We start from the raw sequence: 57,671 nt of genomic DNA, 5'->3' as shown, positions 1-57,671 counted from the left end.
AATATTTAATTTCGCTAATGGTTCTACAAATGAATATTCTAAAGCGACTGCTGATTCGATTGTATCTGGAACTTCTACTGTAACGCCATTTGATTGAATTTCTTTAGCCATAATTAAAAATCCCTCCGATTGAGAATTCTTATCATTTTCTTCTTACACTAAATGTATTTACGTTTTAAAAATGATTAAACATGATTTCCCAATAAAATTAATTTTAGACAATCAAGCGTGTAAAACAATACATTCAAAATGAACGTTGCCCCACTTTCTTAAAAATGATAAGTTCCAATTTACATCATGTTCATTTTCAATAAATCGATTACGCCACTAGAAGCACCCGGAAAGGCAAAGATCAATTGATTTAAATCTTGTGCTGTCATGCGTTGATTAATGATAAATACGAGTAAGTTAACCAAATCAGCCGCATCAATACCATAAATTTCTGCACCGACTAAGCGTTTGTCGCTATCTAGCACTACATACATTTCTGCATCTGTTTCATTTTTATATTCGAATACCATTTGTTTTCCAAATGGAATATGTTTAACAGTATATTGAGCGTCACCTTCTGCTTCTTCAACAGTAATGCCGATTTGAGAAAGACGTGGTAACGAATACAATACTGAAGGAATCGCTGGATACTGTATGTCGTCTTGCGTCATACCTAAAATATGTGCAGCGATATAATTAGATTCAAATGTCGCTGTAGGTGTTAATTTAGGTATGGTCTTATCTAAAACATCACCACTCGCATAAATGTTGCTCACATTTGTTCTTAAATGGCTATCTACTGAAATACCTTTTTTGCTATATTCAATTCCCACATTATCCAAGCCAATGCCTTCAACATTAGGATTTCTGCCCGTCGCATCTAAGACATAATCTGTATCAATCGTTAAACCAGACGCTGTTGAAACTTTGTAAGCATTGCCTACTTTTTCAACCTTTTGCGTATTCTCGTTAAAATAAAACGTAACGCCTTCGTCTTTTAATTTGTCCACTAATTGATTTACATGTGCTTTATTAAAGCCTTTCAATGGCTTATTTGAATGATGAATCATACTTACTTCAACACCAGATTTAATCATTATTGACGCAAATTCTACACTAATAATACCAACGCCTATAAATGTCATGCGTTTTGGAAGATTATCCATAGATAAGAATTCACGACTATCATGTGTTAGTTCTTTACCTTCAATGTCTAATTTATTGCTATGTTGACCAGTGGCAATAACAATATTTTCAGCTTGTAATGCTTCATCGTTCACAGTTACTGTATGTTCGTCTTTAATGACACCGGCACCCATATAAACGTCGATACCTTGTTGTTCAAACATACCTTTTAACATCCCGTTCATTGGGTTAATGACTTGTTTTTTATAATCCATTAAGTTTGCCCAGTTTACATTCAAGTCTTGTGATTGAATCATACCGTTATATTGTGCTGCTTCCTCTAGCACTTCGTATGGTCCTTCAAGTAAGATTTTCGCATTACAACCATAGTTTGTGCATGTACCAGCAATCGTATCTTTTTCAATAATAGCTACATCTTTTCCTGCATGTTTTAGTGTAAGCGCCGCATGCCACGCTGCGTGTCCGCTACCTATAAATACAACATCGTATTGTTTCATTTAACTCATCCTTTTTTATTTATTCGTGAGTGCTTTCAACGACTGTTCAAGGTTATTCAAGACATCTTTGGCTTCATAATATTGCGTTTCATCAAGTTCTGGAGGTAAACATTGCGCGACTGCCTCAAAGACTGCTTCTCGTTGCTCATGACCCTTTTGCGTTAAAGAGACGACTAATTGACGCTTATCCGCTTCAGAACGTTGACGTTTCACCCACCCTGACTGTTCTAATCTTTTTAAAAGTGGGGTCAATGTATTACTTGATAAATCTAGTTGCTTTCCTACTTCATGTAAGGGTTGATTATCGTGTTCCCATAAAGCAAGTAACACCAAATATTGTGAGTATGTTAAGCCAAATGGTTTCAATTGTTGCTCATAAAACTTTGCAAACAAACGACTCACATTATAAGCCGAAAAGCATAGTTGATTTGCTAATTTCATATCATCTTTATTCAAGACATCACCTCTTTTCAATCGTGTGCGATTAATTACAGTGTAAACAATCGTGTGCGATTAATTACAGTGTAAACAATCGTGCGCGACTAATCAAATATTAAGTTTTATAAAAAGCAGGACAACCTTTCATGTATTAAACAAGATTGGTTGCCCCGCCTCTATAAAGTTATTATTTAAATAATTTCGTCGTGTTATGACTGAAAATATTCGCTTTTTCAATGTCACTAAACGCTTCAGTATTATCTATGTCTTGCTCCATTTTGGCGATCCATTGATTGGGTGCGTAATGTGCATCCGAACCAAATAAAATATGTTCAGTATCTGTCACTGCTTTCAAGCTGGCGAATGTCGATTCTCCAGTAGATAAGCCAGTGTCATAATAGAAATGACTCATATAATCAGCCGCAGTTTTAGTTATTGTCTTACTTGGTTGCAAGCCATGACGATAGAATTTAAACATCTTCGCATATTGAATTGGATGTTTGGCTACCTCTTTAAAGATTTCAGACTTACCGTTATTCATCAATGACTTGAGTCTATTTTTAGGATCTTGAATTATATACTTTTGCGTTTCTAATGTATTATTGATGCGCCATTGGATATACGGCAATGTACCTCCAGCATGAGCTAAGATAAATTTAATATTAGGATAGCGTTCTACTGTGCCACTAAATATTAAATTGGTAGCTGCACGTGTAGTATTAAATGTAAACTCTTGGATGAAATCTGCAACCACATATTGTGGCGGTTGGAAATCTTCAGCGTTAGAGCTTGGATGAATAAAAACTTTGGCATGACGCTCATTAAGTGCCGCCATGACCTTTTCGAATGCATCATTTCCTAAATATGCATTTCCATAATTTGAGAATAATCCAACGCCATCTAACTTTAAGACATCTAACGCATATTCAATTTCTTTAATTGTTTCTTTGACATGTGGCATAGGAACCAAGGCAAAGCATTTAAATCTATCAGGATACTTTTTCTTCAATTGTGCTTGATATTCATTCACTTGTCGTGCTACTTTAGCAGCTTTTTTTCTTTTAAATGGTATCGTTGCAGGTTCTGATATTGAAGTATAACCTACATCTATATTTAACTCATCCATCATTTGAATGCTGTCTTCGGGTTCCCATTTTCTAATAGGAAAGCCACCAGCAGTAGTCACACCGATTTTACGCAAGGCATCTCTATATACATTTGGAATAATATGGTGATGAATATCTATAATTTCTTGTCTTTTGTTCATAACATAATCCCCTTTACACATTGTCTATTGATTAAATTAACACACAAATTATTTGCTTTCTTTTTTTAAAAGTAAGCAAACGATAATTAATAGACAAATTAAATACATTCATCTATTAAATTTAAATTAATAGACAATTTGCACATACACTAAATTACATCTAAAAATAGCAAATTCGTATTTTGAGCGTATTAACTTATACATACTCATTACCCGATTCAAGGATTATTTATTTTTCGGCACATTTTTATACGTCCATTTGCGCCATAATATTTCTAGTGGACCTTGGCGATGACAAGATAGCCACCAGTATGTTGCTAAGATATTAACTACCAATATAGGCAATCCAATATAAAGTGATTGCGTTGGTGTTGGGTGGTCATAAGGAAAGAAGCATTTCACCACAATATATAGTAATATCATTTGTGTCATGAAATTCGTAAATGCTGTTTTACCTAACTTTTCAAAAGGCTTAAGCATTTGCTGAATCGTCACTTTCTGTGTCATAAAGATTAAGACAATAAAATAAATAATTGCTTGATAAGGCGTTACTAAATCTTCAATCGTTGTCCAATTATATGGTAACCCAGTTACTTTTAATATGACTAATAACGCTACAATCAAACTACTGATACATAATGTGACTATAAACCATGTGCGTTTTTCATGAAATTGATAAATCAAGCCACTTTGAGATAAATACAAACCAAATGTCATCACACCTAATAGGGTATAAAACATAGGATTTGAAGATGGTGCAATCAAAATTTCAACGGTTGTACCGACGATTAAAACAAAGGAGATCCATAAAGTATAGCGTGGTTTTGGCAATAAGAATAAAAACATCAAAATAAGGCCACTTAGGGCGTATTGTGCGTAAGGCAACACTAGTATCACGCCAGGGATACCGACAATAAGTAAGAAAATGAGTCGGCGAAACATTAATTTAATCGGTGATAGAGATTTTTTTCGTGCATTATTCATGAATATTCCCATACCGATACCAAACAATAAGGTAAATAAGGTGATGAAACGTGTATCAATGAAAATTGCAAAGAACTGTTTAACAATGTGGTCTGCGTGTGTAAACGTTGGTTTTACTTCACCTTGAACTATGGGAAGAATATCTGACACATTGGCAAATAATACTACAGCTATGGCAATACCTCTAATGATATCTAATCCAACAATACGTTTTTCACTCATAAAATAACCTCCTTACCTATTATGGTAGGAGGCTCAATCGTCATGCGCATTTATCTAATCTTACATGTTAAGACCATTAGCTTTCATAATTGAAAGCTAGCGTACACATTACTTACAGTTATTTATCTAAGAAACCGTTTGGATAAACCATGACTTTCAAGGCATCGCCTTTACTTGTACGTGTTAATTCCATAGCTTGTTTTGTATCGGCAAGTTCGAATTGATGTGTGAATAATGAATCAATGTCAGCGTCTGTTGTACTTAAGATTTGAATACCTTGTGGATACGTATTGGCATATCTGAAGACACCAACAATATTAATTTCATGATTCGCAATAAATGGCACGTTGATTTCGTTCATATCTTCTTGTGGTAAACCAACAATAGCTAATGTGCCGCCATCTTTTAATGAATTTAATGCACTTCTTAAGGCAATTGGATTACCTGCTGTTTCAATCGCATAGTTAACGCCTTGACCGTCTGTTAATTCTTTAATGCGTTCTACAACGTCTTCATTTTTAATATTAATTGCTGTTGTTGCACCTAAGCGTTTAGCCGCTTCTAAACGATTATCTTCTAAGTCTGAAACGATAATGTTTGTTGCGCCATAAGCTTTGGCAGCTACAACTGCCATTAAACCAACTGGACCCATACCCATAATCACAACAGTTGAGCCAGGTTTAATATCCGCACGCTTACATGCTTGTAAACCTACTGAGAATGGTTCAACTAATGTAGCTTGTTCATAAGTCACTGAGTCTGGTAAATGATAAAGGAAGTCTGCCGGATGGCTAACATATTCACAAAAAGCACCATCATACGGTGGTGTCGCCATGAATTCCATGTGTGGACATAAATTATATTTACCAGATTTACAGTATTCACATTCACGACAAGGTTCCCCAGGTTCGATTGCGACACGATCGCCTACTTTAAAGTCCGTTACTTCATCCCCGATTTGCGCTACCATACCAGCACATTCGTGACCTAATACGATTGGCTTTTCAACAACAAATTCACCTACACGACCATGTGCATAATAATGTACGTCAGAACCACATACCCCAACTGCCATCATCTTAATTAAGACATCTTTTGGCCCTACTTCAGGCATATCTCGTTCAATAATCTCAATATCATAAGGTTCATGCATTAATGCAACTTTCATTTTATCTGGAATTGTTTCACTCATTTCTAACATCCTCCTATGTATTTATCATCTAGTACTTATTTTTTCACTGAAAAGGATGTATGTAAACGATTTCATAAAAATTTGTATAGTAATTTGAAACAAAAATGATTAATTCACAATAATTTCTGAAGTAAAAAACCCGCTTCCCAATTAATGAGAAGCGAGCAATATCTACTACATATTACCTATTGATAAATATTTTGTTTCTAAGTATGGTTCGATACCTTCTGTACCACCTTCACGGCCATAGCCACTTTCTTTCATACCGCCAAATGGTGCATGGGCTGCTGATGGACCGCCATCATTCCAACCGATAACGCCATAATCAAGTGAATGATATAAGTGGAAGCCTGTGCGATAATCATTTGTAAAGAAGTAAGCAGCTAAGCCAAATTGCGTATCATTCGCCATTTGAATCGCATCGTTTAAATCAGAGTATGTTGCAATAGGTACAATCGGTCCAAACGTTTCTTCTTGCATTGCTAACATATCTTGGTTCGCATTTGATACCACAACAGGTTTCAAGAAGTTACCGCCTAACGCTTGAGCATCCTCTAATGAACGTGATAATTTAGCACCTTTAGATTCCGCATCTTTTAATTGATTAACGACTTTCTTCACGCCATCTTCATTAATCAATGGACCAATCGTAACACCTTCGTCCATACCATTTCCGACTTTTAAGTCGTGGACTTTTTGAGTTAATTGTTTTACAAATTCTGCTTCAACCGCTTCGTGCACGTAAACTCGGTTTGCACAAATGCACGTTTGACCTGCATTTCGGAATTTTGAAGCAATCGTTTGATCTACGGCATATTCAATATCCGCATCGTTGTGAACGATTAACGGTGCTAAACCGCCTAGTTCCATTGTGACATTTTCAACGGATTCAGCAGCTTGCGCAATTAATTTCTTACCTACGTTAGTTGAACCTGTAAATGTCACTTTCTGCATCACAGGATGTTTCGTGAACAGTTCGCCTGCATCTTTACCAGACATCACGACGTATTGAACAGCGTCTTCCGGTATACCCGCTTCATGGGCTAATTCAATGAGACGAATCGTAGTTAATGGTGTTTGCGTAGCTGGTTTGCACACTATGGTACAACCTGCAGCTAATGCTGGCGCAATCTTACGTGTAATCATTGCTGCCGGAAAGTTCCATGGCGTAATGGCACCAACCACACCTACTGGGAATTTCTTAATGATAATGTTTTTATTTGGTGTATTCGCTGGAATCGTGCGACCATAAATACGTTTGGCTTCCTCGGCATACCAAGATACGTAAGAATTCGCATAATCGACTTCACCTTGTGCTTCTTTTAACGGTTTACCGCCCTCTTTAGTAATGAGTTCTGCCAGTTCATCTTTATGTTCATTAATTAGTGTGAACCATTGGTATAACTTATCTGCACGTTCATGTGCATCAACGTTTCTCCAAGATTTGAACGCTTCATGCGCTCTCTCAATTTGTTGTTTCGCTGTTGATTCATCTGTATATTCTAATGTTTCTATTATTTCATTCGTCGCTGGATTTAAGACTTCTAATGCTGCCATATTCATCCACCCCTTTTAAAATGATTGATATAAGTATATACCCATAGACATAGATTATCTATCAACCCGTTTTTCAAATGAATAGTTTCACTTTCCCAATACCTGCTTAACTTGATAAAATATGTAGACTACATAAAACAATTGATGTAAGGAGTTAAGTATGAATAAAAAGATATTTGTCATTGGTTCTGGTTTGAGTGGCTTAGTTGCTGCGACAGAATTATTAAAAAAAGGATATCACGTAACCATGCTAGATCAAGAACCACGTCAAGCTATTGGCGGTCAGGCCTATTGGTCATTTGGTGGACTATTCCTTGTAAATTCTAAAGTTCAACAACGTTTGGGCGTGAAAGATTCTTATGAACTTGCATTAAATGATTGGTTAGGTTCAGCACAGTTTGACCGTCCTGATGATGAAGACTATTGGGCGAAACAATGGGCTGAAGCCTATGTAAGGTTTGCGACTTTTGAAAAAGAAGACTATTTAAAAGATATGGGTGTTCGGTTAACGCCTATTCTAGGATGGGCTGAACGTGGCGGCGCATCCGCTTCTGGTCACGGCAACTCAGTACCACGTTTCCATATTACTTGGGGCACTGGTCCAGGATTAGTTGAACCTTTCAGTCGTTTCGTCCTTGAAAAGGAAAAAGAAGGACAATTTGAATTTCTCCCACGACATCAAGTGACGGATATTGGGATTGAACACAATCACGTCACGCACATTGCTGGAAATATTTTAGAGCCAAGTGACGTTGAACGTGGTGAAAAATCATCGCGTACTGTTATCGATACTTTCCACTATGAAGTCGATGAATTGCTAATTACATCTGGCGGTATTGGTGCAAACATGCCACTTATTCGCAAATACTGGCCTAAACGTCTAGGTAATCCACCTAAAACTATGATACAAGGTGTACCTGATTCAACTGATGGACGTTTGATTCAAATTACCGAAGATGCCGGCGCGAACATCGTGAATAAAGATCGCATGTGGCATTATACAGAAGGTATTCAGAATCATAGTCCCATTTGGTCTAATCATGGTATTCGTATTATTCCCGGCCCATCATCAATGTGGTTCGATGCGACAGGTAAACGTATGGCTGCACCTGATTATCCAGGATTTGATACATTGCATACGCTTGAAACAATCATGAAGACAGGTTACGACTATTCTTGGTTTATTTTAACGGAAGATATTATAAAGAAAGAATTTGTACTTTCCGGCTCTGAACAAAACCCTGATTTAACCGATAAAGATATCAAGCTCTTACTGCAAGAACGTCTTGGTAGCAAAGCCACTTCTCCTGTAGAAGCCTTTATGAATAAAGGACCCGATTTCATACTTGCTGATGATTTAGGTACGCTCGTTCGAAAGATGAATGACTTAGCCGGTAACGATTTACTGGACTTTGAAGCCATTAAACATGAAATTAAAGCACGTGACTTACAAATTGATAACAAATTTAGCAAAGACCCACAAATTTCATTTATCCATAATGCACGTCAATTTTTAGGAGATCGACTCATACGTACGGCTAAACCACATAAAATTTTAAGTGGCCAAAATGGTCGTTTAATCGCAGTAAAATTAAATATTATTAGTCGTAAAACACTTGGTGGTATTCAAACAAATCTTGATGGCCAAGCATTGAATGCGACGATGCAACCCATCACGGGATTATACGCAGCTGGCGAAGCGTCTGGTTTTGGTGGCGGTGGTGTTCATGGCTATCGTGCGTTAGAAGGCACCTTCCTCGGAGGTTGTATCTTTAGTGGCATTCGTGCTGCTGAAGGTATTAACAAGCATATACATTAATTTTCATAAATATACATGTCTAAAATCAGTTTATTGAAAATGTATAAGTTACCACTTTTTATGCATTTTGTTGTAAAATTATATTAAATAGTGATTATTACGATATTTAGTTATTAATTTTACAATAATTGCATAAAGAAGGTGATGGTATGTCCCGTGATAGCTTGAAACCTTTAAAAAATAAAACCGTAACTGTAACAGGTCGTATTGAAAATATTACGTTACACCCGAAAGTAAAGATCCCAAACAGACCAATCAATGCGAACATCCTATTAAAAGAGGTTACCATTGGAGGTCATGATTTTGACCATGTTTGGGTTAATGCACCAAAGAAATACTTTCATAATCAAGAACCATTGTTACAACAAATTGTTAAATTTAAAGCAAAAGTAACACCTTATATTAAACATGGCCAATATGGGTATGTTGAAGATTATGGTATTGATTACGTCAAAGGGTTAAATATTCAATCTAAAGATGCAACACATGACTATGATGAGAAATATCTTGATGAAGTCCTCACCGTTGATTTCTTCTTAATGAATTAAAAGCACATTGCAAATCTCTTTCTACATGAGACGCAATGTGCTTTTGCTATTTATTGTACTTTTAAACCTCGATAACGGTTTAATGTGCCGATAAATTCCTGTTTACGTGGTAATGCAAGATTCCCTGGGTGTCCGTCAAAGTGAGATACCGCTTCGATACCATGCTTTTCAATTAACTCATACATACAATTCGTCGCTTCAATTAAACTTAAATGATTATCTATAAGATGATGTCTAAAGTAATCGATCATAACTGCTAATGCATTCGTCTGACTATCATCCACAAGTTGCTCTAATCCAGAAATATCAATGGCTTCCTTACCATACATTAGGGTGTGTAAACCTTTCGCTTTTAAACGATCTTCTTTTCCCTTTTTGGAAAATGAACTACCCAATGGCACACGAGATGGAATAGACCCAAATTGATCATTGAATGGTATATTTCGTTTGTATTCATCTGAATGTGCAATGGCCTTAGCGTCATCAGTCACATCTTTCAAATGATATTCATCCATCATCAGTACTTGATCGGCTACGTCAAAGTAATCTCCGGAACCCCCAACAATTAGGATAGTTGAAACACCATAATCATCATATAGTGACTTCACTTTATTAGAAAATGGTGTAATCGGCTCTTTATCAGGTGCAATGAGCTTCTGCATTCGACCATCACGAATCATAAAATTCGTCGCAGATGTATCTTCATCAATTAATAATGTCGATGTTTGAGCTTCCAATGCTTCCATGACATTCGTTGCTTGTGACGTACTACCACTGGCATTTTCAGTTGAGAAATGCGTAGTGTCTTTCTTGCCTGGTAAGTTATCAATAAATGGACTGATATTAACATTTTGGATACTACGACCATCTTCAGCACGAATCTTCATTGCGTCATGACGTGTGAGTACAAACTCACGTCCATCATTAGGTATATGGTTATAAACACCTCGTTCTAATGCTTCTAAAAGTGTTGATTTACCATGATAACCACCGCCAACAATCAACGTGATACCTTCAGGAATAGACATCCCTGTGACTGCCCGACCACTAGGTAAATTGAAAGTGGTTTCGAAAGTTTGTGGACTCGTAAATCGAATCGCGTCTTTCATTGGTTCATCAGACACACCACTTTTTCTGGGTAGAATAGCGTTATTCGCGACAAATGCGATTAAGTGTTGTTGCTCAAGCTGCTGTCTGATATACGTTTGGTCGAGTTTCAATGTCACTTGGTTTTGAAGTGCTTGTTGATCGATATTTTGATACATTATGGCTTGATTTACTATCTTTGGCAAACCATTTATCAGTGTATGGGCTGCAACTTTCCCAAGAATTTTACGTCCTGCAGCTGGCATACCAACTTCAATACGCACTTCAATCTCTTTATCACTAATCACAACGGATGTACGTTCAAGCATTTCTTGACCACAATGGTCGATAAAAATTTTGCCGTTTTTACCAGAACCTTTCACATTGCGATTAAAAGTTGCAGCTTGATGGCCAAAAGCGCGAGTTAAGAAATCTGCCACTGCGATACGTTTATCTTTCGTATCTAATAAATCGCTAGGAATTTGTGCAATATCGCGATCAATAATAAGTCGCATTTTTGAAGGTGGCGCAAAAGGGTCCACCTGCACATGGTCTATGGCTAGACAAAATTGATTGAATGTATATATGCCTTTTGTTCTTTTATACGCTCCATATTTTTGTCCGTCTAAAGACTTTAATGTTTTTTCAAGGTCTGTTGAACGTTTCATCATCATTCCTCCGTTCAATAAGTATATATGCACAGTTTACCCAACTTAACCGACACGCATAACGTCATACTTGAAATTCTTGATTTGCTTATAAAAAATACACCTCATACAGATAGATTTTCACCTACTGTTGAGATGTATATTGAAACGATTTATCTTTGCTATTCGTTACATATCATTATAATGCAGTGTAACCACCATCAATAGTGAATACGCTACCTTGTGCGAATGATGAAGCATCAGATGCTAAGTATACGACAATACCGCCTAATTCTTCTGGTTCACCTGGACGACCCATTGGTGTAGCGCCCATCCAATAATCAATCATTTCGCCACCAGTTTCAAACATTGGTTCAGTTAATGCTGTTTTCATGTATCCTGGTGCAATTGTGTTTACTTTGATGCCGTATTTAGACCATTCCATTGCTAAACTTTTCGTTAACATGATAACCCCTGCTTTAGAAGCATTGTAAGATGCTTGTTCTTGAGGTTTGTTAGCGATTAAACCTGACATTGATGATGTATTGATGATTGAACCGTTACCTTGTTTAATCATTTGACGTCCAACTGCTTGAGCTACTAAGAATACGCCGTTTAAGTTTAAGTTAATTACTTTTAACCAATTTTCATAAGAAACATTTTCCGCTTTTTCGTTAATTGTCATACCAGCGTTGTTGACTAAGATATCAATTTTACCGTATTCGTCTACTACATCTTGAACCATTTTATTCACGTCTTCTGGATCAGTAACGTCTACTTTTAATGCTGTTGTTTTAACGCCTTCTTTGTCAGCAATCGCTTTTGCTGTTTCTTGAGCTAATTCTAATTTAATATCTGCAATAACGATATCTGAACCTGCTTGTGCTAATGCTTCTGCCATGGCTTTACCAAGACCCATAGCACCTCCTGTGACGATTGCTACTTTACCATTTACTTTAAATTGATCAATAATGTTTGTCATTTTTATTTCACCCTTTTAATTAGATTGTGTATTTACTGTTGTATTGACTTGTTTACCAGGTTGTTGCACTTTCATAAAGAACGTTAGAACGAAACCAATTACATAAAGAATTGCATAGACCCAAATTGTCACTTCTGCTGTTGAGAAAGCAAGAATTAAACTAGCAAGACCATAACCAATAAAGTTACTTAATCCTGCAGCTAAGTTGTGGACAGATACGGCTGCACCTTTATGATCAGGTACCAATGTTGGGAAAATGGCTGACATCGGTACAAAGGCAGCAACTGCGAATCCTAGCATCAATGCGATTAATGTTGTTACAAAGATGTTTGGACCACTCCATGATGGCAAGTAATAAAATGCCAATGTTGCTAAGGCCATACCAATACAACCGAACCAACGTACTTGGCGTACCCATCCAATCTTATCTCCAACAATACCCCAGAATAAGTTAGTGAAGATTGTTACGAAGTACATTAGACCCCAAACACGTAACCATTCAGAAGTTGTGAAACCAAAATCAGAAGTATACACGTGAGGTAAAAAGACTACCAGACCGAATAATGATAATTGGTTAATAATACGCACGACAAACGCTACAGCCACATTTTTATTACCTAAAATTGTGATGCCTCGTGCAAATTCACTTAATATTTCTTTCTTCGTCATGCGTTTTGCTTCTACATCTTCACCTTTTTTATCTTTAACTAGGAACATTGCGATTAGTCCACCAATGGCGATAAAGATAAGTGATGACCATAATGTTCCCATTTCTCCGATAAACGGAATTGAGAAACTTGGTAAGTATGAACCTAATACACCAATACCTATTGAATACATCGCCCAGAACCAACCCATTGCTGATGCAAGTTTGTGACTAGGTGATGAATATGTAATCCACACTACAAAGCTGTAAATAAACATTGGATACGCAAAACCACGAATACCATACATGATTAGCATCATCGCATAATTTTCTTGAGCTAAGCCTAATGTTAAAAATCCTACGTGGAATACCATCCAAATAATAAATGCTATTGTCATAATTCGTCTTGGGCTAAAAATTTCAGCCATAACCCCAGACAACCATGACGCAACAGCTACGACTAAGCCATATACCGTTAACACATTTCCAGCTTCTGAGTTACTAAATCCAAGTCCCATAATATATTTAGATAAAAATGCTTGTTCTACACCATCGCCAGTCATAAATATCGCTACGGCAATGTAACCCCAAATTAAAACCATAGGTAATCCTAAAAACTGACGATTTCGTTTCTGTATTTCATTAGACACCTTAATCCCACTTTCTTCCTTTGTTTTTCATTGTTTTATTGTTCTGTATTGAATTGTTCATGCGCAAGACGTTCAAGTGGAATGCCTTGTTTGAAACGTTCTGTGTAAGCATCAAAACTTGCAACTTCTTCTTCAGTCGGTTCGATTGTAATCGACTCTGTTCCTTTGAATGCGAAGTCGTTCAGATATGTTGCTAAATCAGTTGTTTCTTCTTCAACCATATATCTTGCTAGAACTGCAATCCCCCATGCGCCACCTTCACTAGCCGTTTGCATTACACGTACAGGACTTTGAAGTGCAGCTGCTAAGAAAGTTTGTGCCACTTTTTCAGTCTTGAAAATACCACCATGACCGAACATGGAATCGATTTGAATGTTTTCTTTATCTTTTAGTAAGTCGATACCAATTTTCAAGGTACTAAAGGCACTATAAATATGTGTCTTCATTAAATTGGCTAAATTGAAGTTACTATCTACTGAACGTACCAACATTGGATAGCCATGTTGTACATCTGTAATAAATTCGCCTGAAATATAACCGAAAGATAATAATTTGCCTAAATCGTTATCACCTTTTAACGCACTTTCGAATAACTTAGTGAAAAGTTCACCTTTGTCATATTTAACGCCCATTGTCTCAAATACTTCTCCGAACAAATCAACCCAAGCGTTAATATCAGACGTACAGTTATTAGCGTGAATCATAGCCACTTCATAACCATCTGGTGTTGTAACAATATCCACCTCTGGATAAACATCTTTGATTGGCTTTTCTAGAACTATCATTGAGAAGATGCTTGTTCCAGCTGAGACATTACCGGTTCTAGGTGCGACACTATTTGTCGCTACCATACCCGTTGCTGCATCCGCTTCAGGCGCACATAATGGACAACCTGCTTGTAATTCTCCATTCGGATCGACCAATTTGGCACCTGTTTCCGTTAGACGTCCGGCATACTCACCCGCAACGACTACTTTAGGCAAGATATCTTTAATATCTTGTGTATATCCCTTTTCAGAAAAGAGGGCATTAAAACGTTCGATAATATCTTGACGATAATCTTGTGTTTCACTATCGATTGGGAACATACCAGACGCATCCCCAATACCAAGTACTTTCTCATCTGTTAAGTACCAATGTATGTAACCTGCAAGCGTCGTCATGTAACGTACTTTACTAACATGTTCCTCATTATCTAATGCGGATTGATATAATTGCGCAATGCTCCAACGTTCTGGAATATTTACTTGAAAATCTTCACGTAATACTTCAGCCGCTTTATTCGCATTATTATTACGCCATGTTCTAAATGGAACGAGTAAGTCATCATGTTCGTCAAACGGTAAATAACCATGCATCATACCACTTATACCTAGAGAGGCAAGTTGTGTAACCGTTACATTGTATTTATCTTTAAGTTCTTGGGTCATCGCGCCGTATGCTTTTTGAATACCTACCCAAGCGTCGTTCATCGAATACGTCCAATAACCGTTGCGATAACTATTCTCCCATTCGAACGATCCGGTTGCGATGGTCTGACATTGATCATTCACAGCAATTGCCTTGATTCGTGTCGAACCAAATTCGATGCCGACAGTTAAATGTCCTTCTTCAATATATTTTTTAATATCTGTGTTACTCATCGTTTCACCTCACTTATCTTTTATGAAAACGTTATCATAAATATATACTAACACATGAAAAATTCATGCAACAAGAAAAAAAGTAAACGTTTACAAATTTTTGAAGTAAAAAAACACCTTTATCCTATAATTACATCATTACAGGTAAAGGTGTTTACTAAAATTGATCTATTTAAATTGTATTATTTTATTACGCCATATTTTGTCATACTATCGATAGACGCTAAAATCGCTTCTTCTTGAGTGTACATTGGTGTCCAACCTAAAATGTTACGTGCTTGTTGGTTACTTACATTTCTATTCATTTCAAGAAGTAATTTACCTTCACTCGCTTCACTATTAAATTTCGCACCTAATTTAATAACGAAATCAGGAAGTTTTTTAGTTGAAACGTTGCTAGCGATTTGTGGTCTTTTTTCTCTAATTAATTCAGCAATTTCTGGCATAGAGATTTGTCCATCAGCAGTAGCAATAAAACGTTTACCTTTTGCTTCAGGTGTCTTCATTGCTAACACGTGTAACAAAGCGACGTCTCTAACGTCTACAATATTCATTGGTATGTTTGGAATACGTTTCATTTTACCGCTAGCGATATTTTCAACAAATTGGAAACTTAATGACATATGTTGATTTAAAGACGGTCCAAGAATAGCTACAGGATTAATTGTTGCGAATTCAATGTGATTTTCAGTGGCATTGACAAAGTCCCATGCTGCTCTTTCAGCGATTAGCTTAGATTTTTCATATACTGACAATCCTTTGACATTGGGATCTGTCCAGTTCTCTTCCGTTGTCACACTTGATTTATCTTTATTACTGAAACCAACTGCGCCAAAGTTTGCTGTCATAATCACACGACGCACATCCGATTTCTCAGCAGCTCTTAAAATACGTTGAATACCCTCAACCGCTTGTTTATTAATCGATTGTTCATCTTCAACACTCACACTTCCCATAACCACTGGTGAAGCCACACTCATTACGTAGGTACAATCTTCCATTGCTTCTGGCCAATTTTCATCTTTTGATAAATCAGCTTTCACAAATGTTAAATTCTGAGTGTCAATCCCTTGTTCTCTAAGTGTTTCTAATACAGATGCTTTCTTAGATTCAGAACGCATTGTTGAACGTACTTTATACCCTTGGTTGAGTAATTCTGATATGATGCGTAAACCTAAGAAACCTGTACCTCCTGTAACTAAAACTTGCTCTTCCATGAAACAACCTCCCCAATACTCTCTCTTAATAAGTTCAAATTATAGCAGGTTTTATAATTTACTATTACTTGAAAGCCTTAATTTTTTAGAAGTTCATTCTTAAGTAGTAGATGATTTAAATTTCAAAGTATCATAACAACGTTTTATACTTTTATACTTCGACAATACCTTGGTCTGATAAAGCAATTTTAATATGTTCTAAATGATGACGTTCATGCCAAGATAATTTAGCTAATAGTTCTGCTGCTGAAACGTGGCTGCCGTCTGACAAAGTAATATAACGACTTAAATCATTTTCAGTGACATGATTGCCCATTTCTACAATTCGCTTATTAAGTCCTTCTAAAATGTTTAGCGACACATCTATTGATAAAGTTGAATCTGGTAATTCGACCCACTTGTTTTGATTAAACATAAATGCCGTCACACCATCTTCTGTTAACGTCATTTTCAATCTTTCATATAAATTAATTTGAGAATCTGCAATATGATGCACCAGTTGTCTTACTGTCCAACTACCTTCACGATATTGACGTTTTAACTGGTCATCACTTAAATGCGATACTGTTTCGTTCAAACGATCCATATATACTTCTATATCACTCATCCACTTTTTAACGTCTACAACTGTTGGGTTTTGCGGTGCTTCAAATTCTCCAATTGGAAATCTTACATCCATTTTTAGTACCCCCTCTGATAAATACCATATTTCTTTCTACCTACCCTTATTGCAGACAAATAAAAACGAGAGTAGAACAGAAATAAAAATAATTTCATCGTTCCACTCTCGTAATAGTGACTCGTTTCTTCAATAAAGTATATATGCGTCTTAAATATTTACGCTAAAAGTAACGGACTTGAGAATATAATTAAAAAAACAATATTTAAAACTAAAAATGTGATATTGATTGCTTTGTTACCTTTTAAAATACCTAAGACACTTGCAATAATCGCTAGTAACATCACTAACAATCCTGGGACATACCAAAACATGCTTGTAAACATGATTGATAATGCTAGTAAGAATGATAATAAACATAAAATACTTGAAACTAAATTGATACTGTCTAACTTCATAGGTTGTTTCCTTTCTATTGGTGATACACAGTATTATATACTAAAACCCATTTAAATTGAGCTAAATTTTTATAACAAAATCGACACATTTTTGTTATATGTTGATTTATAACGTTTTATAGTCTCTTAAATAATTTATAAATTCAAGTATCGTCGGATCATTTTGGCGTTCCTGATGTGTAATCGCTACAAAGTTAACTGTATAGTCAAATGAACGTCCAAGTGGTACCGCTTCAATCAAGTCATTGTTTAAGAAAGGTTCATTTTCAACCATAAAACTAGAGACAATGCCAACGCCCAATCCTTCTGCTACTGTTCTCATTAAAACAATCGGGTTATTTGTACGGAAGACAATTTTTAACTCTCCATTGGCTTCTTGGAATTTCTTAAGTTGATGATGATAAAAACTACGATCATATAACACAAATGGATAATCTTTAATATCTTCTAAATCCACCGTTTCTTTAAACGTAAGTTTAGATTTGGCAGGTACAATTAATTTAAAATTTGAGCCGAAATGAAGTGGAAATTCAGTTATATTGTTTGGAATTTCTGAAGTATCTTTCTTACCTATAAGGCCTAAATCGATGTCATGCTCCTCAATCTTACGTAAAATATCCGCTTTATCTGATTCAATCACTTCAATATCAACACTAGGGTGGTCTTTTTTAAATTGCGATAACACTTTTGGAAGTAATTTATGAAAAAGTGTTGGGTTGGTAGCGATTTTAATCTTACCTTCAAAATGTGTTTCTATGCTATCTACTTCTGAAAGTAATGCATTTTTCGTCTCAATGATATCTAAAATTTTAGGAATTAAACGTTTCCCAATTTCTGTGGGTACCGTCCCTTTTCTCGAGCGATAAAATAATTTATATCCCAATTCTTCTTCTAAATGCGCGATTGATTGGCTCATCGCTGATTGGCTAATATGCATCCGTTCACTTGCATGAATCATTGATTCTTCTTCATAAACCGTCTTAACATAGCTAAGTTGTTCAAAGTTCATATATACCTCCATTTACATCACTTTTACTTATATTAAAATCATTTATTCTAATTATACATTAGTATTTATTATTAATATAATGGATATTGCAATCAAATATTAATTTCTAGAGTTTAAGTCACTCTAAATATTATAGGAGGGACATCATGGATCATCGCTTATGGACGAAAGATTTTATCTTCGTTACATTAGTCAATTTCTTTATGTATTTAATACATTACATGCTTATTGTAACGGTCACGGCATTCACCATTGATGAATATCACGCATCTGAAAGTATTGGTGGTTTAGCCGCTGGTGTGTTTATCATCGGTATGTTAGGCGGCCGTTTAGGTTCTGGACGTATTATTGATCAGCTCCAACCTAAATCGATATTATTTTATAGCGTCATCGCATCAGTTGTTGCGATTGCCTTATACTTTACAATCACTAATATTTGGATTCTAATGTTAGTTCGTTTTATACATGGTATTGCATTCGGTTTCTCATCAACTGCAACAGGAACAATTTCATCAAGACTTATTCCAGAAGCACGTAAAGGTGAAGGCATCGGTTATTACGGTTTAAGCGTGACGTTAGCTTCAGCTTTCGGACCCTTCTTTGGTTTAATCTTAACGAATCGTTTAGGGTTTTCTTCAATATTTGCGATCAGTTTAGTTAGTATTATTATTGCTTTAATGTTTACTATTTTTATTAAAAAATTGCCAACTAACGACATTACTAGTATGGAAACAGAGACGACTAAACCTAGAGGTATACATGCATTCCTACAAAAAGAAGCATTACCCATTTCAATGGTCACAGTATTAGTAGGTATTGCATACTCAAGCGTACTATCATTCTTATCCATTTATGCTGATATGTTAGATCTCGTTACAGCAGCAAGTTATTTCTTCGTTATCTACGCGATAGCAACTTTTATTACACGACCATTTACAGGAAAAATTTATGATAACTACGGAGAAAACAAAGTCATGTATCCTGTCATGATTAGCTTTGTAGTTGGTTTAGTGTTATTAAGCATGACAACGTCTTCTTTACTTTTACTTGTGTCAGCAGCGTTTATTGGTTTTGGCTATGGAACAATTATTCCAACTGCACAAGCGATTGCAATACAACAATCACCAAAAGCCAAAATGGGGTTAGCAACATCCACTTATTTCATCTTTGTTGACTTTGGTGCTGGTATGGGACCATTTATCTTAGGTTTAATCATTCCATTTATGGGCTATCGAAACTTGTATCTGACCATGGCTATATTATTAATTATTGCGATTGTTGCTTATTACATCGTTCATGGCAAACATCATAAACATCCATACCATTCAACAGTAAATAGTTGATTTCATATTAATAATGGCGGATTTCTGTTTAAATAGAAACCCGCCAATCTCTTATTGCAAAGGCTTTTTTAGACAACCTTCTTACTAACTTCAGACAACCGTCAGTCTACCCTCTTATTTCATTTTTGCTTTTCCTAGTAGCCGATAGCTAAGGCAATCGACATGGCAACTGCACAAATAATGACCCACAATAAAATCAATTTCCACACGAATTTTATCCATTGTGTATAGGAAATGCGACCGACTGCCAACGCACCCATCAGTATAGCTGATGTTGGGAATAATATATTACTTATAGAGTCCCCATATTGGAACGCTAATACAGTAAGTTGACGATTAATGTGCAATAAATCAGATATTGGTACCATCAACGGCATTGTTGTTAACGCTTGTCCCGAACCAGATGGAATAAAGAAATTAAGTAAGAATTGTAAAATAAACATCGCTATAATAACGAAAGATGCTGGGACATCTGATAGTAAAGTGGTCATACCGTGTACAATCGTGTCGATGATTTTACCATTTTCCAAAAGAACTACAATCCCTTTGGCAAATCCGACAATCATAGCTCCAAAAAGAATATTCTGCATACCTTCTATTAATGCATCAAACGTACCATTGAGTCCTAAGCCACTTACTAGACCTGCGACTATCCCTGCAAGTAGAAAATTGGCACTCATTTCATTAAATGTCCAACCAAAGACAAAAATACCAAAGACATTACATAAAATAGTTGCGACAATAATTAATAAACTAGCGGCTTGTCTCTTACTGAAATGTTGATATTCTACTTTCTGTGACACATGGCCTTCTTCACGTTCTAATTCATATACAATACTCTTTGTCTTATCTTTCTTAACTTTACGTGCATATAGCATCACTGTTGAAATCGCTGCTGTTAAGATAAATAAATAGATAATTGTACGTAATCCCCAACCAGAGAACATAGGTAACTCTGCAACCGTTTGTGCAACCCCAACTGTAAAGGGATTTAACATACCGCCACTGAAACCACTAGCTGCACCTAAAATAACCATTGCCGCGCCTGTTAATGCATCATAGCCTAACGTACGTGCAATAATAATGCCAATAGGCACGAAAATAATTGTTTCTTCTGCCAAGCCTATCGTAAAACCTAGAACTGAGAATATTAACATCGTTAAAGGAATCATAAGGAAGTTCGCTTTCCCCAACATTCGCATTGCTTTGTTAACGCCATTTTCAAAGGCACCTGTTTTATGAATAATACCAAAGGCACCACCTACAAGAAATATGTAAAAGACAATTTCCCCACCACTGATTAAACCTTCTGGGATTGCCCTAAAAATTTCTAAAAAATTTACATGTGCTGAATCTACAGTATGATATGTTCCAGAAACTACAAGCGTTTGGCCACCTTTCTTCTCACGCGTATACTCTCCAGCTGGAATAATATACGTCAGCAACCAAGCTATAAATATGACAAACATCAATAATGCATACGTGTGTGGCGTCTTAAACTTAAATTTATTAGATTTTTCTTCTGACATAATCCATCAGCACCTTTTATTATTTTTTATTTATAATTTTCATAAAAATTATTATTGTTATCATACCCTATTTAATCCAAAAATATAAGTTTACATCTTATATTACATATGTATTTACGGAGGGCTAGTTTGTTTTAGGGTAATCATAAAATATTTTAATAAAGAGGTTTATTATTGCATGTCTACTATGTAGCTATTGCGCGGCAATTCAGATTCTAAATAAAATACCTCGACAATGAAAATTATATTCAACGTCGAGGTATTTATATCATTTATAGTTTTATTTTAATTGGCCATTATCATCAAATTCTGCTAATTTCGGATATTGAATTCTAGGAATTTGATCAATATGTTGTAACTTATCGGCAAATTGTTCAAGATATTGTTTTCTTTCTTCTTCGCTGTGACTCACTTGATATGCAATAAAAGGTTCAAGCGGTGTCATACCAGAGAAATAAATCATTCCGTGATTAATGTGGAATAAGATTTGCTCATGTATGTCTCCAGAGAAACCGTTAGGCATATAACTACCTTCAGGAGAGCCTGTTGTTGTTGAAATCATTGCAACTTTATCTGTTAATCTTGCTTTGTCGTAACGGTCATAATCGCCACCGTATACACCACCAAAGAGGAATATTTTATCAAACCATCCTTTTAGAATTGCTGGAACGCTAAACCACCAAAGTGGGAATTGGAAAATAACTAAATCTGCCCATAGCAATTTTTCAAATTCACCTTTAATGACAGATGTTAATTCATCATTATCATAGGCATATTTTTGTTCGACAGCATATTTGAAAAATTCAGGGTCTGTTAATGTTTTAAAATCTTCTTTTCTAGCGACTGGGTCAAAATTCATGGCATACAAATCAGATACCTTAACTTCGTGACCTTGAGCTTCTAAAGTTTCTACAGCTTTATCTTTTAAAGCACCGTTAAACGACTTTGGCTCTGGGTGCGCGTATACAATTAATGCTTTCATTTTCTCTCACCTTTCTGAAAGTAAACTATTGATATACTTAAGTTACTATCGCCTTACGCTTTTCACAAGTGATTTGTTTGATAGATAAGAGCGTGTGTTATACGAGGCTTTACATCTTTAACTATTTTTTAAATACGTCGTAATGAGCTCTGTATAATAATCAATAAATTTAAGATATTTATCTTTCTCTACATGTTCGTTAATTTGATGTGGCACAGTACCTGGACCAAACATTAAGAATGGGAAATGTTCATCTTTATCACGTAGTAAATTAGAAGCATCGGTAACGCCTACAGTGGGTGACGCAACTATATCTTCATTAAAGATGTTTTTAGCCACTTTTTGTCCTATTTTAATCAATTCATTATCTCCAGTTGTTAAAACAGGGTCTAAATCTAAATACATGTCTTCTTCAAGTTGACCACCTTGTTTATTAATTTCTTCTAAATATTTTTTAAATAGTGCTTTGACTTTCGCATTATCATATTCCGGCACTGTTCTAATATTGAATTCTGCAAACGCAACGTCTGGTACTGAATTTACTTGGTTACCCCCGTGGAGAATCGTATTGCTAATGACTAAGCCAGAAATGACACGTTTGACTTCATCTTCATCTAGAGTATTATCCGCTTGTAATTGGGTTTGAATACGATTAATTAAATGCGTGAAATCTAGTTCTTCACATTGTAAGTCTTTAGAAATACGTTCATATTCATCATCAATATTTTGAATAAATTGAATCAGTGGTTTAATAGCATTACGTCCCACAACTGGTACAGAACTATGCGCTGCTTTACCCTTAGAGGTGATTTTAAAGTCCATTGAACCTTTATGTGCATAAACGATGTTCGTTTCTGATGGTTCGGCAATGATTAATGCATCTACGTCGTTCATATAGCCTTTACGATATAATTGTGCTGAACCAAGTTGTTCCTTCTCTTCGCCTGCAGTTGCCATGAATTTAAGTGTACCTTTAGGTAAATGGCCACTTTCTTTAATATCAATCATCGCAATAGCCAAACCCATGAGTCCTGATTTCATATCAGATGTACCACGGCCATAAAGCAATCCTTCGTCTTCAGTTAATTGGAAAGGTGGATACTTCCAATCAACGTGATCACCTTCAGATACCACATCCATGTGACCAGAAATACCAAGTACGGGACTTCCTTCACCAATTGTTGCAACTAAATTCACACGATTGTCCTCAATTTCATCAATTTCTGCACTAATACCATGCTTTTCAAATAATTCTTTTAAATATCGCGCAACTTCAATTTCATTATCATTCACTGTATTCATTTCGACAATATCAGCTAACATCTTCACTTTTTCTTCTTCTGAAAATATACTCATCACATGATACTCCTTTAATCTATTAAAATGATTCATAAAAATGGTATCATCTTTAGTTAGCTAAGCAAACCAAATGACACTAAAAAATAAAGTGAGATGCTAGGTGCGTTTTATTAAAACACCTACAACCTCACTCATACGAAGATAATTAAATCTTTTCTCTCTCTTTAATCCAATTATCTATTCATATCGTCAATTAGCACTGGAATAGCACTAATTTATTCTTTATATATCAAGTAAGTTAGACTGCGCGGAGTATAAAAGTTTGCAATTAGTTGTGTTGTTTAGACTTTTAAAATTTACATTTTGGGATGGATTGCGTCCTAACTTGTCTTGAAATACTTTTAAATCTTACCAAAGATTGGTGATTAAAAGATGTATCGTTCTTAAAAGGGTTCTGTGAATGCTTAACTGTCAAATTATCTTGATTATACGCGTATATTTTAAAATGATGATTCCTTAAAATAGAAACAATGTTATATATAAGCCTAATAATGTCATAAATAACACTGGAATCGTAATGACAATACCTGTTTTAAAATAAGTTCCCCATGAAATTTTGACATCTTTTTGGGCTAGGACGTGAAGCCATAATAATGTGGCTAAAGAGCCGATGGGTGTAATCTTCGGACCTAAGTCAGAACCTATCACATTCGCGTAAACCATACCTTCTTTGAGTATACCCGTAACTTGTGACTGATGTATTGCTATAGCATCGATTAATACTGTAGGTAAATTATTCATTATCGATGACAGAATGGCAGATATGAATCCTACACCCATAATACTTGTAAATAAGCCTTGTCCAGAAATCATTGAAAATATGTTACCTAATACTGTCGTAATGCCAACATTTTTCAACCCGAATACTACTAAATACATACCCAATGAAAAAATCACTATATTCCATGGCGCACCTTTGAGAACTTTTCCAGTTGAAACAACGTCTGATTGACGTGCCAAGATGAGGAAAATGATAGCAATGCCACCTGCAATTAGAGACACGGGTAAATGAACAAACTCACTAATAAGATAACCAATAAGTAGTACGACTAAGACAATCCACGAGAGTTTAAATAACTTCACATCTTTGATTGCGGATTTAGGACTTTGAATCATTTGCGTATTGACCTGTTTAGGAATTGACGTTCTAAAGTAGATCCATAATACAGCAATACTTGATACTAGCGAGAATATATTTGGAATTAGCATGCGACTAACATATTTAACGAAGCCAATATCAAAGTAATCAGCAGAAACGATGTTTACTAAATTACTAACTGTAAACGGTAATGACGTTGTATCTGCGATAAAACCACTTGCGATAATGAACGGAAAAATGACTTTCTTATTGAAGCCAAGATGACGTACCATAGCTAACACAATTGGCGTTAGAATCAGCGCGGCACCATCATTCGCAAAGAAAGCTGCGACAATCGCACCAAGTACCATGATGTACACAAACATTCGAAAGCCATTCCCCTTCGATGCACGTACCATATGTAAGGCTGACCATTCAAAAAAACCAATTTCATCGAGTATTAATGAAATTAAAATGACTGCTACAAAGGTTAGCGTGGCATTCCAAACAATACCAGTCACTTCTACAATATCTGACCAGCCAACCACTCCTGTAACAAGTGCTAATATCGCACCAACGACAGCAGTTATGCCTATATCTAATCCTTTCGGTTGCCAGATGACAAAAATGAGCGTTATGACAAAAATAGTGATTGCTAGAAATGACATCATTTACATTCACCGTGGAAAACATGCTTTTTACAATTAATTAAATTATATGTGAATAATAATTGTTTATCTCTCATATCAATCAAATCCTCCTATATCATCAATAAGCATATCACGAGCTATGACGTGAAATCTATCTGACAGAGTGCTAAGTGATATTAATCAATAGAAATAGGACCTCCAACATATACAATGCTTGAGATCCTATTGCTTGAAGTAAATTCTCTTTTTTAATTTATCTATTTTTTGTTAATTACATCATATTATGAAATAATTGCATAAACGAATTAAATTTTTAAGGAGTTCATTATGAATATTTATCAAACGTACGCACTTTTAGTAGTAGGTATTATTATTCTAGGCATTATTGTGAATATCGTCATTTCATTTTCTGAAAAGCGAAAAATGATGCACAAAATACATACACTTTGGCATAATAAACAACCATTAGAAAGTTTCATACGTCCAAATTCACGTTTCGATTATCAATTTGAACTAAAACGTGACCAACATGACAATCTTATTGATGATAAAACATGGTCTGATCTCAATATGGAAGAAATCTTTCATCGCAGTAACTTTAACTTTACAGCTATTGGTGAAATGCGTTGGTTTGCTACATTACGCAATATGTTCAAAGCCAATAATCAACAACTCTTAGACCGCATCAATAACAACGAGGGCTTTCGTCACAAAGTATCATATCATCTCGCAGCTATCGGCAAAGTTGTCTATCCCATCTTTCCAGATCAACTTAAACCGATTAAACGCAATAATTTATTTATGATATGTCCATTCTTACCATTTTTAGGATTATTGATTATATTATTTTCTCCATCAACCGGAGTACTTATAACTATTTTCGCAGTGCTATTGAATATTATCTTATCTGGCAGTCTTAAGCGTACTTATGACCAAGACTTGAAATCATTATTCTATACTGCCAAAGTGCTGAGAGAAGGTTATCATCTCAATCAGATTGAAGGCACACCTGACGTTAAGACGAACTTCAAACATTTTAAAGGCGCACGACGATTTAGTGGACTATTAGGCACTGTGGGTGACCAAAACATTGGTGGTGCTTTTGTCATGCTATTAAAGATGGCTTTTATGGTGGACTACTTCCTCTTCCATACCATCCAGTACACTTACTATCGTTATCAAGATGAAGTTCTAGCTTGCTACGATTACGTAAGCACCCTAGACAATCACTATTCTTTAGCCATGTATCGACGCACATTAGACACATATTGTGAGCCGACTGCCTTTTCAGAAGAACAGAACGTATCATTTACAAACTTAGTTCATCCTTTACTTGAAAATGCAGTCCCAAACGACCTCGACATTAACAACAATATTCTATTAACTGGGTCAAATGCATCAGGAAAATCAACATTTATGAAAGCTGTAGCCATTAACATTATTCTTGCACAAACAATCAATACCGTGACAGCTGACAAATTTAGCTATCAACCCGGCTTAGTCTATACTTCCATGGCCAATGCCGATGATGTGTTATCAGGCGATAGCTACTTTATGGCCGAACTCAAATCGATTCGTCGCTTATTTGATATTAAAACGATGTCGCCCGTTTACTGTTTCATCGATGAAATCTTCAAAGGCACAAATACGACCGAACGTATCGCAGCGTCAGAATCGGTGTTAAGTTATTTAAACGCACAGCCCAAGTACAAAATAGTGGCAGCTACACACGATATTGAGTTATCAGAACTACTACAACCTGATTATCGAAATTATCATTTCAATGAATCGATTGAACATAACGAAATTTACTTTGACTATAAAATTAAAAGTGGTAAAGCGAATACGCGTAATGCCATCGAATTATTACGTATTACGCACTTCCCAGACAAAATATACAAACGTGCTAAACAACAAGTTAAAGACATCGATTAAAAATGTTTCATGTAAAACATTTCCCGAGAAATATTCAAGTAAAAAGGGGATTGAGACAATCATTATTTGCCTCAATCCCCTGTATTATTAACTATTAGGATGCCCTTTAAATTTCGGACTTTCTCCGTATTTATTCTTATTAAATTTACTATTTAAACATGTAATTACAATTTGATAAATTGATACAGCACATTGTACAAGACTGAACAAGAGAATGAACAATGCCGCCCAACCATTTTCACCATTAGGATCATTAATGTTCCAAATTAATTGAATAATAAAAGATATAATACCTAATACAACCGATAAAATAGGGATGAACATTGTACGATCCGTATCGTGAAAACGTCTTACTGCTATCGCTAAATTAGGTATAAACGTAGCGACTGAGTAAAGAATAAAATAAATGGCTGCGATAACGAGTACCGTCATGCCAAACACTGATAAAACTTCAGACCCTACCCCTGCCGACAGTATAAAAATAATTAATGAAATGACAAAGACCATTAATGCTGGTACCAGGAAAATTAAATGCCATAGTTGCATAAACCAGTATTCACTTCGTCTAGAGCGACCTTTAAAATTAAAATAATTCTTCCAAAACAACTTAAACGCTTCACCGAAAGTTACTTTAGGATTCATATTTAGAAACTCCTTTTATCTATTTTATTTCATCATATCATAATAAGAATTTTATAAAATAGTTTATATTAAAATTTCATTTTATATTCGAAATTGATTCACTTAAATATTGAATTATGAAAGTAGTCTAGAAATGCACCTAATGTCATATTGATTGCTTTTCATCTATCATGGTTCCTTAATAGTTAACAAAAATGGTGCTAATATAATAAAAATTTCATCTTAGTTATAATCACTTAATATCTTTATATTTTGGACTTTCACCATATTTATTTTTTTCGGGTTTACTATTTAAACAAGCAATTATCATTTGGTAAATACTTGCAACTGTACCAATAATCCCTAACACATAAATAACAGTTAGTCTCCAATCACTATCTAGATTAGACCCAAAATATTGAATACATAAGTTAGTTATATATGTAAGTATAACGAATACGACGATAATGATTGGTGCTACCATTGTACGATTAGTATCGTGAAATCGTCTTATAGTTAACGCTAGTTGCGGAATAAAAATAATTAAACTGTAAATGATTAAGTAACAAGTCGCACAAATAACAACAATAAGTGATGTAACAAATATATGCGTGATAGCTGAAAGTAAAGAAGCTAATAGAAAAAACACGCCTACACTATAAACCGCAAGTGCCGGCGCATAAAAAATCAAATGCCACAATTGCATAAACCAGTACTCACTTCGTCTAGAGCGACCTTTAAAATTAAAATAATTCTTCCAAAACAACTTAAACGCGCCACCGAAAGTTACCTTAGGATTCATATGTTGAAACTCCTTTTTCCATTTTATTTCATCATAACATAATAAGAATTTTATAAAATGTATTGTCTTAAAATTTTATTTTATATTTGAAATTAATTTACTTAAATATGAAATAATAAAAGCGAGGTAGAAATCTTATCATTTAAAATCGATTTCCATCTCGCTTCAATACTATTTAATCAGTCTATCTCATGACTTCAAACATGATTATAAAAACATTAGCTTTCTTTCTTCACAACTTTTCCATTTGAATCCAGTTTAATAATTTTACCGTTTTTCATTTTATATGTGCCTAATATTTCGCCATCTTTATTACGGTAATTTACAACCCAGTCCCCACGATGATTAGTCATTTTCACATCATCCCATAAATAATTTGTCTTACTTACTGGAACATCTTCAAAATCTGAAATCAATTGATATACTTCATTGCGATAATGCGCATTAACACTACCTGACTTTTCAAGATTTTTAGACGAAAGTGGATTACCATCATCTTCAGAACCTTTAGGTACAGTATCTACAATATTGATTTTACTATTTAATTCAGGTAAAGCTTTGTTATGTCTATTTTCGGTATAAACGTCTGCTAATTTAACTTCTTTACCTTTTCGTATTAAATCATTATAATCTAAATCCTTTTTAGGCATACGTCCTACAAAGATTTTATCTTTATTCACACCAATAATCGCTTTAAAATTCCCTTTATCAGGTTGTACAGTATAAAAATGCATACCTTTAGGTGCATTTTCAATAGGTTGCTTCACTTTAACCAACATAAAATCAACCAATCTATAGTTTCGAGTGCCAGTTGGAAGTTTATACGAATATATTCCAGTCAGTATTTCATTTTTAGTTAACGTATATTGATCAACATCATCAATACAAAATGCTAACGCAAGCTTTTCTTTTTCAGACAATTTACCAGTATTAACTGTCACCTTTTTGTCCTTCTTTGACTGCTCTGTCTTTGATTTAGAGTTATGTTCTTTTGAAGATTCATTCGAACTGCAAGCTGCTAACAATAATAAAAACACACCACTTAAGAATAAAAGTTTCTTCATCTATGACTCCTTACGTATCTGCTTATCAAGTTAATATACTATATATTATTTATACAATATTTCACCGCTAAGTTAAATATAAATTTGTCTAATTTGTGCATTAAAATTCAAACAATATTAGGCATAAAAATACCCTTGCAAAGTAAGTATTTAAAACTTACCTTCCAAGGGTTGGTCCTTATTTATTAAACGTGTTTAAAATAGCTTCTGTCGCAGTCGTATCGACACCAATTCCTGCAGCTACACTACTTAACATAATTGTATTAATACCGCGACAACGTAACTACATGTCTACTTCTGTACTATAAAATTATGATTGATTATAACCTTTACGAGATGTCGGATTAAAGATAGCAAAGATAATACCTATAATCGCAATAACGCAAATTGTAGCATAGGCAACACGGACACCATGCACTAATCCATCAATACCGTATTTATGTGGATTTAAAACAGCGGTATTCATAATTGTGACTAAAATAGCTGAACCCATAGCAGCTGCTACTTGTCTTAATGTATTATTCACTGATGTACCATGTGGCACCATAGGTCTTGATAATTGATTTAATGCTGCTGTTGTCAATGGTGTCATAACCATCGCATTTGCCATCATTGAAACCATAAAGACTGCTGAGACAAAGATGAACGGTGCACCTGCTTGTAGATGTGTAAACAAGAATGATGTTACAGCCACAATTGCTAAACCGATAATTGACATTCCTTTGCCACCAAATTTATCGAAAATACGACCCGTTATAGGTGATAAAATACCTACCATAATACCACCTGGCATTAAAGCCAATCCTGATTTTAATGGAGAAAAGCCATTCAAGTCTTGTAAATAAAATGACAAGACCGTTTGACTTCCGATAAAGGATACAAATACGATGACCACTAAAATCATGTTCAGTGTAAATGATTTGTATGCGAAAACGCGAACATTGAGTAATGGGGTTTTCATTTTCAATTGGCGAATCACAAATAATGTAATGACAATTGCGCCGAAAATAATCATGGCGTAAACACGTGCATTACCCCAACCTAAGTTACCTGCTTCACTAAATCCATAAAGTAATGAAGCAAATCCGACAGTAGATAAAATAACGGATAAGACATCGACTTTAGGTTTCGTCACGTCAGTCACATTCTTAACGAAAATAAGCGCCAAGATAAAGTCAGCAATCGCCACAACTAATAATAAATAGAAGATCACGCGCCACTCATATTGAGATACAATCCAACCAGACACCGATGGACCGATAGCTGGTGCGAAACCAATGATTAACCCGAACATACCCATTGCTTGGCCACGCTTATCTGCAGGATATACCATAAATAAGACCGTTTGCATTAATGGCATCATAATCCCTGCGCCCATCGCTTGAATCGCTCGACCTACGAGTAGTATGCCAAAACTATGTGATAAAGCTGCTACTAAAGAACCAACGATGAAGAACGTTAATGCTGCGAAATAGAGTTGACGTGTAGAAAAACGTTGAATTAAAAATGCTGTGATTGGAATCATAATGCCATTCACTAACATAAAAATCGACGTCAACCATTGCACTGTACTGCTCGATAAGTGCATTTGTTTCATAATACTTGGTAATGCCGTCGTCATAAGGGTTTGATTGAGTATTGCAACAAATGACCCTATCATTAAGACGGCAACTAATAACGTCTTACTTCTTGAACTTTCATTACTCACAAACATAAACTCCCTTTAGTTATTATTTAGTACTCCAAATAATAAACGGATAGGTATCCGAAAGTCAATTGCGTAGATTAAAAGTCATCCTTTTGGACGATTAAATTACTTTTAGACACTTACTAGTAACCAAAATAAAAGAGTGGAACAGAAATCAATTTAGCGATTTCATTGTCCCACTCACACTTATTTACTTAATAATCGTGCCTTCTTTTTCATGAATCATTTGAATAATTTCATTCTTCTCATTCATCACAGCGACTTTAGGTGCATGTTCGATTAATTCGCGTTCATCTAATTGAACATATGTCATTATAATCACAACATCATCTACTTCTACTAATCGTGAAGCTGCACCATTTAAACAAATCTTGCCACTCCCGCGTTCACCAGCAATGACATATGTTTCAAAACGTGCACCATTGTTGTTGTTAACGATGGCTACCTTTTCATTTGGTAAAATATCAACCGCATCTAAAATATCTGCATCGATTGTAATACTTCCTACATAATTTAAGTTTGATTCTGTTACACGTGCTCTATGAATCTTACCGTTCATCATTGTTCTAATCATAGCTTACTTTCCACTTCCTAAAATAATATTATCTATTAAACGTGCTTTTGAAAATTTAACTGCTAACGAAATAAAGATTTGTCCTTCAATGTCCGTGACTACTTCTAAATCTGGATAACTATATATTGCGACTTCATCAATATGACCACTTGTATGCTCGGTTAAATATGCTTTTATAGCGCCAACAATCACATTACTTCGTCTTTCTCCATCTTCGTATAAAGACGATGCTAAAGCTAAACTCTTGCTTAAATGCACAGCTTCTTGTCGTTCTTGTTCTGTTAAGTATACATTTCGTGAGCTACGTGCTAATCCATCTGCTTCACGTACAATATCAATACCAATAATTTCAATTGGATGGTTGAAGTCTTCGACCATTTTTTCAATAATCGCAAGTTGTTGCGCGTCTTTCTTACCAAAGTAAGCTCGATTAGGGCTCACGATATTAAATAATTTATTTACTACAGTGACAACCCCATCGAAATGACCAGGTCTTTGTGCACCCTCCAAGACATCCGCTAGACGTCCCACCTTTAAAGTGACACTTCGCTCACCTGGATACATTTCTTCAACTTCTGGATGGAAGACATAATCTACATCAATATCAGTTACTAATGCGACATCTTGGTCAATTTGACGTGGATAAGCATCAAAGTCTTCATTTGGTCCAAATTGTAATGGATTGACGAAGACACTAATGACTGTGACATCATTCTCTTTAACAGAGCGACGCATCATACTTAGATGGCCTTCATGCAAAGCTCCCATCGTAGGAATGAATCCAATCGTTTTGCCTGTGGATTTCAATGTTTGTGTAATACGTTGCATATCTGCCACAGTCTTAATTACTTGTGTCATTATTATTTACCTCATCTAATATCTTTTTCTTATACGTATGTTCTTCTGCTGGAAAAATGCCTGCTTTGACTTCTTCATTATATTGTTTAATGCCCTCAATGCCCACTGACAAATCGGCAAATTGTTTTACAAATTTCGCATAGCGATCGACACCATAATTTAACATGTCATGATATACCAATACTTGACCGTCTGTATCTTTACCAGCACCTATACCAATCACTGGAATGTCTAATTGATTGCTAATTAAGCCTGCTAAATCGCTTGGTATTGCTTCTAATACTAAAGCGACCGCTCCCGCTTCTTGAACCGCATGTGCTTCTTGAATCAATTGCTCAGCAGCGTCTTTCGTGCCACCTTGTAGACGATAACCCATCACACCAACACTTTGAGGCATAAGTCCTAAATGAGCTACAATTGGAATGCCAATTTGTGTTGATTTTTTAATGAAATCAACTAAATGTGCGCCTTCAGCTTTTAACGCATTCGCATTTGTTTGTTGATATAAAGTAATCGCATTCTTTAAATCATATTCATCACTAACGCCAACCGCACCTATAGGCAAATCTACTACGACAAATGTATCATCGGCACCACGACGCACAGCTTTACCATGATGAATCATATCTTCCAATGTCACTTGCGTCGTTGTTTCATAACCTAAGACCGTCATTCCAAGTGAATCACCAACTAAAATCATATCTATATTTGCTTCTTGTGCTTGTTTCGCACTAGGAAAATCATATGCTGTAATCATCGAAATTTTCTCTTTACTCTGCTTCATTTCCACTAATTTTGCTAAATTTTTCATTTTTAAATTAACTCCTATATTAAAAGTTCGATAATAATACGTATAATTATATTTAAGAATACATAGAAAGGAAAGTTTTAAATGCAAATTGCTATTATCGGGCCAGGTGCAGTTGGAACAACTATCTCTTTTGAGCTTCAACAAAAGCTATCAAATATTACATTAATTGGCCGTTCTAATAAACACATAACCATTCAACCAGCAAATCAAACTGTATACGCACATAACATAGATGACGTAACTTCAACCTTTGACGTTATTATTATTGCCGTCAAAACGCATCAACTCAATGACTTAATACCCAAATTGCATCATTTAGCTCATGAAGAAACGCTTTTTATTTTAGCGCAAAATGGCTACGGTCTACTGCCAAGTCTTCCATTTCAACACACATACCAAGCTGTTGTTTACATTAGCGGTCAAAAATCTGGAAACGAAGTTGTACATTTTCGTGATTATCGATTACATGTTCAAAAAGATGCTCAAACATCACGCTTAAAACAATTACTTGATCATACAAAAATTGAACTCGTACTTGAAGACAATATTGAAGAAAAAATTTGGTATAAATTACTCGTAAACTTAGGTATTAATTCTATAACTGCACTTGGTCATAATACCGCTCAAATCTTAAAAATTAAAGAAGTCGAGCAATTATGCAGAAATTTATTATACGAAGGACAACACGTAGCTTTATCGGAAGGCATTCAGTTTCCTGACTCATTAGTTGAAGATATCATGCGAATTTATGCAGGCTACCCTGACCATATGGGCACGAGTATGTATTACGATGTGTTAAATAGCCAACCATTGGAGGTCGAAGCCATTCAAGGCTTTATCTATAGAAAAGCAAAGTACTATCATCTCAACACACCTCATTTAGATACTGTTTACGCCCTTCTACTTTCACATCAATCCATTGCAAAATAAATAGAACTGATCTTATAAAGCATGAGACAATCACTGTTTCAGGCTTTTAACATTTAAAGCAATCCTCGACCTCAAATACCTTTCAACCTATTTAATGTATGCCTAATTACTCTATTATGAGTTGATTACACTTTTATATTTTACCAAACTAAAGTATCGCTACTTTTTAATTTTAGAATTATACACATAATAAAAATAATATGATACTATATAATTAATTTTCAAAACATATTTAATATAGATGCAAAGGGGACCAAATGTTTGGATAAATCAACTCGTATACTTAATATTTTAACTTTGCTTCTTAAAGGCCGTGTTGTGACACAATATGACTTGAATCAATTTACAGATGTTAGTAAAAAATCCATTCAACGTGACATCCACACACTTAACACTTTCTTTTATGAAAATGATTTTTGGAGTGGCAATAATACTAGGGTTATCTACAATCACCAATTATCAGGGTATGAACTTAAACAAGATACGAAGAGTAAACATAGTCTAGGGATTCTTAGTTTACTAATTAAATTACAAAGTTTAACACCTATCCTTCATTATGATATTCATAAATTTATTCTTAATTCTATTTCTTCAATGAATATTACAGACAAACATGTACTAATGAGCACACTAAATCAATTTAAAGTTCGACAAGAATTATTGCCTGGGAAAACATTAATGATTTTACAACGTGCTATAGTTAATAAGGATATCGTCCGTGTTGAATTTCAAGATAGAAAGGTATTCATCAAACCATTATCCATATTATATATGCATTATGATTATTGGTTTACGTATGAAGAGGATCATGACATCCATACAGTTGCGCTTAGGGATATTGTGGCTGTTAAAGTGCTAGATTTGAAGTTTAAACGTGATGGTACGAGAAATCCTGTTTTATTTGAGCTTCACACGCAAATTTGGAACCAATTCCAACAACAGTTTTCAATCAAAGAGGTAGTTGAGGAAAATGAAGATAAGGTATTAGTTTGGGTCAATTGTACAAGATTCGATGCGTACTATATCGCTTACCAATTAGCGCCACACGCTAAAATACTGGAACCTCAATCTTACATTGATAGCTTTATAGACAGATTAGATGAAATCAAAGAAATATATAAATAAAAAGAAGCGTCCGTGTCATAAAGTTCTTGGTCATTCTAAGAACGCTATGCCGGGCGCTTTTAATCATTAATTAGTACTAAGCTTATTCTGGTTTACCATTTTCGTCATATTTAGTAACGTCTCCATCTGAAGTTACAATGTATGAACCTGCCAAATCGCCATTTTTATCTATAAATGAGAAGCCCCAGTTACCGTCTGAGTCTTTTTCAGGTTCTTTATAAGAATACGTAGACGTATCTAATTTATGACCTTCATAATCCTCAACTTTATCAATGACATTATCTCGTGTCACCGTTTCATCACTTGAACTACTATCCGTTTCTTCTGAGCTATTGTCATCTGAAGCTGGACTATCGTATTGTCTAGGTGTTTCAGATGTAATGTGACTCGCTACTTTTTCAATTTCTGACGTAGAAGGATTAGCGATTTTTTTCGTTTGACCATTATTTAAAATTCGAGCCGTTTCACTCTTAGAATAGCCATCTTCATCCCAACGATGATCTTGGAAATGACTTGGCACATCATAAAATGTTACAGTACCATCATTATTATCTTTGAAAATCACATGACCTAGAGAAGTAAATGACGGGCTTAGTGCAATCGTTCCTTCAGGATAGACTTCTGAAGCATCTTCATTATATGGGTTAATCGGTTCCCCTGACATATCGACAGGATCGTAAGTATAATCATCTTCTTTAAACGTTTCATCGGCATTATGACGTGCTGTCAGCCATACTTTTGCGAAATATTCTTTTGTATTTTTTTGGTTGCTGTCAGCAGACTTCGTACTATTCGAACCACCACTAATAGAAATTTGTTTTGCGACTTTTTTATAATCTGAATCTTTTCCGTATTTATTGTATAGCTCATTTACATCAAGTTCATGACCTAAATCAGATTGAATAAATTGTTGATATTTGCCTGGGCTTTGGGTACCTATCACTGCTACTTTATCATCACTAACACCAATTAGCGTCGCAAATGACCCTTTGGCAGGCATAGCACTATAAAATGTCATACCCTCTGGTGCACCTTCAATGGCTTCTCCAGTTGCTTTTAATTCATATTTATCTATACTTTCTTTTGTTTTCCCGCCGTTCCCATTTTCGATATATGAATGACGCTTTATGTCATTCGCCGTAATAGCTACATTTGACACGCTATCATTACTTAACGCTAATGCAACTTTCTCAGCTTGATTTAAATCTTTCACGCTATCCCCAGAATGTGAACTTTCATTTTTCTTAGATTCACTATTTGAATTTTGATTAGTTTTAGACTTAGAATCATCATGTTTATTCGACTTATCTGTTTGCGAAGATTTGTTATTGCTATCAGATGATCCTTTACCTGAACCGAAATCACCAAAGTTACATCCCGCTAATAACATTGTTCCTGTAATAGCTCCAATCATTAAATAACTCTTTTTCATCATTTACCCCTCTTTCTTTTTTGAAAATGCACTCCCAAATCGTTCACATCATTTACCTACAAAAATTCAACTTATGAACTACTTCGTACTACTATTTAATGTGTTGACGAACGAAGTTACCAGCATACCCTTTAAATGATTCTCCACCAGACATTTCTTGTTTAGCATAAGCATCATATGCGTTACCTCTTAAGTTATAACCATACGTTCTCAAACCATACATCGTATTAAATTGACTATTTAACATAGGTGAACCAGATGCGCCTGCTCTGAAAATGTCTTTTGTTTGAATTTCCGTTCCATTAGGTGAAAACTGTGTTACGCGTAATTTATTAAAATATGGTTTCGTATTGTCATTGTTGATCACTGGGTAGCCTAAAGAATATAATGGCGTATTAAATTTCAATTTATTAATTTCTGAATTTGTCGCAATACGTACTGGTTTAGCATATTTCGACATGTTTTCTTTCGTATGTACAATGGCAATATCATATTGTGGTACTTTAATGACTTCGCTTGCATGGAAGGCATAAGGCATAGATTTACCATTACGATTTAATTGAAATGTTATATATTTGGGTGCTGCAGCTCTATGCTTATTATCATCAATGACGTGTGCATTGGTGATAAATGTATGTGCACCAATTACCGTACCAGTTCCCATTGAGTCCTGTCCTTTATATTCTTTCAAACCAACTTTCCAACCATTTAAATTGGATACACGACCAATAGACTTCAAATTACTTTGAGAAGCATTAGGATAGTATTGAATTGAAATGTTATTTTTACTAATGTTTTTAGCTTTTGAATATCCTGAGTACTCACCCGCGTGCATGCCATCATAGTAATAATTGCCAACCGCTTGTGCTTGGTCATGATGTGTCGAATAACCAAAGACGGTTGTTCCAATAATGACACTTGCAATGATTGATTTACCAAATTTAAATTTCAACATAATCTGTCCCCTTATTATCTTTTTAATATAATAATTGTTAAGAATAATATATCATTCAATAAATTAAAAATTCACTTTTATTATACGATACACAATGGACAATATGCGTCTTGGGACGTATTTTTTTCTACGACTTTATACTTATTTTTGAATTAAATAATAAAATAAAGTGTTTTTAGTTTACAAATTAATTAAAGACGTGTAGACTCATAAACATATTAAAAATATAAATTCATGGAGGGGTACTCAAGCCTGGCTTAAGAGGCCAATCATTTATGATTGGTAGGAGCTTCGTGCTCGCGTTGGTTCAAATCCTTCACCCTCCGCTACTTATGGACTGAAACGGCAATCGTTTCAGTCTTTTTTGTTCTCCCTATATACTCAACTATGAGTACTTATCACACGCAAACGCGTTAAACCATTGACAACCTATATCAACCAAGGTTACTATTTGTTTAAATTACTTTGATAGAGATATGCTGTTACAGTTGAACCAGTTGTGTTCTAATTTTTTACTCACTTTTGTAAACGCTTTCTCCAATCAAAAGAAAGGATGGTCATTATGGAAGCAATTAAAGCAATATTTAGTAAATTGTTTGAGTTCTTACCACGAGCAATTATTAACTTATTTATCTAGAATCACATATTTAATTTTAAGTTGTACATTTTCAAAAAATAAAATAAATAGAGGTGCTGTTTATGAAAACAAGAGAGAACCGATTTAGTATTCGTAAATTAAGCGTTGGAGCGTCTTCAATTGTAGTAGCAACGTTACTATTCATGGGAGGAGGCTCAGCCCAGGCAGCCGAGAAACAACAGGAAGTGGGAACTCCTGATGCGGCGTCAGCACAATCTATTGGGGATAATAAGGACCAAGCGACTCAAGAGGGACACGTTCAACCAACTGAACAAGCTAAGTCGCATACGTCTCAAACTGAAAATGAAAATCATGCACAAACTCGCTTACATAATGAAAATAATCTATCAGATGTATCTAAGACGGATGAAACACATTCAACATCTGAAAAAACAAACCAACAACCATCGACAACAACTGCGCATTCAACTTCGAATGTAAAACAGTCACAACCTGAGTCAAATCCAACTGCACATAACGTCACGCCACAAGAAGCATCGACTTCTAAACCAACTACTACTGAAGAAACATCAACTCAAAATACAAGTGCGTCACAACATAAAGAACCATCAACACAATCAACTGAGACAGTTTCTGATAAAGACAATTCTACTAAGCAAGTAACCACACCAACTCAAACAATAACTAATAAGACAGTCGAAGATAAAAAAGACAAGACTGATAATAAACATTCAGATGCAACGAAGGCTAAAGTACCTTCTACACCTTCAAATGTAACGCATCTAAATAAAAACCAATCAACGGTACGACAACAATCAACTCAAACACAAGCACAACCTTCAAATAAATCGACTGTCAATCATCAACAAGTTCACTCTCAACATATGAATGATAATCATCATGAAACATCTAAAGTAACATCACCAACACAACAACAAACATTAACTCAAAAAGAAGCTACAACATCTGAAGCAAGCACTACACGCAATACAAGCATTAATAATAATAATCATATTGTGCTGGATGAACAAATGAGTCCTACTTTAGATAATGGCAAGTCACCTAAACATGATAAAGATAAACAATCAGGCTTAAATACGCTTAAAAATAATTCAGTAGCAACGACAAATAATCAATCTAAAACTCAAGCGGCAACTGGAACGAAAGATCAAACAAATAAAGTTGCGAAACAAACACAATATAAAAACCAAGATCCTATTATCCTTGTACATGGATTTAATGGTTTCACAGATGATATTAATCCATCTGTACTTTCACACTATTGGGGTGGCGATAAATTAAATATCCGTCAAGATTTAGAAGAAAATGGTTATAAAGCATATGAAGCAAGCATCAGTGCCTTTGGTAGTAACTATGATCGCGCTGTCGAACTTTATTATTATATTAAAGGTGGTACGGTAGATTACGGTGCTGCACACGCTGCGAAATATGGTCATGCACGCTACGGAAAAACATATGAAGGTGTATACAAGGATTGGCAACCAGGTCAAAAAGTCCATCTCGTCGGTCATAGTATGGGCGGACAAACCATTCGCCAATTAGAAGCATTATTAAGAAATGGAAATAAAGAAGAACAGGAGTATCAGAAAGCACATGGTGGCGATATCTCACCTTTATATCAAGGACAACATGATAATATGATTTCTTCGATTTCAACGCTAGGCACACCTCATAATGGCACACATGCATCTGATCTACTAGGTAATGAGGCGCTTATCCGTCAAGTTGTCTTTGATGCAGGAAAAGTACTTGGTAACAAAGATTCTCGTGTAGACTTCGGTCTGTCTCAATGGGGTCTAAAACAGCAACCTAATGAATCGTATATCGACTATGCCAAACGCGTTAAAAATTCTAAATTATGGCAAACACAAGACAATGGTTTCTATGATTTAACACGTGAGGGGGCCACAAATCTTAATCGAAATACCTCACTAAACCCAAATATTGTGTACAAAACTTACACTGGAGAATCAACACATGCGTCACTATTTGGTCGTCAAAAAGCAGATTTAAATTTATTCTTCCCATTTACATTAACTGCCAATGTTATCGGTAAAGCCAATGAAAAAGAATGGAGAGAAAACGATGGCTTAGTATCTGTGATTTCATCTCAACATCCATTTAATCAAGCCTACACACAAGCTACCGACAAAAACCAAAAAGGTATTTGGCAAGTGACACCAACTAAACATGATTGGGATCATGTCGATTTTGTAGGTCAAGATAGTTCTGATACAAAACGCACTAAAGCTGAACTCCAACAATTCTGGCATGGCTTAGCAGATGATTTAGTTCAAAGTGAAACGTTAACTAGAAATGCTTAATGCATCATCACTTTCTTAAGAAAGGAGGTTATCCTATGTCAGGTACGTTTCTACAATTATTAGGTTCATTATTCAACATCTTGAAAGTATTATTCTCATAATTGAATCATTAATCAAACTTAAAACACCACCTATTGAAAAGTCTTTGCTACTTCCAATAGGTGGTGTTTATTTTTATGCGTTGATTGCTAGTTGTATAATCCGGTAACAATTGCATAAATGTCTGATTAATCACTAATTGTTACTCACATTATTTTGGACCGGTTGTGACTGACTGGAGGCGTCTTCTGTCGCAGATATTGTCACTTTCTTAGCATGTTTAGATGCATCCACTTCATGACGCAATTCACTATTTAATCCTAGTAAATTATTTGTTTGTGTTTCTGCACTGTTCAATTCTTCTAATCCATTGACAATTTCGGTGGCTAAAATTTCACACCCGTCATCACTTTCAACGTTTACTTTTTCTTTTACAATGTTTTCAATTACTTCAATTAATTCTGATTTTTGAATTTGAATATCAATCATAAATATTACTCCCCTAAATTAAGATTGACATATCCTAAATAATATGTCTTAAAACAATTACCCCTTTTACAGAAAGATATTCCCAATTAATTAAATTGGCAACTTATAAAAAATAAATTCGATTGCCTTCTTTTCTTTGTAAACCACTTGCTCACGGGTAATTATACCTTAATCTAAAAGAATAAAATATATGAATTTAAAATATAACAAATGTGTAATAATGTTATCAATTTAAGTCGTGTTATTACTTTATTTGTTTACTTTTTCAGGAATAAATACGTCAGCTTCACTATCTTCAGGATAATAAAAGCCATTCGGAACGGTTTGAAGTTCTATTAAACTATTCCAGGGCGTTTTGATATAAACTGTTCGATTGCCCTCTGTATCTTCATATTTCGTATTAGCGTGTGGCTCTGAAATAGGTTGTCCACCAGCGCTTTCTACTTGTTGAATGACATCATCAAAGTGCGCCGCTTCAATATAGAAGGAAATATGTGTGAAACCAATATCTTGTAATGATTGTGCTTTACCTTGCTGGGCATCTCTAAACTCGAACATTTCAATATTTGGTCCATTGCCAAAGACCATCATACGCTTATGAATAATCACAGCGCCCTTTTCCAAACCAAGTACACGTTCTACCTCATTACCACCACGAGGATCATCTGACTTCTTCTGACTATCATAGGCAATCTTGCCATTCAATCCATTCTTGAAAAAGGCAGTCGCCTCCTCCATATCAGGCACGGTTAATCCAATGTGATTAATCCCACGATTCGCGTTCATCTTTACCACCTCAAGATTTAGATTTACAACAATACCATAATCTACTGTTTCAAAGTGTCTATATGACTAAGTATTCTCACCGTTACGCACACGATTGATAATGTTCTGAAGTCTTTCACGTTTATCTTCTTCATTGTCAGCAAAGAACACTGAGCCTTCACCTTCAATGGCAACCCACGGCACAATTGCGTCGAACTCTAAATCACGAATGAATTCTAAACTTTTAATAGATTCCTCTCTATTACTAGATCCTAAAATGACCGTTCGCCACTCCCCATTATCGACACATAAGAAGTCGCCTGTAAATAAGAAGCGATGTTCACCATTATTCCATAGAAACATTGTTGTGCCTGACGTATGACCTGGTGTTGGAATCACGTCAAGATCAGATGCTAATGCCTCACGTTGGTTAAACTGACCATTAATCTTCACGGTATCGCTAATTGCATCTGCATCATCACGATGAATCCAAAAAGGTAAGTCAATCTCTGGTTGACCTCCTAACGACTCATGCTCGTGATTCATTAATACACGTGTTGCCCCACCTAGTTGATTAATATCGTTTGCAGCTTCATTTAAACCTGGCGAATGGTAAATGACAACATTGCCTTCTGGACGTTCTAATACAAAAGATTTAATGCGATAACGACGATCAAATGGTAAGACTGCCTTAGGTGTTTCATATAAGCCTTTTTCAACCTGAGTTAATGATTCTAAACTATGATTGTTCGTCATAATTATCACTCCTTTTATCTATATCAATGATGTCCTATCATATACCCTTTTCTGTATAAAATTAAGAAAGTTGAGACTTAAACCATCCATACTTTGAAATACCATCATGGTAAACTCAAAAGCAAATTGTTCTAAGTCATTCACTTAGACAATATGAATGGTCTCCATTTAAATGGCATTCTCAGCGTAGGATGATGTCCCAACCTTAATCACTTTTTATTTGTAATCTATAACTTTTTCAACCGGCATTCTGTAAGAAGTATGTGCTTCTTTCGCTTTCTTACCAATAGCAACAATCATGACTGGGACATAACGTTCTAAATCATAACCAAACGCTTTGCCAATCTCTTCATGTTCAAAGCCACCAATTGGATTTGTATCATAGCCATGTTGTTTTGCAACTAACATAAATTGCATTGCTGCTAGACTGCTATCAATTTTAACAATATCACTCATATTTTGACGTGTTCTATTTTTATAATTTTCTAGCACGATAGGTAACATTTGTTCTTTAACTTCTTGAGGCATGTGTCCATTTATGACTGCTTGTTCATAAATATATTCGCCTTCTTCATAGCATTGTAAGTCACCGAAGATGACAACCATTGCTGAAGACGTATCATTTTGATTTGTATTAAATTGAATTAATGGACGTAGTTTTTGTTTAGCTTCATCACTTTCAACTACAACGAAACGCCAAGGTTGCATATTAACTGAAGATGGTGCTTTCGTTGCTTTTTCAATCATTTCGTTCATTTCTTCATGAGGAATTTTATATTCAGGATCAAATCCTTTTACAGATTTTCTACCTTCTAAGATTTCATTAAAATCATTTATCATCATTTAGCCTTCTTTCTCTATTTCATAATACTCATTTAAAATTTTCATATACTCGATTATCAATCAAACATTCCCTAAAGTGAAAGAATATGCTTATATAAGTTACTATGCGATTTTACTAGTATTGTCACCATCGATTTTTTATTAAAATTATATTGAGTTAAATTATTTCTTAAAGGAAAAATTATTTTCGGAATATTTTAATATAAAGATTTTACAGTTATGTTTGATTAGAATTTGTTAAATAGGGTATCATTAATTTTAACAAAAAAATTATTTACATAACTTAAATCAATTATTTATGTTATTACAAAGAGTAATGATCCAGTCAGTCATAATCTTCAGTCATATATTTACTCACGAAAGGGACGAACATTATGGCAGATAAACTGCAAAGGGAGTTAAGCAATAGGCATATACAACTTATTGCGATTGGTGGTGCCATTGGTACTGGTTTATTCTTAGGTGCCGGTGAATCCATTCATTTAGCAGGACCATCGATACTACTTACATACATCATCGTTGGATTTGTATTATTTATGTTTATGCGAGCAATGGGAGAAATTTTATTATCTAACTTAGGCTTTAAATCATTTGGTGATATTGCACACCATCATATTGGCCCTATGGCCGGTTTTATGGTCGGTTGGACATACTGGTTAACTTGGATTATTTCTGGGATGGCCGAAGTAACAGCTGTCGCTAAGTACGTTGAATTTTGGTATCCGGCAATACCGAACTGGTTAACCGTTGCATTTACGATTCTTGTACTTATCGGAATGAACCTATTCAGTGCCAAACTATTTGGTGAACTTGAATTCTGGTTATCTATTATTAAAGTAGTTACGATATTAGCATTAATTGTTGTAGGTATCGTCATGGTTGTCTTTGCGATGAAGACAAATTATGGAACAGCAAGCGTAACAAATATTTGGAGTCACGGCGGGTTCTTCCCTAATGGGGCATCAGGATTCTTTATGGCTTTCCAAATGGCAATCTTCTCATTTATCGGTATTGAATTGATTGGTATTACTGCCGGAGAAACGAAGAATCCTTACAAAACGATTCCTCAAGCAATTAATAATGTACCATTCCGTATTCTAATATTTTATATCGGTTCATTAGCCGTTATTATGTCAGTTGTACCTTGGAATAAATTAGATCCTGCCGAAAGTCCGTACGTTAAATTATTCGGCTTAGTCGGTATTCCATTTGCAGCAGGTATCATTAACTTCGTTGTTTTAACAGCTGCCGCATCTTCATGTAATAGTGGTATCTTTGCAAACAGTCGTACACTATTCGGTTTAGCAGGTAGAAAGCAAGGCCCACCATTCTTACATAAGACAAATAAACATGGTGTGCCATATTACGCAATTTTATTAACATGTGCGTTACTATGTATTGCGATTGTATTAAACGCAGTATTCAAAGATGCAACTAAAGTATTCGTTCAAATCACTACATTCTCAACTGTATTAAATATTATGATTTGGACATGTATCATGATTGCATATCTTGGCTTTGTGAAGAGAAATCCTGAACAGCACAAAGACAGTAAATTCAAAATGCCAGGTGGAAAATATATGGCTTATGCCATTCTCGCCTTCTTTGCATTCATCTTTGTTATCTTATTAATTAACAGTGCTACACGTTATGCAGTACTGTTTGCACCAGTGTGGGCAATCGTGTTAGTGATTATGTATCAAAAATATAGAAAAGAGTCTGAAAAAGCGACGATAGCGATGGAAGACGAAAAAGATTTAGAGAGAGAATTACAAGACGAATAGAAATATGTTTATCGAGGTTAAGGCAATTTGTTTGCTTTAACCTTTTTATACGTTTAATATTCAAACTCAGTTCTATTTGTTTTACTTACTATCTATTGGGAAAACTTAACATCCAATTATAAAGGAGTATTATTTCATGATTTTAATTACAGGTGCAAGTGGTAAATTAGGCCAATTAATTACAGAGCAGGCTTTAAAAGTATTTCCAAGTGAAGAAATTGCAGTAAGTGTACGTAACGCTTCAAAAGTACAACACCTTGCTGATAAAGGTGTATCAGTTAGAGAAGCTGACTTTAAAAAACCAGAAACATTATCTTCAGCATTTGAAGGTATCACTCAATTAGTCGTTGTATCAGCGAATGGTCAAGGTCAAGAGTTAGTTGATGCACATACAAACGTGATTAATGCAGCAAAAGAAGCTGGAGTAGAACGTTTAGTCTACACAAGCCAAATTGGTAGTACCGCACAATCACACTTCCAACCAATGATTGATCACTATAACACTGAAAAATTACTAGAAGATAGTGGTTTAAATTTCATATCATCACGTCATGGCTTCTACGCTGACAGTGGCGCACAATTCTTCTTCGGTGGTTTACATGATGGTAAATTATATTTGCCTAAAGATGGTCCTGTGAACTGGACAGCACATGAAGATTTAGCAGAAGGCATTGTAAAAATGCTTCAAGACAAAGATTTTTCAGAGAAATATCCCTTATTAACAGCTGAAAAACCAATGACTATGGAAGAAATCGCACACGAATATGATTCAAGTATTGAAAGAATAGTCATTTCTGATGATCAATATAGAGAAGCATTAGATAATGTGCCTAACCTTCCTGAAGAATTAAAACAAATGTTCTTAGATATCTTCCACGCAAGTGTAGATGGAGACTTTGATAAATCTTCTCCATTATTGAAAGAATTATTAGGTCGTGAACCTAAAGATATCGTTACATTCTTAAAAGAACAAAAATAATATCAATTAATATAACTAACGCCCTCTCAAGCAGATATCACTTATATAAAGTGGCTAGAGGGCGTTTTTAATATGATTATTTTTCTTTTAAGCGTCCGTCTTCCATATGAAAGACTTTATCACAGAACTTCGTTAAACGTTCATCGTGCGTTACGATAATACAAGTTTTATGACGTTGTTTAGATTGTTCTTTTAAAATTTCCATGACTGCCATCGCATTTTCCGTATCTAATGAAGCAGTTGGCTCATCCGCTAAAATAATGGATGGTTGTGTGTAAATTGCCTTAGCTATCGCGACACGTTGTTTTTGACCGCCCGAAACTTCAGAAGGTAATTTATTTTCAATTTCTTTCAAACCTAAATCACTCAACAACTTATCATATTCTTCAGTACTTAAGACACCTTTTTTATAACTTTTCAATAAATGAAATTGCTGTTTAATTGTTAAGAATGGCACTAAATTAGTAGCTTGTAAGATAAAGCCAATTTCTTTCATTCTCATTTTAGCTAATTGTTTTTGACTCATTTTTGAGATTTTTTTGTCGTTGATAAAAATTTCACCAGATGTTGGTGTTTGTAATGCCCCTGCCATGGTTAGAAATGTACTCTTACCGGAACCGGAAGGGCCAACGATAGCTATGAGTTCACCTTTTTCAAAAGATAACGATGTTGGTTTGACTGCTTCAATGATATGATTACCATCTTGGAATTCTTTGGTAACTTGCTCAAATTTTAACATAGTGGCACCTCCTTATCCGATTGCCTTGAGTGGGTCAATTTTGCGAATAGATAATACTGAGAATAAACTTCCGACAAGTGATGTTAGAATCAAGACGATACCAAAGATTATGAGCGTGCCCATATTAAATTGTACAGGTACCGCTTCCGGCAAGACTAGACTTGTAAGCAATGTCAGTATTAAGCCAATCAATGTTCCGATTAAGGCTAATATGAATGTTTGTGCAAGCACCATCTTCATTAAGAAGCCATTTGTAAATCCTTGAGCTTTTAACACGCCAAATAAATTCTTCTTCTGCAATGTAATGACATATAAGAAGACGCCAATAACTGTAGCAGAAATAACGAATAAGAATGTTATCATAAAGTTCATCGTTAAATTCTGTGGTTTATAACCTGGTAGATTCTCTACAAATTTATCTATACCGACGACTTCTAAATCACTATCAACCTTTTTATCTTTCCAATGACTATCTTTGACGACAACAGCATTGGTTTTATCTGACGATAACGCAGGGTTAATTTTTTCAATCGTTTTATTATTTGCGAAAATGACGGGCGATGCATTATATTTAGCACTTTCAGAGACACCTACGATATGTAACTTTTCATCAGATTGAGACAACTTTATCGTATCTCCTACTTTAAACCCTTTATCTTTTAATGATTGATCGATCACAACGTCATTATCTTTACTAAATTTTTTACCGTCCACAATCTTTGGAATCAAGAACGATTTAGATGTCACACCAAAGAGCAATGCATTCTCTTCACTATCTCCATTTGATGCGATGACACCCATTTGTTTTAAAGGTGCTTCTTCTTTGAATTTGCCTTTGACATCAGATGTCTTAAACACAGATTGTTGAACCGTTTGGTTGGCATCTTTATTCAATACGATGGCATCCGCTTTCCACTTCTTGATGCCCTCAGTATTCATATTAATTAAACCATTCGCTAGTCCGGATAATAAAAATAGTAAATAACTAATCAAAACAAGAATGCCGATAATTAATCCGAATTTTAGCTTATTCCGTTTAATTTCGTTCCATGCAAGAAACATTTAATCCCCTCCTTTATATGTAATATTAACAAGTATAGCAATACTTATATTAAAAATTACAATGTTATGACTAGACTACTTGAACATTAGTCATATTGAACATCATAAGAAAGTTCTACAAATTGATTATATTGTGTCACGTCTCTCAAATTTAAATGAACTTTGTCACTCATATCATTAAATAAATTTACGCCTTGGCCTAGTAACTTAGGGGCAATAGTTAAGCGCATGGATGTTAAAATGTGTAAGTTCACCAATTCAGAAATCAAGGCACCCCCACCTACAATCCATACAAATTCGTCATCTCCAAATCTATTAAATAATGATTTTAAATCTCCACTATAAAATTCAATATCCCAATCTATAGAAACATCCTGCGATGTAATCACGATCACTTTTTTACCTTCGTACGGATTCTCTTTAACATCATTGTCGAGTAACCATCTAAATGTATTCCCACCCATAATCACAACGTCTACATTGTCATAGAACTGGGCATAACCATTGTCTCCTTCTCCTTCTACCTCTTCTAGAAATTGAACGCTTTCATATCGATCTGCTATGTATCCATCTACAGAAACACCTAAATAAGCACAAATATTTGCTGACATTTTTATCCATTCTCATTTCTCTATATGTAATTTGAACCTAACTATACCGATTATGGTAAAAAATATAAAGAAAAAGGTGGAACCGAATTCAATTTGAATTCGTCATTCCACCTCAATCATATGAATAAATATGAAGACTAGTGTGCTGTTTGACCACCATCAACAAGATAAACTTGAGCAGTCATGAATTTTGCTGAATCAGATGATAAGAATAATACGATGTCAGCAATATCATCAGGTTGTGCTGCTTTAGCCATTGGTACACCTGAAATCATTTGTTGCCATTTTTCATCATCATCTTTCCAAGCTTTAGTCATATCTGTTTCAGTTAATCCTGGGGCAACAGCGTTAATACGAACGCCATCAGTAGCATGGTCGAAACCAGCTGATTTTGTCATACCGATTACTGCGTGTTTTGCAGCAATATATGGTCCCATTTGAGGGTCAGCAATTAATCCCGCAACTGAGGCTGTATTAACAATTGTACCGCCTCCGCTTTGAAGCATACTTTCTAATTCATATTTCATTGATAAGAAGACACCTTTAACGTCTACATTAATGACTTTATCAAATGTGTCAGGGTCAATATCTGCAAATTTTTTAGGTTGATTTAAGATACCTGCATTGTTAAATGCGTGGTCAACACTACCAAATTCTTTAAGTGCTTTTTGCATCAATGCTTGTACTTGTTCTGGGTTAGACACGTCTGTTTTAACGAATAATGCATGGCCACCATTATCATTGATTTCTTGTGCAGTTTGTTGTGCACGTTCATCAACGTCTCCGATAACGATGTTGGCTTTCTCTTGTGCAAATTTTAAAGCAGTCGCTTTACCAATTCCTGATGCTGCGCCTGTAATAACAACTGTTTTTCCTTCAAATTCATTATATCTCATACTAGACATCTCCCTTTGAATTTTTCTTCGTGTGCTATGTGCAATTTATCCCATTTGAAAGCCTTACCTAACATTTATTCGTTAATATGACTTTCATAACGCTCTACCTCTAAAGTGCATTTTTTAATCATTTTGTGAAAAATTTATCTTATTTCACACGTTGCCATACTAATTTTTGGTTAGGCACGTTACCGTTCACAATACTAAGTGTGTCGCCTTCTAATTCAAAAACACGAGGTTGTGTATCGCCTAACCAAGTTGGATTCATACTTACTTCCATAGTGTGATACACTGTTGAATTCTCTTCGTCTAATTCGAAACGACCAGCGTATGCAACGTAACCATGTGCTGCTTCAGCCATTTCATCTTTAGTACCTGTGTGTAAGTCTCCTGATTCATATGCTTGACGTCCTTGTTGCATTAATTGTGCTGACATATAACCATCTGGATTATACATAATGAATCCTGTTGCATCTTTACCTAGTGGGAAGAAGATGTTACCATCTTTATCTTCATCTTGATATCTCACTAATTTCCAAGTTCCAATTAATTGTTCTTTAAGTTCTGCCATTCTGAATACATCCTTTCTTAATTTTTAATTGATTTATAAATTATGCGTTTGAACCGCCAGAAACACTAATTGTTTCACCAGTAATCGCTGTTGCACCATCAGATGCTAAGAATACACAAGTTGCTGCGATTTCAGATGGTTCTAATAAACGGTTCATTGGCATTTTACCTGTAATATATTTTTCCATTGCTTCTTGTTCAGTTGAGCCATCTTGTTTTGCAAGGTGTGCAAGTTGGTTCTCAATTAATGCTGTACGAACAGGTCCTGGTAATACTGCGTTCGCTGTAATACCATCTTTAACTGTTTCAAGTGCAACTGTTTTAGTGAAACCGATTTGTGCGAATTTAGAAGCAACATAAGCAGATTTAAATGGGTCTGCCATTTCACCATGTGCAGATGAAATTGTAATAATACGGCCACTTTGTTGTTGTTTCATTGATGGAATAACATGTTTCGTCATCAAGAACGTACCAGTTTGAATAACGCCAATCACTTTATTCCATTGATCTAATGGGAAATCTTCAATTTTATCGATGTGTTGAATACCCGCATTATTCACTAATACGTCAACTGCACCGTATTTATGATTTACATCTTCAATCGCTTTTGAAACTTCGTCTTCATTTGTTACATCAACTTGATAAGCCACACCATTGTTTAATGTGCTTGCCGCTTTATCAGCCGCTTCTTGATTCATATCGAAGATAAATACACGATCTTGTTCTTTATCGAATGCTTGTGCGATTGCATATCCTATACCTTGTGCTGAGCCTGTTACGATTACATTTCTTGTCATAATTGATTACCTCCTATAATTGTTTGGTGCTGCATTTTCCTAAAAAATAATAACGCCTAATAGTACGACTATAAGTGCTAAAAGGTTGGCACCAGTGTTTGTAATAAATAAATATTTGAAACCATTCTTATGTGTTAATCCTGTAAGTGCAAAGAACGTTAATACAAAGCCTGTGTGTGGCATAACGGTGAAAATAGATGATGACATGGTTGCCACCCTGTGAATGACTTCCGGGTCAATGCCCATATCAACATAATGTTTACCGAATGCTTGTAAGACGATTCCGAGTGAACCTGAAGCTGAACCTGTAATCACACCAAATAATGCTGATGCTACGGCTAAGCTGATAAGTGGGCTACCAGGAATATCTAATATCAATTTACGAATTGTTTCGAATCCAGGGGCTAATGTAATGACTGTTCCAAAAGCAATAGCTGAGCCTGTAAGGAACATTGGCATTAACGAATTCGCTGCCCCTTCATTAAGCACTGCTTTTTTAACTGGAATATAGTTGTAAAAGAGCAATGCTGATAAAATAACTGACGTTGTTAAACTAATCAGTATTATGTTTTCAATACCCATTGCACTACCTATAATATTCATGATGATAAGTACCACAATCGGTAAAATACTTACGATAAAGTTTGGTGTTTTCTCTTTTGATGTCATGTTGTGATCTTCAATATCGTAATCGGCAAATGATTCGCCTTTTGCGATACTTTTATTCAATGCATGTTTCATATACCAAAGTCCAAAGGCAATAGCGACGATTGTTCCGACAATGCCTAGTAAAGGGGCTGAAGTAAGTGATGTGCCTAAATATTTAGTTGGTACAACGTTCTGTACAGAAGGTGTACCAGGCAACATGGTCATTGTAAAAGTACCCAAACCAAGCATAACTGGAATACCGATTAAGTTCCAAGCAAGATCCATTTGTTTGAATAATGGTTTCGCTAATGGAATTAATACAAAGACAACAACGTATAAACTAATACCGCCATACGTTAAAATAGCTGTAATAATAAAAATAGCAATTAATATTGCGTATGGACTATTTGTTCCCGTCTTAGAAACTATCTTTTCAGCGATAGATTGTGCGGCACCACTTTCATCCATAAATTTCGCTAATAAAGCACCAAGTATAAAAACGCCGAAGAAGCTAACAATGAAATCTGTTAAGCCAGTCATATAGGACGCTTTCGTACCGATGAGCGAGTCGAAAAATGGTAATTTATTAGTCAAGATGACTATAATAGAGGCCACAGGACCTATAACTAAAATGGAATAGTTTTTGACGGACATATATATAATGAAAATAATTGCTAATATAATCCCTATCGTTCCGATCATATCGATAACGTCACCCCTATACTTCTGTAATAACATTACGCATTCTGGAAAATGTGTCTGTTTTATGTCTAACTCTATTATCTAACCTTGGGGAATGAATGTAAAAGACGTATTTAACTATCAAATGTATAACTAAAAGGTTATAGCGCTATTTTTAATAAAGAAAGGAGCTTCACGCATGACACATAAAAATGACATACAATATCTAGAAGCCGTTCAACGGTATGGTAGTATTTCGCATGCGGCGAAACATCTTTATATTTCTCAACCTTACTTGAGTCGCTATATTAAAGAAATGGAGAATGATTTAGGCGTCACTTTAATTAACCGTGACAGTAACCCGTTAGAACTAACTTATTCAGCTGAACGTTTCCTCGAATATTTACATGAAATGGAGAATATTGATAATCAAATGCGCGAAGAGTTGCAGACGATTTCTAATTTGAAAAAGGGACGTATCCGTATAGGCGTAAATCCAATTTTAGCTACACATACGTTATATAATATATTGCCAAAATTCATTCAGAATTACCCAGGCGTAGAAATTGAATTAGTGGAAGAAGTGGCTCACAGAATCGAACAAATTGTATCTGATCAACAAGTGGATATTGGCGTTACGATTTTGCCGTTATATACCGAGGATTTATCTTATGAAATTTTATACACTGAAAGTATTTACCTAGCATTACCACCAGGTCATTCCTTACTTGATGAAGCGAAAGCGCATGCTAACGATGGTGCGTTCCCTTTTCAATCATTAAATAATGAAAAGTTTATCTTACTGAAACCTGAGATGACATTACGTCAATTATCTAATCAAATCTTAAAAGATTATGATGTTACGCCTGATGTCATGATGGAAACAGTAAGTGTGGAAAATGCACTCCGCCTTGTTAATGAAGGCATAGCCATTACCTTCGTACCAAAAAGTGTGAAAGATATGACTTCAGATCGTTTTAATGGGGAATTTGTCCAACTTAATCCACATCAGTATTACAATCAAGTTGTATTAGCATATAAAGAAAATCATAAAAAGCGATTATCTAAAGCAGCAAAGACATTTATTCAAATGGCAAAGTCTGGAGGTAATACGACTTCATAACTGTGTTCTAGTTTAAAAACAATGAACGTGGTGTTGACCATACTAATAGTAAATGCGAAACGCGTTTAGTTTAAAAAGCATACAAAAAGGGAGCTAAGACAAACATTCATTGTCTCGCTCCCGTTCCCTACTATCACATATCTATTATGCTTGTTCGCCAACTACTGTGAAACGTTCATTAATGTGGGCTGCATTTTCAGCTTCGTCTACAATCGCAATCGCATAATCTGCATAGCTAATGTAACTATTACCTTGACTATTAACTAATAACTGATCTTTACCTGATGTATATGAACCTGTGCGTTTACCTTCCGCATCAAATTCTGCAGATGGACTGACAAATGTCCAAGTAATACCTTCTGCATCTTTAAGGTCTTGAAGATTGCGTCCTTGACCTTTAGCTGTTGGTTTAACAACATCTGGGAAATCAGGTGTATCAACAACACGTGTTGTTTGTGCTTCATCTACGAATAGACTACCCGCACCACCAACAATAATCGCTCTAGTATCTACATCTTTTAATAACGCAATTAACGCACGTCCAGCTTCAACGTGGGCTTCTTCTTCACCAAGTGGTGCACTGAACGCATTAACAACGACATCAAGATCTTTAATATCATCTGTTGTTAAATTAAAAATATCTTTTTCAATCACTTTGACATCCGACTGATTTAATTTAGCAGCGTTTCTGACGATGGCAGTCACTTCATGACCACGACGTGTTGCTTCTTGTAATACTTTAGTTCCTACTTTACCAGTTGCCCCAATAATACCTATTTTCATTATTATTTCCTCCATTTGTTTATCTTTTCAGAGAGTTCATTTGTGGTTCAATTTGAAAAGTAGCGTTGATTCCATTTGTAACGCATATATTACGTTTAACATGTAACAAATTCAGTTACATGTAGGATATAACGGATGCTTCATTATCCGCTTTGTTGCAAGATACCTGAAACGATGTCATCCATAGTGACATTCTGTAATACTGTTTCCATAGCATCTTGTGCACGTAATAGAATCATCTCCAGCACACTTTGGATATTTGCGCCCACAACACAATTGATATTTGTATCCTCATGTATTTGGAAGAGTTCTCCCTCATCAACTACCTCAACTGCTTTATAGACATCTAATAATGTAATATCAGTCAGAGGCTTCAATAATTGAATACCACCGCTACCTTGATGCGTTTCTATCAAATGTGCCTGTTTTAGTTTACTAATTAATCTTCTGATAACTACTGAATTGGTATTCACGCTACTCGCAATATATCCTGAAGTCAGCGTTTGATTACCTTCTATTTTGACTAGCGATAATATATGTACAGCTACAGTAAATCGACTGCTAATTTTCAAACCAATCACCTCATGTAACTATTATAGTTACAAGTTAATTCATAAGTCAAAGATTAAGTTTTATTTATTTTTTGAAAAGTAACAAAATAGACCTCACTATCTAGTGACTAATTCTAGATAATGAGGTCGTGTATGATATTAATAATTATATAAGACAAAATGCATGTTAATTATACTCATCTTCAATATCGCCAACAATTTCTTCAAGAATGTTCTCTAAGGTAATGATACCTTGAAAATCTGAAGCATGATACACTGCAGCGATATGAACTTTTTTCTTCTTCATGACTTCTAATATATGTTTCAAAGGTGTTTCCATCTTAGTTTGAATCATCGGATTAACAAAACGTTCCAATGATGTAGGTTGTTCCACGTTAAACAATGATTTGGAATGAATAAATCCTACAATTTCATTATTTTTTATAGCCGGATATCTTGTATAAGCATTTGTTTTAATCTTGTGCATGACCTCTGGAAAACTTGTGCTTATATCGAGCGTTTTGACATGTTGTCGCTCAATCATTACATCTTTTGCGACTAAATTATCAAATTTGAAAGCTTGATTGATATGATGGAGTTCACTCTCATTAATTTCTCCACCTTCATGGCTATCATAAATTAATTGTTTCAATTCTTCTTCAGAGTGGAAGACTTCACTTTCTTTCGCAGGTTTCATATTGAACATTTTCAATATAATACGTGCTGCACCATTTAATATCCAAATAAATGGATACATTATCCTATAGAAAAAGATAATCGGTTTAGCAAAGCGTAACGTAATCGCTTCGGCCTTTTGAATAGCAATTGTCTTCGGCGCCATCTCACCTACAACAACGTGTAAAAATGTCGCAATTATAAAAGCACCAACGATAGTAAATGGATGTATCCAAGCTTCAGGAATACCTATACTACTAAATAATGGATGTAGTATAAATTCAAAGGTTGATTCTCCAACCATCCCAATACCCAACGCAGTAATCGTAATACCTAACTGACATGCAGCTAAATATTCATCTAAATGATTAACTACTTTCTTAGCCGCCAAAGCTTTACTCTCACCGGCTTTTGATAATTGCTCAATCCTGGTTGCTCTCACTTTAACAATCGCAAATTCCGTCGCTACGAAAAATGCCGTAAGGACTAATAATAAAATAAAAGTAATAAGACTAAATGTGGTCCCCAAATATGTTCCTCCATCATTTAAATATTGTAGCAATGCTACTATAATAATTATACCAATTTTATATTTTTATTCAAAATATTTAAATTATAATAATAGCAATCAATAGCGTTTAATTAAATGATTGAAACTAATGAACCATGTTATGAGGAAAATATTACGCTTTAAGACGTCATGATACTTTGATTTAGACTTACCCCATGGCGGTCAGTCTCAAATAATTGTAATTCATACATATGATTTTGTTCTGGAAGATGTTTTTCAAATTCATCCCAAATCCACATCGCAATATTCTCCGCTGTCGTATTGATGTTTGGTAACGTTTCATTTAAAACTTGATTCTCTACTTTAGGTTTAATAAATTCATTGTAAATTGCATCTACTTCATTAAAATCTAAACCTAAACCATACTTCCCAATAGGTGATAATACATCTACATACAAACGATAAGGATGATCATATAAATCTTGATATACCGTTTCACTAAAATAAATACGATTATCACAATTAAATTCATAACTTTGTTTTAAGATTGTTTGGCCTTCTTTATATCTGAAATGACTTGGAGGTTGAATGTGACTTAAATTTTTCTTCATAACAATACCTTCCTTATTTACTGATATATTTTTAAATCTTTTTCCCAAAGTTTATCTACAGTATCATTGTCAATTTCACCCGTGTTAAACTTCGCTAAATGATTATCATAATTATCAATCTTATACTTTAATAAGTTACGTGCTTTATGAATTGTTTCTAATTTCTCATCTAACTCACTTAATTGCATATTTAACAAATCTTTTTGACGTTGTTGAATTTCTTCATTTGAAGGTAACTGACCTAATTTACAAAACTCAATTAATAATTCGATCGTTACGCCAGCTTGACGCAAGTTTTTAGCTAAATAAATCCAATTTAAATCATTCGTTCTATAATCACGATACACGTTTTTATTACGTTCTACTGGGGGAATGGCACCCACTTTTTCATAATATCTAAGCGTATCTTGTGAAACACCCATGTGTGCTACTACTTCTTTT

Annotated in this window: 54 protein-coding genes (2 of these 54 cut by a window edge); 10 read left to right on the top strand and 44 right to left on the bottom strand. The window is 35.0% G+C overall.

Annotation, left to right across the window (positions count from 1 at the left end):
- From HYI43_00815 to HYI43_00785, 7 genes are all read right to left on the bottom strand, one after another.
- Window positions 1-111 carry the 5' end (the start) of an ABC transporter substrate-binding protein gene (locus HYI43_00815; protein ID UDI77162.1) on the bottom strand. 747 nt of this gene lie to the left of the window's left edge, so only the first 111 of its 858 coding nucleotides appear in the window; its start codon is at window positions 109-111; its stop codon lies off the left edge, out of view.
- Between the two features lie 179 nt (window positions 112-290).
- Window positions 291-1,634 (bottom strand): NAD(P)/FAD-dependent oxidoreductase, encoded by a 1,344-nt coding sequence (locus HYI43_00810; GenBank protein ID UDI77161.1) that lies wholly within the window; start codon window positions 1,632-1,634, stop codon window positions 291-293.
- 15 nt (window positions 1,635-1,649) lie between these two features.
- Window positions 1,650-2,090: a MarR family transcriptional regulator gene (locus HYI43_00805; GenBank protein ID UDI77160.1), complete on the bottom strand. Its 441-nt coding sequence runs from the start codon at window positions 2,088-2,090 to the stop codon at window positions 1,650-1,652.
- Between the two features lie 169 nt (window positions 2,091-2,259).
- The gene (locus HYI43_00800; GenBank protein UDI77159.1) at window positions 2,260-3,339 is read right to left on the bottom strand and encodes an amidohydrolase; all 1,080 of its coding nucleotides are present in this window, start codon (window positions 3,337-3,339) and stop codon (window positions 2,260-2,262) included.
- A 225-nt stretch (window positions 3,340-3,564) separates the two neighbouring features.
- Window positions 3,565-4,545: a DUF418 domain-containing protein gene (locus HYI43_00795; protein UDI77158.1), complete on the bottom strand. Its 981-nt coding sequence runs from the start codon at window positions 4,543-4,545 to the stop codon at window positions 3,565-3,567.
- A gap of 118 nt (window positions 4,546-4,663) precedes the next feature.
- Window positions 4,664-5,737, bottom strand: a complete 1,074-nt coding sequence (locus HYI43_00790) for an NAD(P)-dependent alcohol dehydrogenase (protein UDI77157.1) — start codon at window positions 5,735-5,737, stop codon at window positions 4,664-4,666.
- Between the two features lie 174 nt (window positions 5,738-5,911).
- Window positions 5,912-7,294, bottom strand: coding sequence for an NAD-dependent succinate-semialdehyde dehydrogenase (locus HYI43_00785; protein ID UDI77156.1), 1,383 nt, complete (start codon window positions 7,292-7,294; stop codon window positions 5,912-5,914).
- Window positions 7,295-7,454: 160 nt separating this feature from the next.
- Here HYI43_00785 and HYI43_00780 point away from each other — a divergent pair, with 160 nt between their 5' ends.
- Together HYI43_00780 and HYI43_00775 are read left to right on the top strand one after the other, a co-directional pair.
- Complete coding sequence (locus HYI43_00780; protein UDI77155.1) at window positions 7,455-9,113, top strand: FAD-binding dehydrogenase; 1,659 nt, start codon at window positions 7,455-7,457, stop codon at window positions 9,111-9,113.
- A 149-nt stretch (window positions 9,114-9,262) separates the two neighbouring features.
- Complete coding sequence (locus tag HYI43_00775; protein ID UDI79241.1) at window positions 9,263-9,661, top strand: hypothetical protein; 399 nt, start codon at window positions 9,263-9,265, stop codon at window positions 9,659-9,661.
- A gap of 50 nt (window positions 9,662-9,711) precedes the next feature.
- Here the strand turns inward: HYI43_00775 and HYI43_00770 are convergent, their stop codons facing one another.
- The 8 genes from HYI43_00770 to HYI43_00735 form a co-directional block, all read right to left on the bottom strand.
- Window positions 9,712-11,415 (bottom strand): ABC-ATPase domain-containing protein, encoded by a 1,704-nt coding sequence (locus HYI43_00770; protein ID UDI77154.1) that lies wholly within the window; start codon window positions 11,413-11,415, stop codon window positions 9,712-9,714.
- A gap of 178 nt (window positions 11,416-11,593) precedes the next feature.
- Window positions 11,594-12,376 carry a glucose 1-dehydrogenase gene (locus tag HYI43_00765; GenBank protein UDI77153.1) on the bottom strand — a complete coding sequence of 261 codons (783 nt, stop codon included), beginning with the start codon at window positions 12,374-12,376 and terminating at the stop codon, window positions 11,594-11,596.
- Window positions 12,377-12,391: 15 nt separating this feature from the next.
- The gene (locus HYI43_00760) at window positions 12,392-13,672 is read right to left on the bottom strand and encodes an MFS transporter (GenBank protein UDI77152.1); all 1,281 of its coding nucleotides are present in this window, start codon (window positions 13,670-13,672) and stop codon (window positions 12,392-12,394) included.
- A 35-nt stretch (window positions 13,673-13,707) separates the two neighbouring features.
- The gene (locus HYI43_00755; GenBank protein ID UDI77151.1) at window positions 13,708-15,315 is read right to left on the bottom strand and encodes an FGGY-family carbohydrate kinase; all 1,608 of its coding nucleotides are present in this window, start codon (window positions 15,313-15,315) and stop codon (window positions 13,708-13,710) included.
- A gap of 182 nt (window positions 15,316-15,497) precedes the next feature.
- Complete coding sequence (locus HYI43_00750) at window positions 15,498-16,532, bottom strand: aldehyde reductase (GenBank protein UDI77150.1); 1,035 nt, start codon at window positions 16,530-16,532, stop codon at window positions 15,498-15,500.
- 151 nt (window positions 16,533-16,683) lie between these two features.
- The gene (locus HYI43_00745; GenBank protein ID UDI77149.1) at window positions 16,684-17,211 is read right to left on the bottom strand and encodes a putative metal-dependent hydrolase; all 528 of its coding nucleotides are present in this window, start codon (window positions 17,209-17,211) and stop codon (window positions 16,684-16,686) included.
- A 158-nt stretch (window positions 17,212-17,369) separates the two neighbouring features.
- Window positions 17,370-17,609, bottom strand: a complete 240-nt coding sequence (locus HYI43_00740) for a hypothetical protein (protein UDI77148.1) — start codon at window positions 17,607-17,609, stop codon at window positions 17,370-17,372.
- Window positions 17,610-17,715: 106 nt separating this feature from the next.
- Window positions 17,716-18,618, bottom strand: a complete 903-nt coding sequence (locus HYI43_00735; GenBank protein UDI77147.1) for a LysR family transcriptional regulator — start codon at window positions 18,616-18,618, stop codon at window positions 17,716-17,718.
- A 146-nt stretch (window positions 18,619-18,764) separates the two neighbouring features.
- On the opposite strand from HYI43_00735, the gene HYI43_00730 reads away from it, so the two are divergent.
- A complete protein-coding gene (locus HYI43_00730; GenBank protein UDI77146.1) occupies window positions 18,765-19,961 on the top strand; it encodes an MFS transporter in 1,197 nt (398 codons plus the stop codon).
- Window positions 19,962-20,095: 134 nt separating this feature from the next.
- Here the strand turns inward: HYI43_00730 and HYI43_00725 are convergent, their stop codons facing one another.
- The 4 genes from HYI43_00725 to arsB all read right to left on the bottom strand — a co-directional run bounded on the left by HYI43_00725 (window position 20,096) and on the right by arsB (window position 25,577).
- Window positions 20,096-21,490, bottom strand: coding sequence for a YfcC family protein (locus HYI43_00725; protein ID UDI77145.1), 1,395 nt, complete (start codon window positions 21,488-21,490; stop codon window positions 20,096-20,098).
- Window positions 21,491-21,770: 280 nt separating this feature from the next.
- Window positions 21,771-22,472, bottom strand: a complete 702-nt coding sequence (locus HYI43_00720) for an NAD(P)H-dependent oxidoreductase (GenBank protein ID UDI77144.1) — start codon at window positions 22,470-22,472, stop codon at window positions 21,771-21,773.
- Window positions 22,473-22,589: 117 nt separating this feature from the next.
- Window positions 22,590-23,828, bottom strand: a complete 1,239-nt coding sequence (locus tag HYI43_00715) for an ArgE/DapE family deacylase (GenBank protein ID UDI77143.1) — start codon at window positions 23,826-23,828, stop codon at window positions 22,590-22,592.
- Between the two features lie 459 nt (window positions 23,829-24,287).
- The gene (arsB, locus tag HYI43_00710; protein ID UDI77142.1) at window positions 24,288-25,577 is read right to left on the bottom strand and encodes an arsenite efflux transporter membrane subunit ArsB; all 1,290 of its coding nucleotides are present in this window, start codon (window positions 25,575-25,577) and stop codon (window positions 24,288-24,290) included.
- 309 nt (window positions 25,578-25,886) lie between these two features.
- Between arsB and HYI43_00705 the strand changes: the two genes are divergently transcribed.
- Window positions 25,887-27,494: a MutS family DNA mismatch repair protein gene (locus HYI43_00705; GenBank protein UDI77141.1), complete on the top strand. Its 1,608-nt coding sequence runs from the start codon at window positions 25,887-25,889 to the stop codon at window positions 27,492-27,494.
- A gap of 87 nt (window positions 27,495-27,581) precedes the next feature.
- Here HYI43_00705 and HYI43_00700 read toward each other — a convergent pair whose 3' ends face one another.
- The 7 genes from HYI43_00700 to panB all read right to left on the bottom strand — a co-directional run bounded on the left by HYI43_00700 (window position 27,582) and on the right by panB (window position 33,932).
- Entirely contained in the window at window positions 27,582-28,136 is a 555-nt protein-coding gene (locus HYI43_00700) for a DUF805 domain-containing protein (protein UDI77140.1), read from the bottom strand.
- A 232-nt stretch (window positions 28,137-28,368) separates the two neighbouring features.
- Window positions 28,369-28,917, bottom strand: coding sequence for a DUF805 domain-containing protein (locus HYI43_00695; protein ID UDI77139.1), 549 nt, complete (start codon window positions 28,915-28,917; stop codon window positions 28,369-28,371).
- 218 nt (window positions 28,918-29,135) lie between these two features.
- Window positions 29,136-29,981: a hypothetical protein gene (locus HYI43_00690; protein ID UDI77138.1), complete on the bottom strand. Its 846-nt coding sequence runs from the start codon at window positions 29,979-29,981 to the stop codon at window positions 29,136-29,138.
- A gap of 310 nt (window positions 29,982-30,291) precedes the next feature.
- Entirely contained in the window at window positions 30,292-31,695 is a 1,404-nt protein-coding gene (locus HYI43_00685) for a DHA2 family efflux MFS transporter permease subunit (protein ID UDI77137.1), read from the bottom strand.
- Between the two features lie 184 nt (window positions 31,696-31,879).
- Complete coding sequence (locus tag HYI43_00680) at window positions 31,880-32,263, bottom strand: aspartate 1-decarboxylase (protein UDI77136.1); 384 nt, start codon at window positions 32,261-32,263, stop codon at window positions 31,880-31,882.
- Window positions 32,264-32,266: 3 nt separating this feature from the next.
- The gene (locus HYI43_00675; protein UDI77135.1) at window positions 32,267-33,121 is read right to left on the bottom strand and encodes a pantoate--beta-alanine ligase; all 855 of its coding nucleotides are present in this window, start codon (window positions 33,119-33,121) and stop codon (window positions 32,267-32,269) included.
- On the bottom strand, window positions 33,105-33,932 hold the full coding sequence (gene panB / locus HYI43_00670) for a 3-methyl-2-oxobutanoate hydroxymethyltransferase (protein ID UDI77134.1): 828 nt from the start codon (window positions 33,930-33,932) through the stop codon (window positions 33,105-33,107). Before panB ends, HYI43_00675 begins: the two co-directional genes overlap by 17 nt.
- A gap of 81 nt (window positions 33,933-34,013) precedes the next feature.
- On the opposite strand from panB, the gene HYI43_00665 reads away from it, so the two are divergent.
- Complete coding sequence (locus HYI43_00665) at window positions 34,014-34,862, top strand: oxidoreductase (GenBank protein UDI77133.1); 849 nt, start codon at window positions 34,014-34,016, stop codon at window positions 34,860-34,862.
- 261 nt (window positions 34,863-35,123) lie between these two features.
- Entirely contained in the window at window positions 35,124-35,987 is an 864-nt protein-coding gene (locus HYI43_00660) for an HTH domain-containing protein (GenBank protein ID UDI77132.1), read from the top strand.
- An 82-nt stretch (window positions 35,988-36,069) separates the two neighbouring features.
- On the opposite strand, the gene HYI43_00655 is transcribed toward HYI43_00660, so the two are convergent.
- Together HYI43_00655 and HYI43_00650 are read right to left on the bottom strand one after the other, a co-directional pair.
- Window positions 36,070-37,419, bottom strand: a complete 1,350-nt coding sequence (locus HYI43_00655) for a hypothetical protein (protein ID UDI77131.1) — start codon at window positions 37,417-37,419, stop codon at window positions 36,070-36,072.
- Between the two features lie 91 nt (window positions 37,420-37,510).
- Window positions 37,511-38,374, bottom strand: coding sequence for a trypsin-like peptidase domain-containing protein (locus HYI43_00650; GenBank protein UDI77130.1), 864 nt, complete (start codon window positions 38,372-38,374; stop codon window positions 37,511-37,513).
- 699 nt (window positions 38,375-39,073) lie between these two features.
- Here HYI43_00650 and HYI43_00645 point away from each other — a divergent pair.
- Window positions 39,074-41,317 carry a YSIRK-type signal peptide-containing protein gene (locus HYI43_00645; protein UDI77129.1) on the top strand — a complete coding sequence of 748 codons (2,244 nt, stop codon included), beginning with the start codon at window positions 39,074-39,076 and terminating at the stop codon, window positions 41,315-41,317.
- Between the two features lie 234 nt (window positions 41,318-41,551).
- On the opposite strand, the gene HYI43_00640 is transcribed toward HYI43_00645, so the two are convergent.
- From HYI43_00640 to HYI43_00625, 4 genes are all read right to left on the bottom strand, one after another.
- Window positions 41,552-41,845: a hypothetical protein gene (locus HYI43_00640; protein UDI77128.1), complete on the bottom strand. Its 294-nt coding sequence runs from the start codon at window positions 41,843-41,845 to the stop codon at window positions 41,552-41,554.
- Between the two features lie 249 nt (window positions 41,846-42,094).
- Window positions 42,095-42,631 (bottom strand): VOC family protein, encoded by a 537-nt coding sequence (locus HYI43_00635; protein ID UDI77127.1) that lies wholly within the window; start codon window positions 42,629-42,631, stop codon window positions 42,095-42,097.
- Window positions 42,632-42,697: 66 nt separating this feature from the next.
- Complete coding sequence (locus tag HYI43_00630) at window positions 42,698-43,366, bottom strand: MBL fold metallo-hydrolase (protein ID UDI77126.1); 669 nt, start codon at window positions 43,364-43,366, stop codon at window positions 42,698-42,700.
- Between the two features lie 216 nt (window positions 43,367-43,582).
- The gene (locus tag HYI43_00625) at window positions 43,583-44,206 is read right to left on the bottom strand and encodes a nitroreductase family protein (GenBank protein UDI77125.1); all 624 of its coding nucleotides are present in this window, start codon (window positions 44,204-44,206) and stop codon (window positions 43,583-43,585) included.
- A gap of 377 nt (window positions 44,207-44,583) precedes the next feature.
- Here HYI43_00625 and HYI43_00620 point away from each other — a divergent pair, with 377 nt between their 5' ends.
- Together HYI43_00620 and HYI43_00615 are read left to right on the top strand one after the other, a co-directional pair.
- Complete coding sequence (locus HYI43_00620) at window positions 44,584-45,993, top strand: amino acid permease (GenBank protein UDI77124.1); 1,410 nt, start codon at window positions 44,584-44,586, stop codon at window positions 45,991-45,993.
- A gap of 136 nt (window positions 45,994-46,129) precedes the next feature.
- On the top strand, window positions 46,130-46,972 hold the full coding sequence (locus HYI43_00615; GenBank protein ID UDI77123.1) for an NAD(P)H-binding protein: 843 nt from the start codon (window positions 46,130-46,132) through the stop codon (window positions 46,970-46,972).
- Between the two features lie 76 nt (window positions 46,973-47,048).
- Here the strand turns inward: HYI43_00615 and HYI43_00610 are convergent, their stop codons facing one another.
- The 7 genes from HYI43_00610 to HYI43_00580 all read right to left on the bottom strand — a co-directional run bounded on the left by HYI43_00610 (window position 47,049) and on the right by HYI43_00580 (window position 53,003).
- Window positions 47,049-47,711 carry an ABC transporter ATP-binding protein gene (locus HYI43_00610; protein ID UDI77122.1) on the bottom strand — a complete coding sequence of 221 codons (663 nt, stop codon included), beginning with the start codon at window positions 47,709-47,711 and terminating at the stop codon, window positions 47,049-47,051.
- Between the two features lie 12 nt (window positions 47,712-47,723).
- Entirely contained in the window at window positions 47,724-48,773 is a 1,050-nt protein-coding gene (locus tag HYI43_00605; protein ID UDI77121.1) for an ABC transporter permease, read from the bottom strand.
- Window positions 48,774-48,859: 86 nt separating this feature from the next.
- Window positions 48,860-49,384, bottom strand: a complete 525-nt coding sequence (locus HYI43_00600) for a dihydrofolate reductase family protein (protein UDI77120.1) — start codon at window positions 49,382-49,384, stop codon at window positions 48,860-48,862.
- Between the two features lie 137 nt (window positions 49,385-49,521).
- Window positions 49,522-50,289, bottom strand: a complete 768-nt coding sequence (locus HYI43_00595) for a glucose 1-dehydrogenase (GenBank protein ID UDI77119.1) — start codon at window positions 50,287-50,289, stop codon at window positions 49,522-49,524.
- 139 nt (window positions 50,290-50,428) lie between these two features.
- Complete coding sequence (locus HYI43_00590; GenBank protein ID UDI77118.1) at window positions 50,429-50,851, bottom strand: lipocalin-like domain-containing protein; 423 nt, start codon at window positions 50,849-50,851, stop codon at window positions 50,429-50,431.
- Between the two features lie 40 nt (window positions 50,852-50,891).
- Complete coding sequence (locus HYI43_00585) at window positions 50,892-51,647, bottom strand: 3-hydroxybutyrate dehydrogenase (GenBank protein ID UDI77117.1); 756 nt, start codon at window positions 51,645-51,647, stop codon at window positions 50,892-50,894.
- A gap of 39 nt (window positions 51,648-51,686) precedes the next feature.
- Complete coding sequence (locus HYI43_00580; GenBank protein ID UDI79240.1) at window positions 51,687-53,003, bottom strand: GntP family permease; 1,317 nt, start codon at window positions 53,001-53,003, stop codon at window positions 51,687-51,689.
- A 172-nt stretch (window positions 53,004-53,175) separates the two neighbouring features.
- Here HYI43_00580 and HYI43_00575 point away from each other — a divergent pair, with 172 nt between their 5' ends.
- On the top strand, window positions 53,176-54,099 hold the full coding sequence (locus HYI43_00575) for a LysR family transcriptional regulator (protein UDI77116.1): 924 nt from the start codon (window positions 53,176-53,178) through the stop codon (window positions 54,097-54,099).
- Window positions 54,100-54,243: 144 nt separating this feature from the next.
- Here HYI43_00575 and HYI43_00570 read toward each other — a convergent pair whose 3' ends face one another.
- From HYI43_00570 to HYI43_00550, 5 genes are all read right to left on the bottom strand, one after another.
- On the bottom strand, window positions 54,244-54,882 hold the full coding sequence (locus tag HYI43_00570) for an NAD(P)-dependent oxidoreductase (protein UDI77115.1): 639 nt from the start codon (window positions 54,880-54,882) through the stop codon (window positions 54,244-54,246).
- 143 nt (window positions 54,883-55,025) lie between these two features.
- Window positions 55,026-55,454 (bottom strand): Rrf2 family transcriptional regulator, encoded by a 429-nt coding sequence (locus HYI43_00565; GenBank protein UDI77114.1) that lies wholly within the window; start codon window positions 55,452-55,454, stop codon window positions 55,026-55,028.
- 166 nt (window positions 55,455-55,620) lie between these two features.
- Entirely contained in the window at window positions 55,621-56,637 is a 1,017-nt protein-coding gene (locus HYI43_00560; protein ID UDI77113.1) for an HlyC/CorC family transporter, read from the bottom strand.
- Window positions 56,638-56,798: 161 nt separating this feature from the next.
- Entirely contained in the window at window positions 56,799-57,230 is a 432-nt protein-coding gene (locus HYI43_00555) for a 6-carboxytetrahydropterin synthase (GenBank protein UDI77112.1), read from the bottom strand.
- A gap of 17 nt (window positions 57,231-57,247) precedes the next feature.
- Window positions 57,248-57,671, bottom strand: the 3' portion of a protein-coding gene (locus HYI43_00550; GenBank protein UDI77111.1) for a MerR family transcriptional regulator. 8 nt of this gene lie beyond the right edge of the window; 424 of the gene's 432 nt are visible here — the last part of the coding sequence; its start codon lies off the right edge, out of view — the gene reads right to left on this strand; it ends in the stop codon at window positions 57,248-57,250.

It is taken from the genome of Staphylococcus taiwanensis (genome assembly GCA_020544305.1).
Classification (GTDB): Bacteria; Bacillota; Bacilli; order Staphylococcales; family Staphylococcaceae; genus Staphylococcus; species Staphylococcus taiwanensis.
This window is presented reverse-complemented; position numbering and strand designations above follow the sequence as displayed.

Bases quoted from the DNA above. Each gene is read 5' to 3' on its own strand.
- HYI43_00645 (UDI77129.1), top strand. From the start codon at position 39,074: ATGAAAACAAGAGAGAACCGATTTAGTATTCGTAAATTAAGCGTTGGA.
- HYI43_00755 (UDI77151.1), bottom strand. From the start codon at position 15,315: ATGAGTAACACAGATATTAAAAAATATATTGAAGAAGGACATTTAACT.
- HYI43_00605 (UDI77121.1), bottom strand. From the start codon at position 48,773: ATGTTTCTTGCATGGAACGAAATTAAACGGAATAAGCTAAAATTCGGA.
- HYI43_00730 (UDI77146.1), top strand. From the start codon at position 18,765: ATGGATCATCGCTTATGGACGAAAGATTTTATCTTCGTTACATTAGTC.
- HYI43_00715 (UDI77143.1), bottom strand. From the start codon at position 23,828: ATGAGTATATTTTCAGAAGAAGAAAAAGTGAAGATGTTAGCTGATATT.
- HYI43_00740 (UDI77148.1), bottom strand. From the start codon at position 17,609: ATGAAGTTAGACAGTATCAATTTAGTTTCAAGTATTTTATGTTTATTA.
- HYI43_00640 (UDI77128.1), bottom strand. From the start codon at position 41,845: ATGATTGATATTCAAATTCAAAAATCAGAATTAATTGAAGTAATTGAA.
- HYI43_00625 (UDI77125.1), bottom strand. From the start codon at position 44,206: ATGATAAATGATTTTAATGAAATCTTAGAAGGTAGAAAATCTGTAAAA.
- HYI43_00800 (UDI77159.1), bottom strand. From the start codon at position 3,339: ATGAACAAAAGACAAGAAATTATAGATATTCATCACCATATTATTCCA.
- HYI43_00570 (UDI77115.1), bottom strand. From the start codon at position 54,882: ATGAAAATAGGTATTATTGGGGCAACTGGTAAAGTAGGAACTAAAGTA.
- HYI43_00785 (UDI77156.1), bottom strand. From the start codon at position 7,294: ATGGCAGCATTAGAAGTCTTAAATCCAGCGACGAATGAAATAATAGAA.
- HYI43_00700 (UDI77140.1), bottom strand. From the start codon at position 28,136: ATGAATCCTAAAGTAACTTTCGGTGAAGCGTTTAAGTTGTTTTGGAAG.
- HYI43_00610 (UDI77122.1), bottom strand. From the start codon at position 47,711: ATGTTAAAATTTGAGCAAGTTACCAAAGAATTCCAAGATGGTAATCAT.
- HYI43_00575 (UDI77116.1), top strand. From the start codon at position 53,176: ATGACACATAAAAATGACATACAATATCTAGAAGCCGTTCAACGGTAT.
- HYI43_00585 (UDI77117.1), bottom strand. From the start codon at position 51,647: ATGACAAGAAATGTAATCGTAACAGGCTCAGCACAAGGTATAGGATAT.
- HYI43_00750 (UDI77150.1), bottom strand. From the start codon at position 16,532: ATGGAAGAGCAAGTTTTAGTTACAGGAGGTACAGGTTTCTTAGGTTTA.
- HYI43_00745 (UDI77149.1), bottom strand. From the start codon at position 17,211: ATGGATGTAAGATTTCCAATTGGAGAATTTGAAGCACCGCAAAACCCA.
- HYI43_00775 (UDI79241.1), top strand. From the start codon at position 9,263: ATGTCCCGTGATAGCTTGAAACCTTTAAAAAATAAAACCGTAACTGTA.
- HYI43_00790 (UDI77157.1), bottom strand. From the start codon at position 5,737: ATGAGTGAAACAATTCCAGATAAAATGAAAGTTGCATTAATGCATGAA.
- HYI43_00595 (UDI77119.1), bottom strand. From the start codon at position 50,289: ATGTCTAGTATGAGATATAATGAATTTGAAGGAAAAACAGTTGTTATT.
- HYI43_00680 (UDI77136.1), bottom strand. From the start codon at position 32,263: ATGATTAGAACAATGATGAACGGTAAGATTCATAGAGCACGTGTAACA.
- HYI43_00665 (UDI77133.1), top strand. From the start codon at position 34,014: ATGCAAATTGCTATTATCGGGCCAGGTGCAGTTGGAACAACTATCTCT.
- HYI43_00555 (UDI77112.1), bottom strand. From the start codon at position 57,230: ATGAAGAAAAATTTAAGTCACATTCAACCTCCAAGTCATTTCAGATAT.
- HYI43_00675 (UDI77135.1), bottom strand. From the start codon at position 33,121: ATGACACAAGTAATTAAGACTGTGGCAGATATGCAACGTATTACACAA.
- HYI43_00635 (UDI77127.1), bottom strand. From the start codon at position 42,631: ATGAACGCGAATCGTGGGATTAATCACATTGGATTAACCGTGCCTGAT.
- HYI43_00720 (UDI77144.1), bottom strand. From the start codon at position 22,472: ATGAAAGCATTAATTGTATACGCGCACCCAGAGCCAAAGTCGTTTAAC.
- HYI43_00795 (UDI77158.1), bottom strand. From the start codon at position 4,545: ATGAGTGAAAAACGTATTGTTGGATTAGATATCATTAGAGGTATTGCC.
- HYI43_00650 (UDI77130.1), bottom strand. From the start codon at position 38,374: ATGTTGAAATTTAAATTTGGTAAATCAATCATTGCAAGTGTCATTATT.
- HYI43_00780 (UDI77155.1), top strand. From the start codon at position 7,455: ATGAATAAAAAGATATTTGTCATTGGTTCTGGTTTGAGTGGCTTAGTT.
- HYI43_00705 (UDI77141.1), top strand. From the start codon at position 25,887: ATGAATATTTATCAAACGTACGCACTTTTAGTAGTAGGTATTATTATT.
- HYI43_00735 (UDI77147.1), bottom strand. From the start codon at position 18,618: ATGAACTTTGAACAACTTAGCTATGTTAAGACGGTTTATGAAGAAGAA.
- panB (UDI77134.1), bottom strand. From the start codon at position 33,932: ATGAAAAATTTAGCAAAATTAGTGGAAATGAAGCAGAGTAAAGAGAAA.
- HYI43_00655 (UDI77131.1), bottom strand. From the start codon at position 37,419: ATGAAAAAGAGTTATTTAATGATTGGAGCTATTACAGGAACAATGTTA.
- HYI43_00685 (UDI77137.1), bottom strand. From the start codon at position 31,695: ATGTTTGTGAGTAATGAAAGTTCAAGAAGTAAGACGTTATTAGTTGCC.
- HYI43_00810 (UDI77161.1), bottom strand. From the start codon at position 1,634: ATGAAACAATACGATGTTGTATTTATAGGTAGCGGACACGCAGCGTGG.
- HYI43_00630 (UDI77126.1), bottom strand. From the start codon at position 43,366: ATGACGAACAATCATAGTTTAGAATCATTAACTCAGGTTGAAAAAGGC.
- HYI43_00695 (UDI77139.1), bottom strand. From the start codon at position 28,917: ATGAATCCTAAGGTAACTTTCGGTGGCGCGTTTAAGTTGTTTTGGAAG.
- HYI43_00765 (UDI77153.1), bottom strand. From the start codon at position 12,376: ATGACAAACATTATTGATCAATTTAAAGTAAATGGTAAAGTAGCAATC.
- HYI43_00725 (UDI77145.1), bottom strand. From the start codon at position 21,490: ATGTCAGAAGAAAAATCTAATAAATTTAAGTTTAAGACGCCACACACG.
- HYI43_00590 (UDI77118.1), bottom strand. From the start codon at position 50,851: ATGGCAGAACTTAAAGAACAATTAATTGGAACTTGGAAATTAGTGAGA.
- arsB (UDI77142.1), bottom strand. From the start codon at position 25,577: ATGTCATTTCTAGCAATCACTATTTTTGTCATAACGCTCATTTTTGTC.
- HYI43_00600 (UDI77120.1), bottom strand. From the start codon at position 49,384: ATGTCAGCAAATATTTGTGCTTATTTAGGTGTTTCTGTAGATGGATAC.
- HYI43_00770 (UDI77154.1), bottom strand. From the start codon at position 11,415: ATGAAACGTTCAACAGACCTTGAAAAAACATTAAAGTCTTTAGACGGA.
- HYI43_00690 (UDI77138.1), bottom strand. From the start codon at position 29,981: ATGAAGAAACTTTTATTCTTAAGTGGTGTGTTTTTATTATTGTTAGCA.
- HYI43_00620 (UDI77124.1), top strand. From the start codon at position 44,584: ATGGCAGATAAACTGCAAAGGGAGTTAAGCAATAGGCATATACAACTT.
- HYI43_00615 (UDI77123.1), top strand. From the start codon at position 46,130: ATGATTTTAATTACAGGTGCAAGTGGTAAATTAGGCCAATTAATTACA.